Here is a 51,250-nt window from a genome sequence, read left to right on the forward strand (position 1 = left end):
TGCGCGGAATATGTTTTACGGGACATGGTAGAAGACTACCTTTCTCCGGCTGAACGCCGGGGCTAGCCTATGTCCACCAACAGGGGGTCAGGTCCGTACTCGCAGCTATGTGGTGGATCATCGACGCCGACAAGGTCGTTCAAGACGAAGAACGTCTACTGCTGCACTATCTCACCGTGTCTGCCGAGCGGAGCGCAGGCAACAGCGAGGAATACCAGCGCTACATAGAGCTATTCAAGAACCAGATCGAAATAGATGAAGACGATCTGTGGGCGCGAATCAGTGGAATCTCCGAAGATGGCGCCACAAACCTCTACCGAGCGGCAATCCACGCAGCTGCAGTCGAAGGCAAGATCAGCAAGCAGAGACTAGAACTCCTAGAACTTCTTGCTGGCCGTCTAGGGCTCGAACACGACGAAACGCTGATCAATAAAATCGAGCGCATGGTCTATTTAATCCAGCCCAGGCCACCCCCAGTTACCGCATACCCTCCTGCGTCACTATGCCAAAGAGAGGAAAAGTTTCTCCAACTTTTGTGCGTCTAGCTCGGCGGTTTCGTCGTCGGAGGTCATGCACTCGCGTAGGCCGGTGGCGATCACCGCAAAAGCCGCGCGGTCAATCGCCTTGCCGACCGCTGAGAGTTGGGTGACCACCTCGTCGCACTCACGCCCGTCCTCGATCATCTTGATGACTCCGCCAATTTGGCCCTGCGCCCGCTTGAGCCGCTTGAGCACGCCATCGAGTTCATCTGCGTTGACCTGCATGATTACTTCCCGAAAATCCGCGCGAAGAACCCGGAACTACCGCTTTTGTTTTCATGCCCGTCGCACCACTGGCTCGCGGGCACCGTAGCCTTGACCTCATTCACGTGCTGGCCGCACCCGGCCCACGTCGTCTTGCCACACGTCTTGCACTTTGTTGGTCTGCACATCGTTCCTTGAATCCTTGTTCCTTGAATCCTTTTGTTCGTTGCAGCGCACTCGCGCGCTACTAGATCGTCGCCGCCAACTTTACATACCCCTGGGGGTACTTGCAAGATACCCCTACGGGTATGTATCTTGGTGACATGAAGATGAACAACTCTGCACAAGCGGATCAGAAGAAATACGTCATCGTCGGCGGAGTGGCCGGCGGAATGTCTGCGGCAACTCGCCTGCGGCGGCTAGACGAAAACGCCTCAATCACCGTGGTTGAACGAAGCGGATACGTATCCTTCGCCAACTGCGGCCTGCCCTACTATGTTGGCAGCGTGATCAAAGAACGTGATGCCCTCCTCCTGCAAACCCCGGAGGCCCTCAAAGCGCGATTCAACATTGACGTGCTGGTACACACCGAAGTCACGCGCATCACCCCAGATGCGAAAACCGTTCAGATTCGTCGCGTGGGCGAGGAATCCCCCGCACCGTCCGGCACTACCGAGCTCGCCTATGACTCCCTCATCCTTTCCCCCGGCGCCAAACCCGTGATCCCGTCAATTCCGGGCATCGAGCGCGCCCTACCATTACGCAACATCGAGGACACGGACACGCTCATGGCCGGAGCACAAACCGCGACAACCGCCGTCGTGATCGGAGGTGGTTTCATCGGCGTTGAGGTCACCGAAAATCTCGCCCACCGCGGGCTGAAGGTTGCACTTGTCGAAGGAACCAACCAAGTCATGGCACCTCTCGATCCCGAAATGGTTGCTCCCGTGCACGACCACATCCGCGAACACAGCGTCGACCTCCACCTCGGCTCGCACGTGGTGGCTATCGGCGAGGACGATGTCGAACTCTCCGACGGCACTAAGATCCAGGCTGATCTTGTGGTGGCGGCGATTGGCGTGCGCCCCGATACGACTCTGGCCGAACAAGCCGGGCTGGCACTCGGCAAAACTGGCGGAATCGCCGTCGACGCTACAATGCGAACCTCCGATCCCAATATCTACGCCATTGGCGACGCGGCCGAAAAAACGGACGCGATCTCCGGCGATGCCAGCCTCGTCGCGCTCGCCAACACCGCAAACCGGCAAGGGCGCATGGTCGCCGACGTAATCGCCGGACGCGAGGCCGCTGACCGTCCTGTTCTAGGCACGTCCATCGTGCAAGTATTCGATCTTCATGTGGCAAGCACCGGATGGAATGAAAAGCGGCTGCGCGCTGCCGGACGCGCCTATCGTGCGATTCACTCCCATCCGTCGTCGCACGCCGGCTACTATCCCGGCGCGGCGTCAATGGATCTCAAGCTCCTCGTCGATCCCGAAACCGATCTCATCTTGGGTGCACAAGGCGTTGGTGAAGGTGGTATCGACAAACGCATTGACGTCATCGCCACTGCCATCGCCGGCGGAATCACAGCCTCCGAACTTACCGATCTTGAGCTTGCCTACGCGCCACCATTCGGATCGGCCAAGGACCCCATCAATATGCTCGGTTATATCAACCGCAACCTGCACGAAGGGCTCACCGAGTCTGTTCAATGGCATGAGGTTGCTGGCCTCATGGAGGCCGGTGTACGCCTGATCGACGTTCGCGGACCTGGGGAGTTCGCAACCGGCGCGATACCGGGCGCGATCAACCTCCCACTCGACGAGATTCGTGACCGGATCAACGAACTACCCGACGGCGACCTCATCGTCTCCTGCCAAGTCGGCCTACGCGGGTATCTCGCCTCCAGAATTCTCCGCCAACATGGACGCAAGGCCAAGAACCTCTCAGGTGGATACCGCACATGGAAGGCGGGGATGGATTCGGCAGCTTCCAAGCCTGCCTAAGTAGCCGATAACCTCTATTTTCACGCGGCTTTTGGGAAATTTGAACCGTTCGGTAGGGCGCGCCTAGGCACGCCCAAACATTGAATTCTCACTTTCGACGCTTCCCTACGTCGCCTTGCAACAGGGCTTCTTTGCGTCGCCTTGCAACAGGGCTTCCCTGCGTCGCCTTGCAACAGGGTCGCCTTGCAACAGGTTTGTCCGTAGCTATCGCTACTCTTCTTCATAAACGAAGGCAGAGCTCTCCCCGTTGTCGCGGACGAAGGTGACCTCCAGCTCGCCAGGCTTGGCAAAGCGCAAAAGGTGGCGTGCGACAATCTCCTCAAACTGGCCTATGTGTTCTGCTGGCCCGTTGAGTACCAACACGAGCTGACCTTCGTCAGCGGACATGTCACATCGTACGCTGTCACTGGTATCCGCAATGGGGAAAACTGCGGTTCCCGTAGCCGAATCTTTATTCCAGCTTGCCTCAATCTTATGACTGAAATGGCTGGCCAACTGTTTGCCATAACGCATCGGGCGGTCAGAGGTCACATGTGCAGTTGAAGTCATAATACCGTCCATAGGTTGCAACATAGCTAAGACTAACCAATTTTTCTAGTGTTATCTTCTCGGGCCAGCAGCACTTATCACGATGGTCACCAGGCTAGGTGCTTTTACAGCAATTATTGCGCTCATCGCACCAGGGGTAGCCCTCCAATCTCAAGCGCTCTACTGAAATCCCGGACGGCACCAGTCGTTCGGGATTTTAATTTTGCACAGCGGAATCGAACCTGTGAGGGCTTGCGGCGTATTGGCAAAACAAAAAGACGCCCATTTTGTATCAAAATGAGCGTCTAACTGTGGAGCTAAGGGGATTCGAACCCCTGACCTCTTCCATGCCATGGAAGCGCGCTACCAACTGCGCCATAGCCCCGAGCGACTTGATAAAGAATAGTAGAGATTCTGGCCAACTGCAAATTGAAAGCCGCTCTTTTCCCTGAGATTCCCATCACACCTGAGGAACTGCAGTTTTGTCATGTTTCCGGAATATCTTTAGTCACGTTGCCGGAACATCTTTAGCCATGTTTCCGGAATCGCGTTCACTGCCTAGCCGGAATCACTCTCGCCGCTCTATTCCCGATAGTTACGTACCGGGTCTGCAATATCGCTAAGGTAGCGATTGTGGGCCACTACGCGCCACTTTTGCTCGCGGTCTGCCTGGTAACGCAAAAGCGTCCAGTGGCAGTTATCGAGCCCGGCGATTCCACCCCACATGCCGCTCAGACCCAGGAGTTCAGCCACACCCGCGGTAATAGCAGCGCCGTGTGCGGTCACTAGTAGTGTGCCGCCGTTCATCTGCTCCGCATATTCGTACACGGCTTCAGCCACACGCTTGCCCAAGGCCGTCTTATCTTCGATCTGCATGCCTTCCGGCTGTCCGCCGCGGCGCCAGATTTCCGACTCGGCCGGATAATTGGCCTGGATTTCTTCCCGCGTGAGCCCTTCCCATAGGCCGTAGTGCCGCTCCTCGAAACGCTTATCCGTTTCTACCCGCATGTCCAGCAGTTTGGCAGCCTGTTGCGCCGTCACCAATGCGCGCTGCAAGGGCGAGGCAAGAATGCGTGCCGGCTTGTAGGAAGCTACGTGGGGCGCCACGAGCCGGGCTTGCCCCAGCCCGGTAGCATTTAGTGGGATATCCGAAGAGCCTTGGATACGCCCTTCGAAGTTGTAGTCGGTTTGCCCATGCCGCCAGAAAATGACGGAATCAACTGCCACTGTTCGTTCCTCCAGTTGTTGTAGTGTTTTTATCGTATTAATTTCGGTTGCGCCGGTTTTATCGTATTAATTTCGGTTGCGCTGATTTCTGTTGTAATCGTTTCTGCCGTAGTAATTTCGGTTGTAGTCGTTTCTGTTGCGCTGGTCTGCTAGCCATGGCTTTCAAAAAGCGGTTTTCAAAAATATGTGGTGGCCTCCGGTTGCCGGAAAGCACCGAATGCCACCACGAAGTCAAATGGGCGCGCTTTGTGTGCGCCGCGGCTGGGCCGATTTATACGGTATCGGGTTCGGAAAGGCTCGCCCGTGGCGTAGCTGTATCCGTTTCTTCACCGAGCCCAAGTTCTTCGTTAGTAAGCCCAAGATCAATTTTCGGGGCACCCGCCCATAGTTTCGGGAGCGCGTATTCTTCATACTCTTCCTCGCCTTGCACATGCACGACGAGCTCACCGTAATCGAGAAGCACCCACCCGGCATCATACCCCAAGCCTTCGCGGCGTAAACGCTTAGCGCCCATATCTACCAGCGCATTTTCCACCGTTCGCACAATAGCGTTAATCTGTGGCTCGGAACTCCCCGTCACAATAAGAAATACATCCGAAATAATGAGCCGGTCCGAAACATCAATAGCTTCGATCGTAGTTGCTTTTACTTCGGCCGCTGCTGCGGCACCAGCCCGAGCTAGTTCGATCGCACGTTCGGATGCTGTCACAAAATCTCCTTTATATAAGTTGCTAGGTGCTGTGCGGTCTCCATCTCTGCCGGAGCTACCGGTTCACCCATTGCCCAGCGTCTGACCCATATGGTACCGATGAGCACACCAATCACGACTCCAATAACCACCAAAATCGCCATGGTCACTGCCCAATAGCCGGAACGACGCTGTGGTTCTTCTGTTTCCGCAGCTTCCGGTTCCCCTTCCAGCTCCGGTTCGAGAGTAGCTACGTTTGCTTCCACTGCCGGTTCCGCGCGCGTTTCCGGTGCCGTTGGGAATTCCGGTTCGTCCGAAAGCCGCGTATCCGCCATGGTGATATTGCGTAGCTGTTCTTGCAAGCTGGGCCTATCCGCGGCCTCGCGCGCGGTATCCGTGCCGCTTCGCCAGGTTTCCCCACCGTCAAAACCGCGATACACTCCCCCATATTGGGCAGGTGAAGTTGCGGTTTCCGGCCCGCTTTCGCCTACGTCAGTATCGTCTTCAAAACGGTCGAAAACGGAAACCCGACCGTGCGGGTGCGAAGGATCCATGGCGGCCGGAGTGGCCGGATGCGCAGTTCGCCCATTTTCCGATGCCGACGCCGCCGCCCCTAAGTTTTCGGGTGCCGACGCCGCCGCCCCCAAGTTTTCCGCTGCTGCAGCAGCTCCACCCCAGCTTTCTGGTACTGCAGCCGTACCGCCCCGATTTTGCGGCTCTGCCGCGGCTTTTCCAATCCCGTACTCTGGCGCCGCCGGAGCAGCTGGGCTAGGCGAGCTCGCCGGCAACCAGTCCTGGGCTTTCCAGGTTTGGGTTTCCGCGGCTAGCGTGCGCGCGGGATAATCCGCACGGCCCAAATCGTAATCATCGTAATCGTTTGCCCGATAAGCGCCCGGTCCGCTTGGATACCCAGCCGTTTCTTGCACCTGCCTCGCGGCAGGGGAAGCCGCGCCTGCAGATGGCGTGACCGGCGAGGGCATCGCGGAGGAAACCGTGCCCGCGGAAGGCGCTGCCGGCGAGGGTGCCGCTGGGGAAGCACTACCTGCAGAAGGCTCTGCCGGCGAGGACGCCGCGGGGGAAGCACCACCCGCAGATGGCGCCGCCGGGGAAGGCGCGGCCGTGGGCGTTAGGCCCCCACTCGTTTCCGCCCGCTCAGCTTCCAAAATCTCCTTGCGGGAAGGGCGGCGGAGCGCAATTTCTTGCGTCTGCGAAAGCTTTTCGACCGGCGAGGTGGCTTCGTGCGGGATTGCATCCAATAAGCCCCGCTCACGCATTTGCTTGCGGGTTAGCCTGGCACCTTCGCTCATTGGTTCTCCTTTTTTGCCTGCTACCTAGACCGACACTTACTACTGCGATCCAGCTTACCTTTAGTTATCCACCGAGGCCGGGGCTTGCGTCGGCGATTCGCCACGCCGGTATAAATGATATTTCCGGATATGTTGCACCACGGCGTCGGGCACCAAGTACCAAATCGGGGCGCCGCGCGCCACCCGCTCCCGCACATCGGTAGAAGAAATTGCCATTGCCGGCACCTCCACTACTTCGAAATGCTTATCGCGTAATACTTCTTCCGAAATCTTGTGACCCGGGCGTGTAACCCCGATGAATTTCGCCAAATTCCACAGCTCTTCCGGTTCTTTCCACCGTAGAATCTCCGGCAAAATATCGGCACCGGTAATAAAGAACAGTTCCGCATCCGGATAGATCTGATGCAAATCGCGCAGCGTATCCACCGTGTAGGTAATACCCCCACGCTCAATATCCGCCCGCGAAACAGTAAAACGAGTATTGGAAGAAGTAGCAATCACGGCCATCAAATAGCGGTGTTCGGCCAAGGTTACGTGCCGGTCTTGTTTAAAGGCCGGGTTGCCCGTGGGAACAAACACTACTTCATCGAGGTTATAGCGGTACTGCACCTCCGAAGCGGCCACCAAATGCCCGTGATGAATCGGGTCAAAAGTGCCGCCCATAATACCGATCCGGCGCCGCCTGCCGGTGCGTACGGCGTCGAAAGGGATCTGAATATTTTCTTCTTTATCGCTCACTGTTATTTCTCCGGATGGGTGCTACCTCACCTGCCCATTTCCTTCCACGATCCAGGTGGTGGTGGTGAGTTCCTCCAGACCCATAGGCCCGCGGGCATGTAGCTTTTGCGTTGATATTCCGATCTCCGCGCCCAACCCCAATTCGCCACCATCGGTGAACCGGGTGGAAGCATTGATCATCAGAGCCGCCGAATCAACCCTTTCTTCGAAGTAGTTGATTGCGGCAATATCTTCAGAAACTATAGCCTCCGTATGCCCGGTTGAGAAAGTTGAAATATGTTCAACCGCAGTGTTGATATCCGGGACCACGCGAATCGCTACCTCCAGATCGAGGTATTCGGTAGCCCAATCCTCCTCAGTAGCGGGAACAATGCGCACGGGAGCGGCCGGCGCGCCGGTTTCTTGCGCTTCCGCTACCGCTTCCGGCACCCCCGCTACCGCTTCCGGCGCTCCCGCTACCGTTTCCGGCGCATCCGCATCCGTTTCTGCGGCCTTGTTGGCACCCGCATCTGCGCGCGCATTTGCCGCGTTCATGTACTCGGCAATCGCCACGGTTGCGGGATCTGCGTGTATACGCACTCCCCCAGCCACCAACCCGGAGAGCAGTCCGGGCAAAAACTCTTCCGCAATATCTTGGTGCACGAGAATCGTTTCTGCCGCATTGCAAACCGAAGGTCTGGAGAGCTTAGCGTTCAGGGCAATGCGCAGGCCTTTGGCGAGGTCTGCACGGCGGTCAATATAAACGTGGCAGTTGCCAGTTCCGGTTTCGATCACGGGTACCAAAGATTCGCGCACCACGGTTTGAATCAGCCCGGCTCCCCCGCGTGGAATAACCAGGTCTACCAAGCCGCGCAGTTTCATCAGTTCGACGCCGCCTTGCCTTCCGTAGGCGTCGATGGTCTGGATCGATTCTGGTGCGTAGCCGCTAGCTTGCGCGGCGGTTTGCATAAGCTCAACCAGTTTCCGGTTACTTTCGTAGGCATCACTGCCACCGCGCAAAATTACCGCACTACCAGCTTTTAGAGCGAGAACTGCGGCGTCTACGGTAACGTTTGGTCGCGCTTCGTAGATCATGCCAATCACGCCCATAGGCACTCTAGTTTGGCGTACCTTCAACCCGTTGGGCAGGGTTTTGCCGCGCACGATTTCACCTACCGGATCCGGTAAGGCCGCCACTGCGCGCACTCCGGCGGCAATGCTCGCAATCCGCTGTTCATCCAGACGTAGACGGTCAATAATCCAGGCAGGCCGGCCCGCTTCCTCGGCCCGCGAAATGTCTTTTTTATTAGCTGCGATAATCGCGGGGGTTTCCGTTTCCAAATTGGTGGCGATCGTTTCAAGCATGGCGTTCTTCTGCTCACCGCTCGCCCGCCGAAGCCCGCGTGCTGCTTCGCGCGCTTGCTTCGCAATTTGTACGACTCCGGCCGTGATGTCCTTCTCTTGCATGTGGGATATCATAAGCTAATTCGGGAGCGGGCTGCAGTTAGCGCGCACAAAGCACGCTACTTGCCTGTGTTACCCCAGTTTTTCGAAGGCGTTGGGGCTGGGAATATAACCTCACCGGATACCGTTCTCCCAACATAATCGAAAACTGCATGACGGCCAACAATATGGCCATATTGGCAACAAGAAAGGTGCACTATGGCAACCGTTGAAATCACCGCCGATAACTTCAATGAAACCGTAAAGGAAGGCATTACCTTCCTCGATTTTTGGGCTTCGTGGTGCGGCCCGTGCCGCCAGTTCGGGCCGATCTACGAACGCGTTTCGGAGGCGCACCCGGATATCACCTTCGGCAAGGTAGATACGGAAGCTAACCAGGATTTGGCAGAAGCCTTCGGGATTCAAGCTATCCCTACCATTATGGCTTTCCGGGACGGCATCCGGGTGTTTTCGCAAGCCGGAGCACTACCGCAAAACGCGCTGGAAAGCTTGGTCAAGGAAGTACGCGAACTCGATATGGAAGACATTCGCCAGCGGATTGCCAAGCAGGAAGAAAACAACGGCACTAGCGGCGAATAACTCCCGGCAATACTCACCGTAAATTAACAAAACAGTACAGCACAGTACAGTAGTGGGGCTCTAACGGCATTGCGTTAGAGCCCCACTACTATTTTGCTTTTATACCTATTTATATGTGGCGGCCTGTTTATATGTGGCAGCCGCCCCCGCTTCAAAAGCGGTCACTTTTGCCACCTGCTACAACGGGCCCGCCGCGCGCTGCTAGGAGCCACCGGGCGCTATTCTTCGCCCACTACCCGGCCGTTAAGGAGCGGGATCACGCCGCGAATAATTGAGGCGAAGTCGGTTACCGCGGAGGCTGGTATGTAGATAACGCCATCGCAGGCTCCCATACCAATCCACTGTTCGGTAGCGTCGGCGACGTCGTAAACGGTGCCCACCACGGAAGCGATCTCGCCGAACCGGCAGCCCTCGTTCATTTCGTGCAGGAGGTGCACCCGTTCCCGCGCGCAGGGCCGAGTCCCCGAAATCACGATTCCCATCTCCAGGAGCACGGGGATTTCGCGGCCTTCCGCCCGCGCCATAGAGCGCAAGGCATAACGGGCTTCGCGCGCATCGTGCGGAGACTGCGCCCGCAAACGGATCGCGGTAGCAATAGAGCACAATTTCTTGATATCTAGTTTTTGTACATCGCTGGCGAGCACGCGCGGCATAATTTCATATCCGCGGGCAACCATGCCTCGCAAGGCAACAACCAATGCCGGCAGATCTGTTTGCGGCGTCACCGCAATTTCCAGCATCGATTCGCCGCTATTGTGCGGATTCAGCTGGGCCAGTGTGGCAATCGCACGAGGGTTGGCGGGCACTTCAAAAGCCATGCCGCGTATCCCTGCTTGGCCAAGCATCGCCACGGTACGAGCTGCATCCATTCCGGATTCATCAGCGTCAGAGCGCATGAGGAAGGATGTGTTCAGGGTTGCAAAATCCAAACCTCCCCGATGAGAAGCCTGTACGTAGCTCCCTACCTGGCGCATATCAGCATGAATCGCAGGCAATTCCGCACGGCGCCGTGCCCCGAGCAGAGACAGGTCAAAACCCAAATAGGCGTCACGGTTCACCTGGGTGCCGCTATTGAGATCACTCGGACTTTGGAGCTGTATAGTCATGTGGCTTCACGTTCACTTCCGGCTAAAAGGAATACCTTGAGAGCTGTGCATTGTTTTCACACAGACGGCGAAGGCTAGGATGGTGCCCACGCTGTGAGACGCTCTTCCGTTCCGCACCGAAAGCGGGTTCACTACTTATGGCAGGATCCGCTCGATGTGATGACCATAAAACTAATGGTCGCCTGTCCACTTGGCAAGACGCACATGTCCAAAAGTGCGAGGCTTCACCTTTTCAATTTTGCATATTATTCGCATTTCAGCTAGTTTGGGTGAGTTTTCCCTTAAAGTTTCGGTAAAAACTCGCGCTTTCGCTTTATGCTTCATGCGCATATTTGCTATATATCTTGCGCATTTTACGCACTGTGCCCACGGCGTATTTTTGGTGCATTCATCTGGGGTTTTGGTTATATCCAGAAGCTAGAGTTTTCTCCCCTACCCGCGGTTCGGTTTTCCCTGCGCCTGCGGTTCGGTTTTCCCTGCGCCTGCGGCTCGGTTATCCCCACACCCGCGGTTCGATTCTCTCTATTATCTGCCGTTCGTTTCTTTCTGGTCTATCCGAGTGCGATATCGTTTGCGTGAATTACGGGGCGGGTGCCGCGGGCGGCGTCGGTATCGATTGCTTCGGCGAGGGCTTCAGCGCTCCATCCGCTCAGCCCGCGCGCAAAGGTTTTACCATCCGGCCCGGCAACTTCGATCAGGTCTCCGCGGGCAAATCTGCCGGCTATTCCCATCACGCCCACGGCTAGTAACGAGGCCCGGTTTTTCTGCAAGGCGGCTTTCGCCCCCGCGTCCACGACGACGCGCCCCCGCGCTTCCGCCACGTGGGCAAGCCACAAACTTCGCGCTGATTCCCGCTCCCCGGTGGGCGCGAACCAGGTACCGGCAGGTTCGCCAGCCAGCACTTCTTTCACTTTCGCGGCGGCCGTCAAGAGGACGCCTACGCCGCCCGAAACTGCTAGTTCGGCGGCGGCTACTTTCGAACGCATCCCGCCCGTTCCCACCGCGCTGCCGCGGTCTGTTACCAGTAAACCAGCCAAATCTTCCGGCCCGGAAACAGTTTCGATCAAATATGCGCCCGGTTCTTTGGGCGGCGCTGAATACAGGCCATCCACATCGGTGAGGAGTACCAGCACATCGGCGCTGATGAGATGTGAAGTGAGGGCCGCGATCCGATCATTATCGCCGAAGCGCAATTCCTCGGTAACAACGGCGTCGTTCTCGTTAACCACGGGAATCACACCGATTGCCAGCAGGGCGTTTAGGGCGTCTTGCACATTGGAGTAATGGTTGCGGTCAATAACGTCGGTTACCGTGAGTAACACTTGCCCGATGGTGATCCCGTACCGATCGAAAGCATTTTCGTACGCGGCCATGAGGCGTGATTGCCCGATCATGGCCGCTGCTTGTTTATCTCGAATGGTTTTGGGCCGGGAAACGGGGAGCGAGTGAGCTCCAGCGGCAACCGCGCCGGAAGAAACGAGCACAATTTGGCAGCCTTCCCGGTGCCGGGAAGCGAGCGCTTCTACCAGAGAGTGCAAAGCTTGCAGGTTGAGCGAGCCGTCCGGCAAGGTCAGCGAGGAAGAACCGATTTTTACTACGATCCGCCGCGCTTGAGTAATCGCTTCCTGCCGGGCTTGGGCATTCGCCTCTCGCTGCAGACGCGCCGAGGTCGCCTGCGGTGCCGTTTGCGACTCGTTCCCCGGTACCCGCTGCGAGAGCGCTTGCGGCTGCGTGTGCAGCGCCGGTTGCGCCTGTGTCTCTGATGCCCTCTGTGACTGCGATTCCGCTTGGGGTTTTGCTACCGCGCCGGACTTTCCCGTTTCCTGGTTTGCCATTTACTTTACTTCTCCCTCGGGTCCGTCCAGATTCCGAGATCGCGTTCCTCGCGCAGCTCTTGCCGGGCCGCTTCTTTTGCGTCCATCCGGTCATGGAAGGCACGTTTGCGTTCGCGGCGCGTGGCGCGCTGGCGTTCTTCTAGCCGCTGGTCGGTGCCGCGCGGGCCGAGTAGTTCGGCGCCGGTGGCCATGGTTGGCTCCCAATCGAAAATGAAGCCGGAATCGGCCGGGCCAATAACTACCGGTTCGCCGGGCAGAGCACCCACGCGTGCCAGTTCGTCTTCGATCCCCAAACTAGTGAGGCGATCAGAAAGGTAACCTACGGCCTCATCATTACCGAAATCGGTTTGCGAAATCCACCGTTCGGGTTTCTGGCCGCGCACCACCCAGTAGTCCGCGCCGCCGCGGTGGACCTTACTGATTGTAAAGTCTTGTGCGCTTTCTTCCAGATGCGGGCGCAAGACGGGCCGCGCTTCTTCCACTTCCGGCGCGGTGCGGCGAGCTTCTTCCACGAGTTCACCCAAACCGTAAGTAAGGGCGTTCAAACCGGTGTGGGCCACGGTCGAAATTTCGTACACGGGGTAGCCCAGTTTTTCGATATCGGGCCGCACAAATTCGGCCAGCTCATGCGCTTCTGGCACATCTATTTTATTGAGGATAACCACGCGCGGACGTTCCATTAACGGCACTTGCCCTTCCAGTACCGGCACGTCTTCCGCAAAAGCCGCAAGTTCGGCTTCGATTTGCTGCAGGTCACTTACCGGATCGCGGCCCGGTTCCAGGGTTGCGCAGTCGATAACGTGCGCGATCACGGAGCAACGTTCGATATGCCGCAAAAATTCAAGGCCGAGCCCGCGCCCTTCCGAAGCTCCCGGGATCAGCCCGGGCACATCCGCAATCGTGTACCGCATTTCGCCGGCGGTAACGACGCCGAGGTTCGGGATCAGGGTGGTGAAAGGATAATCGGCAATCTTGGGCCGGGCCGCGGAAACTACCGCGATAAGGGAAGATTTGCCGGCACTCGGATAGCCCACCAGGGCCACATCGGCAATGGATTTTAGTTCCAGCACCACATCTTTGGTTTCGCCTTCCTCCCCGAGCAGGGCGAAACCGGGCGCGCGGCGCCGCGGGGAGGCCAGTGCGGCATTGCCCAGCCCGCCGACCCCGCCTTTAGCAGCCGTGTACTGCTCTCCCGGCGTGGAAAGATCGGCGAGCACTTCGCCTTCCGGGGTGCGAATCACCGTGCCGGCCGGCACTTTGAGAATCAGATCTTCCCCATTTTTGCCGCGCTGCAAATCTCCCGCGCCCGGTTCACCATTTTGGGCGCGTTGATGCGGAGCGTGGTGATAGTCAATCAGGGTGGCCTCATTGGTATCGGCTTCGAAGATAATAGACCCGCCGTGGCCGCCATTAGCGCCGTCGGGGCCGCCTAGCGGCTTGTATTTTTCCCGCCGCACAGAAGCGCACCCGTTCCCGCCCTTCCCCGCAGTGAGGTGGAGCGTGACCTTATCAACGAATGAAGCCACAGTGTTTCCCTTCCAGCTTGGTTTTCTTTGCGCCGCGCATTCAGTTTTCTTTACGCGTTGCGCGCGAGGTTCTCCCCGGGTATTTTCTTTACGCGTTACGCGCGAGGTTCTCCCCGGGTGTTTTCTTAGCGCCGTGCACCCTGTTATTGTTTGCGCGCATGCACCCCGAGTACGCATCCGCAGTGATTAGCCGTTATATACGCTACGAGGGGTGGAAGGCTATGCCCTCCACCCCTCGATTAGCAAAAGTATTTATGCCTGTGCCGCAATCACATTGATGGTCTTGCGGATCCGGCCGCGGCGGAATTCTACCGTACCGGGCAACAGGGCGTACAGCGTGTCATCACGGCCGCGCCCCACGTTCGTACCCGGGTGGTACTTGGTACCACGCTGCCGTACGAGAATTTCGCCGGCCTTCACAGTCTGACCACCGAAGCGCTTGACCCCGAGCCGCTTAGCATTTGAATCGCGACCGTTGGTCGAAGAACTTGCACCCTTCTTATGAGCCATCTTCTACACCTCTTCTTTATTATCGAAGAGACCGCGAACTAAGCGATCTCCGTCACCTTGACGCGAGTGAGCTTCTGACGATGACCCATGCGCTTGCGGTAACCAGTCTTATTCTTATACTTCACGATCGAGATCTTCGGACCCTTCTCGTCACGGACGATCTCGGCCTTGACCTTGACGTTAATGCCATCGGCAGCCGTGGTGATCTTTTCACCGTCAACGAGCATAATGGGCTCGAGCTCAATCGTATCTCCGACTTCGCCATCAACTCTGTTCATAACGACGACGGAGCCGACAGACACCTTCTCCTGACGGCCGCCGGCCTTAACGATCGCGTACACCACGTTCTGCTCCTGAAATCCTATTTCACGCCGACCGGACGGCCAGCCTCATGATCATGTGCCTTAGCACCGACTATCCAGGGTAGCGTCTCTGGCCTGGAAGTCTCAAGTCGATATGACTGTGAAATGCCTTCCGTTTTTATGGCCTTCAACACTACCCTTTAGCCGCTTCCTTAGCCGCGGTGGATACCGTACCTCCCGAGGTCACGCCGCGTGAAGTGCCGCGCCGAGTAGTGGAGGCCGAAACGCCGCCTTGTACCCCCGCCGAAGGCGCCGCGGTAACCGTCACCTGCGTGGCCTTTTCGCCGCCCCCGCTGCTCTTTTGCGGGGTTACTACACCCGAAGAAACCGCGCCGTGGCGCCGCCGTGCTCGCGTTTGCGTAGCGCTAGCGACTTGCGCCTTACTTTCCTTCGCAGCGCTGCCCTGGGCATTTTCCTTCGCGGAGCTACCCTTAGCAGCGCTGCTACCTTTAGCAGCCCGGGCCTGCTTAGCACTCCCCTTGGCGGACTCGCTCTTCTCCGTATCCTTAGCGGAGCTAGCCTTCTCCTTAGTTTTAGCGGAGCCGCTCTTCTCTGCGTTTTTGGCAGAGCCGCCCTTGTCTTTAGCGGAGCTAGCCTTCTCGTTGTCTTTAGCGGAGCTCGCCCTTTCCTTCCCAGTTCCGTTCTTCGCTTTTGCGGAGCCGCGCTTTTCGTTGGCAGAGCCCGTTACTTCCTTCGCGGTGCCGCTCTTCGCCTTTGCGGTGCTGCTCTTATCCTTGCCGTCGTTTTCGGAAGTCGGTGTGGCCGGCGCAGCTTCCTTTTCTTGGCCGCGCTTGTCTTGCTTGCCACGCGCCCGGGTTTTCCCGGGCGCGGCGTCGTCGGCCTTTTCCTCGTTATGCCCGGCCGCCGCAATGGAATTCATGGCCGCACCGGCAGCGCTACGTTGTGCTTCGCTTTGGGAAGCACTCGGTACTGTTTTCGCCGCATTTGCTTCGCGCCGCCGCTTACGCCGTGCCGCGCGGCTACTCGTACCCGCGTCGCCCTTTTCTACCGGCCGATCATGAATCAGATACCCGCGCCCATCGCAGGCCTCACACGAGGTGGAGAACGCTTCCACCAGGCCTTGCCCCACGCGTTTACGCGTCATTTGCACCAAGCCCAGGCTTGTTACCTCGGCTACTTGGTGGCGGGTGCGGTCCCGGCCCAAGCATTCCACCAGACGCCGTTCCACCAGTTCCCGGTTGGATTCCAGCACCATATCGATAAAGTCGATAACGATAATGCCGCCAATATCGCGCAAGCGTAGTTGCCGCACGATCTCTTCGGCCGCTTCGAGATTATTGCGCGTCACGGTTTCTTCTAGCGAACCGCCCGAACCGGTGTATTTACCGGTGTTGACGTCGATCACCGTCATTGCTTCAGTGCGGTCAATGACCAGGGTGCCACCGCTGGGCAACCACACCTTTCGATCAAAGGCCTTCGCCAACTGTTCATCCACCCGGTTGGCAGCGAAAATATCTTCCCGATCCGTCCACTTGGTTACCCGCTCACGCAGTTCTGGCGACATCTCCGCCACATAAGCAGAGATCGTGGCATAAGCGTCGTTCCCCTGCACCTGGAGGCTTTCGAAATCCTCATTGAAGATATCGCGCACCACCCGCACGGCAAGCTCCGGCTCTTCCTTGAGGACCTTGGGCGCCCCCTTCGGGTTTTGCGATTTCTTTTGAATATCTTCCCAGGAGGCAGTGAGCCGGTCTACATCGGCTTGCAACTGTTCGGCGGTCGCGCCTTCAGCAGCCGTGCGCACAATTACCCCGTGTTCTGCCGGCACGATCTCCTTCAGGAGCTTCTTGAGGCGGCGGCGTTCCTTTTCGGGGAGCTTCCGGGAAATACCCGTCATTTGCCCGCCCGGTACCAGTACCAGGTGGCGGCCGGCCAGCGTTATTTGCGAGGTGAGCCGTGCCCCCTTATGCCCAATTGGATCCTTCGTTACCTGCACGAGTACCGGATCGCCGCTCTTCAGCGCCTGCTCGATACGCCGGTTTTTACCGGTCACCCCGGCTGCTTCCCAGTTCACTTCCCCGGCATACAAGACCGCATTGCGGCCCTTCCCGATATCCACAAAGGCGGCTTCCATGGAAGGTAGGACGTTTTGTACCCGCCCCAGATACACGTTGCCAACCATCGAGACTTGCGTGTGGCGCGCAACGTAGTGTTCCACGAGCACGCCGTCTTCCAGCACGGCAATCTGGTTCAGTCCGTCTTGTTCGCGCACGAGCATGCGCCGGTCCACGGCTTCGCGGCGCGCCAAGTATTCGACTTCCGTAACCACGTGCCGGCGCCGGCCCGCATCGCGCGAATCCCGGCGCCGCTGCCGCTTTGCGGCCAAACGGGTAGATCCTTGCGGTGCGGTTACTTCATCGCTTCCCGCACCCGCCCCGGATAGGGAGCGACGACGCCGCCGCACGCTCCGCCCGGCCGAGGCCGTAGTGCCACCCCGCTCTGTTTCACGTGCACTGCTCGCCGCGCGGCGCCGCCGAGTTTTACCCGCGGCTTCCCCGCTCTCCGCGGCGCGGCCATCCTCCCGCCCGCTGGAGCGGCGCGCCCGGCGCCGGGTACGACCATCCCGCCCGCCTTCGGCCGGCTCAGCTTCAGATTCTGCGCCTGCATCATCTTCTTCCGCGGCGAAATCTTCATCTTCGTCGTAGTATTCGGCGTCGTCGTAAAAAACGGCTTCCGTATCCACGTATACGGAACCGCCACCCACCGGACGTTGCACCCGAATAGCCTGCGATACGTCCGGTTCCTGGAATAGTAGACCGGGTTGGAACCCTGCTCCTAAACCGAAAGCGGCACCCGCACTTGCGGCCGCAGTTTCATTATTATTTTCCTCCGCGTTCGTGCCACCACTGGCTCCAAACGCACTGGTATTGAGGCCCATGCGCCTACACTTCCCGATTGCCGCGCACCCCGCATCGCGCGCTAGCAATCACACCTGCGAATACACTCCGCAGCAAAAAGCTCTCAGTCCGATTGCGCGCGGGCTTTGCTCAACACCTCGCCTTACGTAAAATCCGCGGTGGAGCCAGGCGCAGCGCCGCAATCGAGTTTCGGGGTTATGCGGAAACTCCCGAAATTCCCCTGTAAAGTTTACACAAGGGAAAGCGCCACCAGGTAGGACATGAGCGGAGTCTCTCCCTCGTATCCGCGTCACGTTCGGCCTGCGCCCAAAACGCGCTCAACTCACGCCGGCGGCATGCGCAGCTCACTCCAGGAGCACGCCCGCCCAGCAGAATCGGCTCGCCCACCCAGCAGAATCGGCCCGCCCACCATCTGCACCACCACGCACTCCACCCCAGCTGGCACGCCCGCGTGAGAAAAACCGTAAAACTCCAGCCCTACGCAGAGTCGCCAACCGTGATAACGGCTTTATGCCCGGACTGCTAAGATAAAGCCAATCGGGACCTAGGTCCCGTTTTCGACCAGGGTGTCTCTATCTTCTTCTGAAAGGGGCCGCTCTTTCGGGAAACTCGCGAACTTTTGGCGCGTAAGTAATCGTAAACGTTCAAGTTTGCGTCTAAGCTTAGGACGAAAGCCAGGGGCGATTCGCGTCGCCTCACGCGCCGGGTCCGCCGAGGCTACTCCGCAAGAGGATCGGCGAGAACGGCAACACAATTAGACAACATCAGAAAGGTGAAAAGGTGGACCCTATCACCCTTGCACGATGGCAGTTTGGTATTACGACGGTGTACCACTGGATTCAGGTACCCCTGACTATCGGGCTGTCCGTAATCGTTGCATATATGCAAACTAAGGCTCGCAAAACGGGCGATCCGAAGTGGCAGCGGATTACCGATTTCTTCGGCAAGATCCTGCTCATCAACTTTGCGCTCGGCGTAGCCACGGGGATTGTGCAGGAGTTCCAGTTCGGGTTGAACTGGTCCGAGTACTCGCGCTTCGTTGGTGACATCTTCGGGGCGCCGTTGGCCTTCGAAGCTCTCCTGGCCTTCTTCCTCGAATCGACTTTCCTGGGGCTGTGGATCTTCGGCAAGGGACGCCTGTCCCCCAAGGTACATAACCTCACCATCTGGCTGTTCTCCATCGGCACGATTCTTTCCGCTGCTTTCATCCTCGCGGCCAACTCCTTCATGCAGGATCCGCAAGGTGCAGTATTCAACCCGACCACCGGGCGCGCGGAACTCGATGGTATGAGCGGCTTCCTGAAGCTCTTTGGCACTACCTGGCAGTGGACCTTCGTGCACACGCTCTCCGCCTCCCTGATGCTTTCCGGCATTTTGGTAGCAGGCTTTGCTATCTGGTGGATGGCGCGTTCGATTCGCCTCACCGGCAACGAAAGCGAAGCACGTGAATACTGGAAGCCCACCGCCAAGATCGGTGCCTGGGTGGGCCTGGTGGCCGCGATCGTAGCGGCTCTTTCCGGGCACTTCATGGGCCAGCACCTCGGCAATATTCAGCCCACCAAGGCCGCGGCCATGATGGGCGTGTGCACGGGCGAAGAAAACGCGAAGCTCTCGCTGGTCATGTGGGGCAATAATTGTGAAGAAGCCGGCCAGATCTACATTCCGATCCCCGGCCTGGAATCCTTCATGATGACCAACCACTTCACCGGTCCGGAATCGCGCTTGCAGTCCATTGACGAAGCCAACCAGCAGGTGTTTGAAGGCATCAAGCAGATGGAAAACGTCAATGACGAACTGGTTACCAAGTTCACCGAAATGTACGGCGAAGATGCGGTAACGCCGAACGTACTCGTTTCCTACTACTCCTTCCGCGTCATGGTGGGTATCGGTTTGCTCGGCATTGTTATTACTGCCTTGGCACTCTGGGCACTCCGCGGCGATCGGCTTATCCGTTCGGAGAAGTGGGGTACCTTCTGGCTGTGGATGGTCCCCTTGCCGTTTATTGCGAACAGCGCCGGCTGGATGCTTACCGAAATGGGCCGCCAACCGTGGGTGGTGTACCCCTCGAATGTCGACGGCGTACTCCTCCTTACCAATATGGGTGTTTCCCATTCGGTTTCGGCAGCTTCCGTGGCCTTCTCGCTCACCGCCTTTACCTTGCTGTATGGCGCGCTGGGTGTGTGCTGGTTCTGGTTGCTTAGCCGCTACCTGAAGGAAGGCATCAACACTCACAAGAAGGTTATTGAGTACGACGCCGCGGATACCCCGCAGTTCGTCTACTAAGAAAGGGATCAATAGTGGAAGCATTTACATTGACACCGCTTACGGTCCTCTGGTTCATCATCATCGCGGTCTGCTGGATCGGTTACCTCTCTACCGAAGGATTTGGCTTCGGTACCGGCATGATGCTGAAGACGGTGGCCAAGGACGAACGCGAACGGCGGGCCCTCGTCAACACCGTTGGCCCGCACTGGGACGGTAACGAGGTGTGGATCCTCACCGCCGGTGGCGCTACCTTCGCCGCCTTCCCCGAGTGGTATGCCACCTGGTTCTCCGGGATGTACCTCGCTCTTATCTTGATTCTGCTGTGCCTGATCGTGCGGATCTGCGCCCTCGAATGGCGCAAGATGATCTCCACGGCTGGCTGGCGCAACTTCTGGGACACCGCGCACACGATCGTCTCCTGGTTGGTGCCGATTCTGCTCGGTGTAGCCTTCGCGAACTTCGTACAGGGCATGAAGATCGAAGTGGGCCGCTACGCGGAAGCGGGTGGCACCTTCCATGCGATCGCCCCGGCGGACGTGAACGTGCAAACCCTCGCTGATAACCACCACTACCTGACGGGCGGGTTCCTCTCGCTCCTCACGCCGTTCACGATTCTGGGCGGCCTGGCAGTGCTCGGCCTCTTCTTCACGCATGGCGCTCTGTGGCTTTCGATCAAGCTCGCCGGCCCCCTGCAGGAAAAGTACGAGAACCTTGCCAAGAAATCCTCGCTGGTCTCCACCGCGGTTGCGGCCGTGTGGGCACTGTGGGCACAGTTTGCCTATAGCGAGCAGGTACTGGCTTGGATCCCGCTGCTCATCTGTGCACTACTGCTGGTTGGTACCGTGGCGGCACTCTATGCCCGCCGCGAGATCCTCGCCTTCGGTCTGCACTTCGCGGGTATCGCCATGGTGGTAGTGATGATCTTCGTGCAGATCTTCCCGAATGCTATGAAGTCCTCGATCGATCCGGCCTACTCGCTTACCCTGGCGCAGGCCGCTGCAACCGGCCCCACGCACGGCGTGATGACCATTGCAGCGCTAATCTTCGTGCCGATCGTCTTGGCCTACACCATTTGGGCCTACTCCGTATTCCGCAAGCGCATCGACGCCGGCCAGATTCCGGAAGAACCCGTGGGCTTGGATCCCAAGCGCGTGCGCGAATTCGAAACCCTTGCCTAAGCAAGGCAAGAATCTTGCTAAATCCGCAGGCTCCTAGCGGAGTCTGAAGCAAGAAAATAACGGCTCTGTGCGCGCACCCTACGCGCACGGAACCAAAGCTCGAAAAACCATAAACGTCGGTGTAGCTGTACCTCGCAGGCATAGCTACACCGACGTTTTGTTTACGGTCACGCAAGCGCGGAAAAAGTTTTCGGCCAGGCTGCCTATTCCGGCTATTTCCTTCTGGAAATGGGAAGTGCATTCCCACATGAAGATGCCGTGGGCGGCGCAGATGATTAGGATGAGATGAGCCGAGCGAGCAGAAAGTTGGGAGAAACGTACCTTGAAACCTGTTGATCCTCGCCTAATGAAATACGTGGGCCACGCCCGCCGCTATATTTTGGGCCTCGGCGGGCTCGGAGCCCTAGAAACCTGCCTGATATTGGCGCAATGCTTCCTTATCGCGGGCGCGATTTCCCCGGTTATTGACGGCGATAAGACCCTGCCCCAAGTTTTGTGGCTAGTGGCCGGAACCGGAATTGTTTTTGCCGCCCGGGCTCTGCTCAAATACGGCCGGGAAGCCTATGGGCACCGCGCTGCCCTGCGTACGATCTCCACGCTGCGCCAGAAAGTGTTACGGAAAGCTGGGGATCTTGGCCCGCGCTGGCTTTCCGAAGGTAGATCTTCTACCACTACCACGCTGGTCACTTCCGGCCTAGACGATCTAGAACCCTATTTCGTCAAGTTCCTCCCCCAGCTGGTGCTATGCGTGCTAGCCACCCCGGTAGGCTTAGCCACCGTCCTCATCTTGGACTGGGTGAGCGCGCTGATTATCGTGTTCTGCATTCCGCTCATCCCACTTTTCATGATCCTGGTAGGCCGCATGACGGCTGCCTTCGCCAACGAACGCTTGGCATCCATGCAAAGGTTGGGCCAGCAGCTGCTTGATCTGCTGGGCGGCCTGGCTACTTTGAAAGGCTTAGGCCGGGAAAAGCAACCGGCACGCCGGGTCAAACAGCTTGGTGATGACTATGCCAAGAAGACCATGCAAACTCTTTACGTGGCTTTCCTTTCCGGCGGGGTACTAGAATTCCTCACCACGCTATCCACCGCACTGGTGGCTGTGGAAGTGGGCTTGCGAATGGTAGCCGGAAATCTCAATCTTTTTACCGGGCTCACGATCATCATGCTCACCCCGGAAGTTTTCAACCCGATCCGCGATGTGGGTACCCAGTTCCATGCGTCTTCGAATGGCGTGGCCGCTTCCGAACAAGCTTTAGACATTTTGGAAGCCCAAGATTCCCTGCAAGACGGTACACAACCCGCCCCGGACCTGCGTACCAGTGAGATCCGAATCGAAAACCTTTCGGTGCTCGCCCCGGGCCGGGAAACCGTTGCGCCGGCTGCTCTCAATGGAGTAATCCGGCCGGGCCAAATTGTTGCTCTACGCGGCACTTCCGGCTCCGGTAAAAGTACGACGGCGGCCGTACTCACCCGCTTTGTGGATCCCACCGAAGGCGAAGTGACTATTGGTGGGCTTTCGGTGCAAGAGATTTCCCGAGATGATCTGTGGAAACAAATCACCTGGGTGCCGCAACGCCCGGTGTTGATTCCGGGCACAGTGCTCGAAAATATGGGTGCCCCGCGCGGCGAAAAACTTGAACATGCCGCCCAGCTCGCTGGTTTTAGCGAAGTTGTAGCTAGCTTGCCTGCCGGCTGGGACACGATGATAGGCCAGGGCGGCACCGGGCTTTCGGTTGGGCAAAGGCAAAGGCTGGCCCTAACCCGGGCCCTGCTGGATGATTCCCAGCTGGTGATCCTCGATGAGCCTTCCGCACATTTGGATGCTCGCTCTGAAAACCACGTGGTGCAAACTGTCCAAGAGATCCGGCGGCAGGGCCGTACCGTCGTCGTTATCGCGCACCGCTTCGCCCTCGTGGAAGTGGCAGACGTAGTAATTGACGTGCACTCAGATACCGCTACCCCGGAGTTTTTAGCACAGCACGCCGCGGTGGCAGAAGCGATAGCACACCGGCAAGAAACCGAATCCGAAATCCGCGTGGCTGGCTCGCGCAGCGATAATGCGCTTGCCGCAATGGAACGCGGCGGCAAGAAAAAGCGGGCCAAAACGCAACCCGCGCCAGCCAACACGCCCGCAACGGAGGTTCAAGCATGAAAGCGTTACCGCAAGAAGAACGGGTAGCACTACGGCGAATCATCAAGCTGCTCGAGGTCAATAAGCGCGATTTTTGGCTCTCGGTTTTGGCCGGAGCCGTGGGTATTGGGTCGGCCGTGGGGCTTTCCGCGGTTTCCGCCTGGATGATTACGCGAGCCTCGCAAATGCCGCCGGTAATGGCACTTTCGATTTCCGCTACCGCGGTGCGTGCCCTGGGCGTTTCCAAAGCAGTACTCCGCTATTTCAACCGCATTTTCTCCCACCGCGTGGCTCTGTACGGGATGTCCTCCCTGCGGACCACGGTCTATTCCACGCTCGCAGATTCTTCGACCGATGTGGTGACTTCGGTGCGACGCGGAGATCTACTGGCCCGCATGAATACCGATGTGGATGCGGTGGGCGAATTGATTGTGAAGGGTATCCAGCCTACTTGGGTGGCTTTCTTCGTCTCCCTGATTTCGGTGGCGATCGTGGGGAGCCTTTCTTTGCCAATCGGTATCGTATTGCTATTGGGGCTGATCGTTTCCGGGATTGTGGGGCCGTATTTTGCGCTCAAGGGTGGCCGGTTGGCCGAAGAAACTCAGGTGAAGGACCGCACCGAGATTTCTTCCCGGGCGCTAACCATGCTTGATTCGGCCGATGAACTGCGTATTTCCGGCAAGCTGAGCAAACTTGAAGCGGCCCAGGCGCACACCGAAGCCAAGATTTACCGGAACCGGGATGCGGCGGCCCGCCCGCAAGCTCTTTCTATTGCGATCGACACTTTGGCCATGGGGGCCACCGTGGTTTTGGCGATCATTATTGGTTCTTTGCAGCTCGCGCAGGGAACGCTTTCGGAAACTGCGCTGGCGGTTTGTGTACTCACTCCCCTAGCCGCTTTTGAAGGCACGCAGCCCTTGGGTGAAGCCGCGATCCAGCTGGTCCGTTCCGGCAAGGCCGCGCAAAGAATCCTCGACCTACTCGACCGCGCCCGCGCCGCCAGCTCCAGGAGCGAAACGGCCGCCGCGCAAACCACTCCAGCAGCTCGCGCAAATGCGGGCGCCGGTGTTGCTGCGGACGCCGCGGCCTCGGGCTTGGTGGCTCATGATCTCATCATTGGGTGGCCGGATGGTCCGGATGTGGCCGGGCCGTTTAACTTCGCCTTCCCGCGCGGCAAGGCCGTTGCGATCGTGGGGCCTTCTGGTATTGGGAAATCGACGTTGTTGTTCTCAATGTCTGGGATGCTCAGCCCGCACGCGGGCAGTATGCGTTTGGAAGGTCGGGAAGTTTCCCGTATGGACCGCACCGAAGTTTCGCAGTTGCTGTCTTTGACCGCGGAAGACGCCCATATTTTCGAAACTAGTGTGTTAGAGAATCTGCGGGTTGCCCGCCCGTCCGTAACCGAACGCGAAGCAATTGTTTTGCTGGCAGAAGTGGGCTTGGGTGAATGGCTCACGCAATTGCCGGATGGGGTACATACCATCATGGGTGAAGATGCGGCCACGATTTCCGGGGGCGAACGGCGTCGTCTGCTTTTGGCACGCGCCCTGGCCTCCCCCGCACAGTATCTGCTCTTGGACGAACCCGGTGAACATTTGGATCCGGAAACTGCCGATCCGCTCATTCGGGATCTGCTGCGAGCCGGAAAACGCACCCAGCATCCGCGCACGATCATTTTGGCAACCCACCGGCTCACGCCTTTGGACGCCGCCGATCACGTTATTTTGTTGGCGCGCCAAGAGAACGGTGAAGTTGGTGTGGCACATAGTGGAACGCATGCGGAACTGGTGGCCAGCGTGCCAGAATACGCGTGGGCGGTAGCCCAAGAGGCGGCCGCACCGGAAGCGATCATGGCTGAAACCCCCGCGGCGGATCCGCTTTTAGGACCAACATTTACGGCAGAAAACATGCCGGCGGAGGCACAACGATGAAAGATCTCGCGGCCACGATTTCCCGGGCCTTGCAACTGACTGCTCGGCTGGACCAAACTGCGGTTCTGCAGAACTTGGCGGAAGGTGCTATGGATGCCACGGATTGCCAGGCCGCATTAATCGTGCTCATGAGTTCGCTAGGGGAACCGAATAATATTTTGCTCGCTGGTGAATGCCGGAACGTAGCCACCGAACTAGAAGTAAAGCGGCGTATTTCCTTCTTCCTCGATCAACTACCAGACGAGGGGGTGGTGATTGCTAATTCGGGGCTCGAAAAGTGGAACGATATGCTCGACTTGGACGTGATGCCGAGCAATGCGCTTGCCGCCCCAATTCGTTCCGTGGATCGCGTGGTCGGCTACCTGTTCTTGCTAGAAAAAGAAGGCGGGTTTGGACCGGCCGATGAGCAAAACATTGAGCTCTTGGTTTCGGCCGCGGCAATCGCCGTGGAAAACTCGCGCCTCTACGAGGAATCCAATTCGCGGGCGCGGTGGATTGCCGCTTCTCGGGCTATTACTTCGGAACTGCTCAAGGGTAGCGATGAAGAAGACGCCCTGCAGCTCATTGCCGCCGAAATGCGAAAAGTTTCCCAGGCGGATGCGGCCCTTATTGTTTTGCCTTCCGTGGGTGACGTGTGGATTTGTGAAATTGTGGACGGTGCCGGATTTGAGGATCTTGTGGGTCTAATTCCCCCGCAGTCCAGCCTTACTTTGCGGGTAGCCCGGGAAGTGCGGGGGCGGGTGGTCAGCGATGTATCGAATTTGGTAGGCATACCGGAAAAGCTCAAGCGTTTTGGGCCGGTGCTGTATGCCCCGATGGCGGCACGCGGAGAATCGAAAGGTGTGATCCTCCTGGGTCGTTCCGCCGGTTCTCCGGAATTCAACCTCGCCGATCTGGCAATGGCAGAAAACGTGGCCAGCCAGGCCGCGCTTGCTTTGGAACTGGCGGCAGCCCGGCACGTGCGGGCCCAAGCTGCCCAGCTGGAAGACCGTTCCCGGATTTCGCGAGACCTTCACGATTTCGCGATCCAACAGCTCTTTGCTTCCGGGATGGCACTTTCAGCAGCGCGGGCCGATCTGGCATGTGAAGAAACCGTGCCCGAATCAGTGCTCGGCACACTCGACCGAGCTATTACTTCTATTGACGAATCGGTGGGCCAAATCCGGCAAATCATCTATTCCTTGCGCGACCCGGCCGCTACCGTACCGATTTTGACGCGCCTGCGCCGCGAAATTTCTTCCGTTACTTCCCAGCTTGGTTTCGATCCCGAACTAACCGTCACCTACCTGGGTGAAGATATTACGGCCTCCGATAACACCGCGGTGGACGACGTACTCGGCTCGGATCTTTCTGATGACATTGTGGCCGTGGTGCGGGAAGGTATTTCAAATGCGGTCCGCCACGCGCAAGCCGACCATATTTGGGTAAAGGTTAGTATTGCGAACCACCGGGTGCGGGTTACCGTGGAGGACGACGGCGTAGGCGTGCGGGAAACTGGCCGCCGCTCCGGCCTTTCCAATCTGGCGGCCCGCGCCCAGCGCCATCATGGCTCTTTCTCGATCAGCCCCCGCGAAGAATCAGGCACAACCGTCCGCTGGACCGCCTCCATCGGCTGATACCGCCCGCTGTGCTCCGCTACGAAACCGCTCGGTCCTGCGTCCAAGCCCAGCCGTGCTCGGCTAAGAACCGCTCGGCTAAGAACCATCCACGCTTGGCTAAAGCTAGCCTCCATCGGCTAGGTACCGAAAACCCCGCGGCTTGAGTTAGCACTCAAATCGCGGGGATTCAGAGGATGATTATTTGCCTGCTGCGAGTTTACTGGTTACGCCAGCCGGTGGCCCGTTGGCCGGCAACCCAAGCTGCTACCTGAGTGCGGCGTTGCAAGCCCATCTTGGAAAGCAAACTCGTGATGTGGTTCTTCACCGTCTTTTCGGCAACGCCAAGCCGGTCCCCTATCTCCCGGTTAGAAAGACCATCTCCGATCAGCTCCAAAACATTACGTTCAGACGGAGTAAGATCTGCCGTCGGATCGTCATGGTCAGCCCGGCGGCGAGAAATCGTCCGTTCATCAAGGAGCACTCGCCCGGCTGCAACTGCGCGGATATTGTCAGAAATCTCGGCACCGCGTACAGACTTCAAAAGATAAGCACGCGCGCCAGCCTCCAAGGATTCGGAAAGAGCATCGTCGTCGTCAAAAGAAGTAAGAACGATGCACTTGGTTTCCGGAGTTACTTCCTTGAACTGCTCCATAATGTCAATACCCGTGCCGTCACCCAGCCGCAAATCTACTAACGCTACATCCGGGCGCACCAACTCTCCGCGCCGGACGGCCTCCTGTACGCTACCGGCTTCGGCTACCACTTCCAGGCCATCCGAACGGTCCACGACCTCAGCTATCCCGCGCCGAACAACCTCATGATCGTCAATGATCATGACACGAATATTCTCAGACACGGTTCCTCATTTCCTGCTCTTGCTATATCACTACCACTGCGGGAGTCCTGCTCAAATTCTATCCATTTTTTGGTTACTCCTCCGGCCCTCGTCCGCCTTTGTGACCCGCATCGCCCAAACTACTTGTATCGCGCCCTCCTGCCAAAAACTAGCTGTGCGGTTTCTACCGGAGGTACCAATTCCGCGGTTTGTGCCCGAGGTACCAATTCCGCGGTTTATGCAGTGTGCTAGCGCGCCGCGCCCAGCCCGGCCCGAATGCAGCGGCAGGCAGGATTGCGTTTCGGCACCAGGCGGGTTTGCGCGTGCAGGTCAGCGGATTTTGCGACGCCGGAGAGGCTGGCAGCGGGGGCAAAATACGGAGGACCTGCCGGAGATAGCAATGCTCTCCATGGTGGTTCCGCATTCCAGGCAGGGCTGGCCGGCGCGCCCGTAGGCGCGAAGTTTGCGTTGGAAATAGCCGGCCTCGCCATCCACATGCACGTAAAGCTCATCGAAAGATGTACCGCCGGCAGCCAATGCCTCTCGCAAAACCGTAGTCACTGCCGCAAAGAGCGTATGGGCTTCGGATTTTTTCAGGGAAGCGGCTTGTTGGCGCGGATGCAGACCGGCAATATGCAGGGCTTCGTCAGCGTAGATATTGCCGATCCCGGAAGTCAGCTGCTGATCAAGCAGCGCGGTTTTCACGGCCGTGCGTTTCCGGCGCAAGCGTTGCGCAAATTCCTCGGCAGTAAATGCCGGATCCAGAGGATCGCGGGCGATGTGAGCCATAGGCTCCGGTAGCAGGGCCCGCGTGGTTCCTTGCCCGCCTGGTAGCGCATCCGCCGTGGGAAGCAAAGCGCAGGGCTGCAGATAACCGAAAGTGCGTTGGTCAACAAAATCCAGGCGCGTACCATTATCAAGCACCAAGCGGGCGCGCAAATGCCGTTCCGGAGCCGCATCGATCCGGAATTGGCCAGACATGCCCAGATGGGCAATTAGAGCTTGCGGGCCGTTCGCGTTTGCCACAGTTGCGGTGGCGGCGTGTGCAGTTGGTGCAACTTCGTTTGCCGCCGCTGCTGTATCAGCCATCGCCGCTACCGAGCCAGCCGCCGGCTCCGCCGGTGCCGCTTCCGCTGCCCCCGCCGGCATCGCTGCTGCGTTGTCGCCCAGTTCGAACCAGAGGAACTTGCCGCGCCGTGCCACCGCTTCAATACGTTTGCCAATAATCGGAGCAAGGCCGTGCGGGGCGCGGCGAATTACACGCTCCCCAAAGCTCTCCGCCCGCGCGATCCGATGCCCGCGGGCATGCGCCTCTAGGCCGAGCCTTACCGATTCCACTTCGGGAAGCTCCGGCATCTCTATGCTTTCTTCTGCGCGGTGGCTTTGCCGGAACCCGTTTTACCGGTAGCTGTGGTACCAGCGGCAGACCTACTTGCCCGCCCGGTACCGTTCCCGGCGCGCGCGCCACCACCGGTCGCATCACCCGCCGTGGTACCACCCGCCGCAGTACCGCCAGCTTCCGCGTTGGCCTTCTGCGCTTTTGCTTTGACTTCGCGGGTGATCATGCCGTAACTGGCTTCGGCTGCGGCGTGCCGCGCATTCTTTTGCGAGGTACCGCTACCCGTCCCCCACGTACGCCCATCCATCGAGGCCACGGCCGTGAAAACGCGGGCATGATCGGGCCCGGTGGAAGTAATCTCAAACTCCATGGTGCCTTCGTAGCCGATCGTATGCGCGACTTCTTCAAAACTGGTTTGCCAATCCAGATTCGGCGGCAGGTGGGAAGCTTCTTCCACCTTTTCGCTGAGCAAGCCCTCCACGATCTGGCGGGTTACTTCCATGCCGTGTTCCAAATAGGTAGCAGCAATAAGTGCTTCCACGGTGTCTGAAAGGATCGAATCTTTATTGCGACCCCCAGACTTTGCCTCGCCGCGGCCCAAACGCAAATGCGAACCCAAATCTATTTGCCGCGCTACATCCGCGAGCGCTTTTTCGGATACTGCGTTGGTTTTGATGCGTGACATATCGCCTTCTGAGGCGTCGGGGAATTCCCGGAAAACGCGTTCGGCGATGATCAGGCCAAGGATGGAATCGCCTAGGAATTCCAGGCGTTCGTTGTGTGGTTCGTCGTGTTCGAAAGCGAAGCTGCGGTGTGTCAAGGCCCGGCGTAAAAGCGGGCGGGAAAGATCTGCACCCCATTTTTCGATAAGCCGTTTGTAGCCCGTTGGACTCCCCTACTTTCCTGTTTCTTGTGCCCGCAGTTGCGCTTCTAATGCGTCGAGCGCGGCGGACTGAATTGGTGGTAGTTCGTGATGGTGGTCTGCTGGTAGTTCTTCGAGCCGGATTCCGCATACTGAGCACAAACCGGCACAGTCTGGTTCGCATAGCGGTTTGAATGGGAGGTTGAGGACGATGGCGTCCCGCAAGATGGATTCGATGTTTACGGCGTCGTTGAGTACGAGGGCGTGGTCTTCGGCGTCGTCGTCTCCTTCTGCGATGAGTTTTTCGCGCCGTTCGGGATAGTAGGCGAGGTCTGCGATTTTTTGGGTGCGGTGCCCGCTGATATCGCGTAGGCAGCGTGCGCATTGGCCCTCAATATCGACTTCTACGCTGCCGCCGATGTATACACCATCGGCAACGGAGGTGAGATCTACGGCCACGTACATTTCGGATCCGGCGGGTACGCGGATGAGTTCTAAGCCCATGTCTGCGGGTGCTGGATAGGTTTCTTCGTGGTGGATCACGCTGCCTTCCGCACGTGGCAAATCAACTAGGGAAATAACGTAAGTGTCACGGGTTGACATGCGTACTCCTCGCTGCGCTGTGGTTTTAGCGCATTGCTATGTTTACCTGTTTACCTGTTGCTGTTTGTTTTTAGGCTCCGGCTGCGTGGCCTTCGTGGTGGCGCGAGCCGGTGCTCTGGGTGCTTTCTGCGGCGCTTCCGGTGCCGTAGGCGGCGCGGTTGGTGGTGTTCGAGTTGTGGGCGTTGCCGTTTGCGTTGGCGTTGCGCGAGCTGAACACGCTTTCTTGTTCGTAGGCGGAGCCGCCGTCTTCGAAAGCTACCCGGGAATCTTGGGTGCGGCTGGCGATCACTTGCCGGCCCGCATAGATTTGGGATAGGGCGTGATCGATTTCGCTGTTTGCTGCCGCGGTGATTTCTTCGATTGAGCGGGAGACTTCTGCGATCCGGCCTTCCAGGGTGGCTAGGGTTTCGTCCGAGTATTGGTTGGCGCCTTCGCGTAGGCGTTCGGCCCGGATTTTTGCTTCGTCTTCGATCCGTTGGGCTTCGCTGCGGGCGGCTACGGTAATGGCGTCTTCGGATACTAGTCTTTGGGCGCGGGCCCGGGCTTCGGAGACGATCCGTTTGCCTTCTGTTTCGGCGGTGGCCACGATTTCTTGGGCTTCTTGCTGTGCTTTGGCTTTTGTGCGCTGAATATTGGAGAGCACACCGTCTGCGCGTACTACCTGTTCGGGCACGGTATCCCGGGCGGCTACGAGCAGATCTAACATCTCCGACTTGTTGACCATCACCGAGGCAGACATCGGGATGGCCCGTGCTTCCTCGAGGATGTCGATGAGCGTGTCGAGAATCTCCATCACGGATTGCGCTTCAGTTTCTTCGCTCATGCGTATTTCTCCTTCAGTGCCCGAGCCACATTCTCGGGTACAAACCCATCTACATTGCCGCCGTGCCGGGCAACGTCCTTGACCAATGACGAGGCGATATGTGCCTTGCGCGGATCGCCTAGCACGAACACGGTTTCGATTCCCGAAAGTTCGCGATTCATAAGCGCCATCGAATATTCAGCGTCTAAATCTACCGCGCTGCGCAAGCCTTTTACGATGACCGACGCGCCTTCTTGCCGGCAAAATTCGACCAAGAGTCCCGTGGTTGCTTCTACTCGGATCTTCCCGTAGCTTCCCGGCTTGCCGTGGGAAGCGAGAGTTTCCGGCAGAGCTTGGCGAATAAACTCCACCCGTTGGGCCGCGGTAAAGAGCGGCGTTTTCGCTGAATTGTGAGCAACTGCCACAATCACCTCGTCAAACATTTTTGCGGCGCGGGCAAAAACATCGAGGTGGCCTAGGGTTACCGGGTCGAAAGATCCCGGGCAAACGGCACGTACCATATCCTCCAGTGTAGTCGCTTACTGGCTCTGACCTGCGGCCCACACTCGGGTATCGCCATAACTGCGTTCCCACACGAGTTCCCAACCGGCCGGCCAGTTAGGTTCGGGGCTTCTAGCATCACGTTCGACGACGGCCAGCCCGTCTTCCTGTAAGTGTTCTTCTAAATTAGCTAATAGCTGCGTGAGTTTTTGGTCCGTGTACTTGTAAGGCGGATCAATAAAGGCCACGTCGAATTTTTCGGGGCGTTCTTCGGCCACCCAGGCTTCCGCGGTCATTGCAGCCACGGTTATTTCTAAGCCCGCATGGCGCGCATTTTCGCGGATTACGGCCGCCGCGGGGCGGGAAGATTCCACGCAGACTACCTGTTTGGCGCCGCGGCTTTTAGCTTCCAGCCCGCAAGCTCCCGAACCGGAGAACAGATCGACGATTGTGCAGTCGCGAATAAAACCGCGATGTTCTAGCGCAGAAAATATTGCCTCCCGCACTTTCTCCGAAGTGGGCCGGGTGCCACTTTTCGGTACTTTCAGATTCCTGCCTTTGGCCGCTCCGGCAACGATACGGGTCATTTTTAGCCCCTCTCCATGTAGTCCGCGCGTTCGGTATCAAGTTCTGCAATCGCTTCCGCAAGCGCGGTATGTGCGGAAAGTTCAGGATCGGAGGCGACCTCTGCTTTTGCGGCGGCCCGCGCTTGCTCCACTATAGCTTTATCGTTGACGACGGAGAGGAACCGCAGGTGTGAGCTGCGGCCGGCCTGGCTAGAACCAAGTACGTCGCCTTCGGCGCGTAGTTCTACATCTTTTTCGGCCAGGGCAAAACCGTCTGTGGTGCTGGCGAAAGCTTCCAGGCGGGAGTGGGCCACGCTTCCCGGTTCGGCGTTGCTAATGGCCAGGCAAATGCCGGGTTTGCTGCCGCGGCCAATGCGGCCGCGCAACTGGTGAAGTTGGGAGATGCCGAATCTATCGGCGTCGAGAATCACCATCATGGTGGCTTCCGGTACGTCCACACCTACTTCGATAACGGTGGTAGAAACCAGCAGGGGGCTTTCTCCGCTGGCAAAGCGGGCCATCACCCGGTTCTTTTCTTCCGTTTCTAGCCTGCCGTGCATGACGGCGATGTCGATGCCGGCCAGTTGCGGTAGGGCGCGCAGGCGGGCCGCGGTTTCCACCACGGAAGCCAGTTCTGGCCCGGCCGTATCTGCCGCCCCCGCCGAGGCACCTGTATTTTCTTCGGCGGTGGCGTCGATGCGCGGGCAGACCACGTAGACGCGGCCCCCGGCCGCTATTTCTTCCCGGGCTCGCTGCCAGGCCCGGGCTATCCACGGCGTATTAGCAGCCGGCACCAGACTCGTAGTTATACCAGCCCGGCCGGCCGGCATGTCTTTCAAAGTGGAAATGGCAAGGTCGCCAAAAACCGTCATGGCTATCGTGCGCGGGATGGGGGTTGCCGTCATAACTAGCGTGTGCACGCCGCGGGCGAGCCGATCGCGTTGATCTACCCCAAAACGATGCTGTTCATCTACTACCGCCAAGCCTAAGAATGGGAGCGAGACGGTATCCGAAAGGAGGGCGTGAGTACCAATCACGATCCCCGCCTCCCCTGAAGCCAGGCGGGCCAGAACGGTTCTTTTGGTGCTAGCCCGCATCGACCCGGTCAAAAGCTCGCAGCGCACATCCCAAGCCAGGCGGCCCAAAAGCTCGTTTATGGAACGGTAGTGTTGCTGGGCGAGCACTTCGGTGGGGGCAAGTAAAGCGGCCTGGCCACCGCCGTCGACCACCTGCAGCATGGCCCGCAAGGCCACCACGGTTTTCCCCGACCCCACATCGCCTTGCAAGAGCCGTTGCATGGGAGCCGTGCGGGCCAAATCTGCCGATATTTCTGCGCCCACGCTTTGCTGGCCGGCCGTGAGCGTATAGGGCAAGGCGGCGTCGAAAGCGTCCAGTATGCCGCCGGTGCGGAGCGGGTAGGCGGCAGTTTCACGTTGGGCAGTACGCGCCGAACGCTGCGCTAAAGCCGCCTGTAATACGAAAGCTTCTTCGTGTTTCATGCGGGCTCGGGCCACCCGCCACGCGTTTTCGTCCCGCGGTTCATGCAGGGCAAGCACGGCTTCGTATTTGCCGGGAAGACCGTGCTTTTCCCGATACTGTGCGGGAAGCGGGTCCGGAAAATCGCTGGCCTGCAAACCCGGCAAAATGGTTGCCACCGCCCGCTGGATTTTCCAGGAAGGCAGCGCCGCCGTGGCGTGATAGATCGGAATGGGCCGAGCGAGCCGGGCAATATCGGTAGCCAGCGTGGCCTCGTCTTCAATTAGCTCATAATCCGGGTGGGTTAGTTGGAGCTGCCCGCGATAGGAAGAAACCGTTCCCGAAAAAATCGCGGTTTGCCCCGGTTGTAGCCGCGTTTCGTGGTATTTGAGCGGGCCCGCGGATTTACCAAAAAAGGTCAGGCCGAGCATACGTGCGCCGTCGGAAATATCTACCTTGAGAATAAAACCGCGCCGCGCATTCATGGGCCGCAAATTAGTGCTCTCCACGCGCGCGATTACGGTCACCGATTCGCCTTCCGCGATTTCGCGGAGGGGCATGAGCTGCCCGCGCGTGGCGTAGCGGAAGGGGAAATGGTAGGCGAGGTCACCCACGGTGTGCAGGCCGAGTTTGCCCAGTTGGGTGGCGGTGCGTTTACCTAGCGTGCGTGCCAGCGGCCGGTGCAGCCCCGTCCAAGCGTCGGAAGTTACGGCGACGACGCCGGACTTCCCGCCGGTTTGTGCCTGTGAATCCTTGCCGGCCATGCTTCCCTTTCCCCGCCTCGCGCGGCCCGATTATTTCCGCGGTGCTTCCAACCGCGGCCTTATCTACAGAACCACCGCAGCCTTATTAACAGAACCACCGCGGTCTTATTATCTGCGCGGTTATCTGCGCGTAGCTATTGTCCCCCGTATTAGGCTACCTCGTGCACGGCAATGGGCCGGGTCTGCGTGCAACACCAATTTGCGTGGTGCACGCCCCCGTAGCCCAATCGCCATATCCAAGGCTTTTAGCACGATTTGCGTGGAACGCTGGGCCTGCCCCATCCCGCCGGTATTCAGGGGTAAACCGCCTTCCCTTACGACTCATAGCGAGCCAGAAGACACATCCTCCCAAGAAATCAACACCACAGGCAATCCCTCTAACCCAGTATCAACAAAACAAGGGCAATCCCAGCATGAGGCCTCGCGGGGTGAAGCAAGAGCCTCCTACGGCGAAGCACGGCGCACCTACCGTTAGCCAAACTTATCCTGCAGGTAGGCAACGTGCGCGATCGCACGAAACCCAGACTTGGCAAGTGAATTGCTCAACAGCTAGACTAGCGTGGTTGTAATTCTTACCTCGGGGCATTCTGGCTCCGGAAATCCGAAGGAGAGAACCGTGGCTTCTGTTTGCGAACTTTGTGGCAAGCGCCCGGGCTTCGGCAAGAGCGTTTCGCACTCGCACGTGCGGACTAGCCGCCGCTGGAACCCGAATATCCAGCGCGTGCGCGCACTCGTTAAAGGTGCCCCGAAGCGTCTCAACGTGTGCACCTCCTGCCTCAAGGCCGGCAAGGTGCAGCGCGCCGCCTAGGCAAAGCAAATAATTCAGGTGGGGCCCGCAGTCGGAAACGACTACGGGCCCCACCCTTTTATCAATAACCAGCATTGCCGCGCTTTGCCAGAAATGTGTTTGCGGGGCCAGCAATGCTCGCCCCGCAAACTACCACGTCAAAACGAACTGCCTAAAACAAGGTAGCCCGCTGGCACGAAGAACTTCTTAGAGCGAGAAGTCCACTACCATGCGGCCTTCAATCTTGCCGGCCAGCATCTCGTCGATCATGTCATTCAGATCGCCAAGCGGGCGCGTACGTACGATCGGTTTGACCAAACCATCTGCGCCGAACTGGAAAGCTTCAGCCAAGTCTTGCCGGGTACCCACCAAGGTACCCTTCACCTTGATGCCGTCGAGCACCGTCTTTACGATCGGCAGATCAATAGCACCGTTGGGTAGGCCCACGCAGACCACAGTTCCGTTGGCCCGCACGCAATTCACTGCCTGGTTGAAGGCCGCCGGGTTGACGGCGGTTACTACCGCAACATGGGCGCCACCGATCTTTTCTTGGATCCACTTGCCCGAATCAATCTCCCCGGAGTTTACGGTCAGATCTGCACCGATTTTCCGGGCCGTTTCCAGCTTGGCATCGTTAATATCCACGGCAATTACGTGCGCCTTGAATACATTCTTGGCATACTGTACGGCCAGGTTACCCAGCCCGCCGGCACCATAAATTGCGACCCACTGGCCAGGCTTAATCTCCCCAACCTTGAGCGCCTTATAGGTGGTTACCCCGGCGCAGGTAATGGAGGAAGCTTCCACCGGGTCCAGGCCCTCCGGAACCTTCACCGCATAGTCCGCCTTCACAATGCAGTATTCAGCCATTGCGCCATCTACCGTGTAACCGGCGTTCTCAACGCTCCGGCACAAAGTCTCATTACCACTTACACAATATTCACAATGCCCACAGCCAGCGAAGAACCAAGCAATAGAAACCCGATCCCCCACCTTTAGGGAGGTTACGTCTTCGCCGATTTCTTCGACGATGCCAACCCCTTCGTGGCCGAGTACGCGGCCCGGAACTTCCCCGAAGTCACCGGCAGCAACATGCAAATCAGTGTGGCAGAGGCCGGAATATTCCACCCGCACTTTCGCTTCATTGGCACGAATCGGCCGAAGCTCAAAATCATCGATGATATCTACGTGTCCATCACTATTTTGACGAACTACTGCTGCGCGCATATTTCCTCCTTGAGGTCCGGGCATCTTTACCCGAGAGTTCTGCATGATACGCGCGGAAAACAGCTAGCTTTCCGCAAGCCAGTGGCCAGGGCAGCCGGCCATACGGGTAATGGACGGCACGCACCCCAACCAGGGCGTAGCTCCGTAGCAACTGCCAATGCGTTTAGCACAAAACTGCATTTAAAGCGACTGCTTTAGTGAGAAACGCAGTAACACGCTGGGTGAGTAGCAGTAAGCTACGGCACATTTACCCCTGACTCACGTAGATTATGCCTCAGGCATTGGCGATTTTCATCCGCCAAAATTCCCTGCCGAATCGCCAATTTTTCCGCCCCTACCCGGGGACTTACATCCTCCGCACCGCCCCTACCAGCCGCTTTGTCGATTGAAATCTCAATCTTTCCGAACAGTTTGCCGCACTGGTCCTTTGGTCACACCGTGGCGCCACTGCCCATCTTTATTGGGAACCGTTATTACATTTGATTTTGGTCACGACGCCGTCTTTCCCGCTGTCTTCGCTGCCTGCGGTTCCCGGGCGGCGTCACTATTGCTGGGTGCCGGCGGCCAGGGGTGCCGTTTTGGCAAAGTGGTCCCATCCGCCCAGCCCGGAGATTGCATTGCCGTCTAGGGTGATGCGGCCGTGGGGGTCGGCGTCGCGCACGGTACCAATCCGGCGGAAACCATCCGGCAAGGTTGGGGTACGTGCGCCCCAGGCCCGGGAGTGGGGACGGTCGAGCGTACCTACAAAACCGTGGTCTTCCCCGCCGGTAAGTACGCACCGGTACACCCAGTCCACCGGATCGTTGCGGCCCAGGTGGCGGGCCACCGGCAGTAAGGCGTGCATGTCTGCTTCCAAGGAACCGGTATCTATATCGATCCACACTTGGGAGGCAGCAGCGATCCGCGAAAGATCGCGGATCAGGCCGTCGGAAACGTCCATGAAAGCGCCCAGGGCGCCGGCCCGGGCGGCATCTAAAGCTTGCTCTACGGGCGGCTTGGGCCGGCGAAAATCGTCAATGAGCATGGTTTCCGTATTGGGGAAGGCGGAATCTTGCGGGGAAAATCCGCGCCGCAAGAGTTCGTAGCCGGCCGCTGCATGGCCAATGTTTCCCACGTGAATCACGGCTTCCCCCGGCAGCGCGCTTTGCCGCAAGAGCGGGGCACGCCCTTCCAGATCGCCAATTACCGTCACGGAAATAGTGAGCGTTTCGCCGCTCACCAGATCTCCCCCATCCACACCGCACCCCAGCGGCGCGCACGCATCTGCCATACCGCGCGCTAAATCTTCCACCCACGCCACCGGGAGCGTTCCCGGTAGCTGCATGGAAACCAAGAGGGAAACCGGGCGGGCGCCCATGGCTACCGCGTCAGCAATATTTTGCATCGCTGCCCGCCAACCCACATCGCGGCCGGTAGACCAATCGCGCCGGAAATGTACGCCGTCTACCAGCATGTCCGTAGAAATTGCGGGTTTGCCATCCGAGATCCGCAGCACCGTGCAGTCGTCCCCCGTGGGCACTTCCACGCCGTGCGCACGATCGCGCCGGCGCGGCAGTAACGGGAGGATACGCGCTAACAGGGCATCTTCAGTCAGATCACGAATAAACACGCCTTACATCATCTCACGTCCGACCCTGCGGAAATATGAGCAAGCCGGCTTATTCTCCACTAGCCCAGCAGCTAGGGCGCCAAAACCAGCAGCTCGGCGCCAAAACCAGCAGTTTGGGCACAAAACTTTCCCGGTGCAGCCCGGCTCCCCGGCACGATCAGTATTACCGGGCACGGCCTGCTTTCCACTTGGCCCAGCACGGCCCGGCTTGCCCGGCACGATCAGCATTGCCGGGCACGGCCCGCTTCACTGCGCTACTTGTTTTGCTCGGCGCTCACGAAATCCACGAAGGCTTGCAGGAGGCTGCGCAGGAACGCTTCCGAACCCGGATCTACTGTGCCGTCGGGCTGGATTTGCGCTACCGCATTGTTGATATAAGCCTCCGGCTGGCCCAGTAGCTTGACGTTAAAGAAACCTAGGGCAGCGCGCAGGTGATTTTGTGCCACGGCCGTACCAATCCCAGAAGAGGAAACTCCGGCCACGTAAACCGGCTTGCCGGTGAGCACGGATTCTCCCCAGGGCCGGGAGGCCCATTCGATGGCATTCATAATCGAAGCGGCTGGCATCCGGTTATGTTCCGGCGTAATAATCAGCAGGCCATCAGCATCGGCCAGCTTTTGCTTGTATTTCTTCGCCCACTGCGGGTAGTTCGCATCCACATCGCGGCCGTATAGGTCGAAATCATTTACGTGCAGATCAATTAGCTCCACACCTTCCGGTGCGTTCTTCTCCCAGAACCGTGCCAGGCCAGCATTGATGGAATCCTTGGCCTTCGAGCCCACCATGTACGCAATTTTCATGTGAATCTACATCCTTTCCCTGGCACCGCCGTGTGGCGCCACCCCTCGAACATTAGTTGAAGATGTAACTACATGGGGCGTGCACTTATTCCGAGCGGGCACAGTTCATATATTTTTCTGACGCTACTACATATGCGTTAGCCTGGCAGACTACCTGACCACCCGAGCCGGTGGAAGTTTTGCGCAGTTAAATATGCCTGGCAAGCTAATATGCCTGGCAAGCCAGGGGTCGCTCCAAGCCAAGGGTAATAAGTTCGTCAATGAGCGCCGAATAGGGCAAGCCGCTTGCTTCCCACAGCGCCGGATACATGGAAACATTCGTGAAACCGGGCATGGTGTTGATTTCATTGACTACGAAGGGCCGGGCGGGATCTTCGGTGAGGAAGAAATCAACCCGAGCTAAACCTTCACATCCCAGGGCCGTGAAAACCTTTACTGCACATTCGCGCATTTCGGTGGCGGTTTGCGGCGGAATATGCGCCGGAATTTGCATGCTAAAACCGCCATTATCTTCGTATTTGGTTTCGAAGTCATACCACTGGGAGGTGAGCACGATTTCGCCGAGTACGGTAGCGCGCGGAGGTTGCGTGCCGTGGCCACCCAAAACGGCGCATTCAATTTCCCGGCCCGGAATGCCCTGTTCAATTAGCACTTTGCCATCCACTTGGCGTGCCGCTTCCACCGCGGCGTCCAGTTCGGATAGCTCGGCCACGCGGGTGATCCCCAAACTAGAACCCGCCCGCGCCGGCTTCACATAAAGCGGGAAGCCTAGCTGCGTAGCTTCTTCGCGCACCTTTTCGCGCTCATTTTCCCACCGGGCCGGATCGGCAAGTACGTGGGGCGTGCACGGAATGCCGTGTTCTTGCAAAAGCATCTTCGTATAGTGCTTGTCCATCCCCGCCGCAGAAGCAAATACCCCGCATCCCACATACGGCAAACCCATAAGCTCAAACAGGCCTTGGATCGTACCGTCTTCCCCACACGGGCCGTGCAAAAGCGGGAAAGCAATATCTATGGGCCCGAGCGAACGTAGCTTGCCAGCGGCGTCGTCGGCCACTAAAAGATCTCGACCCGGCCCGTAAACGGTGAGCACGCGTTCACTTCCCACCGTTACTTCTCCGTGCGGCCCACCTGCTTCCAACCGGTCAGGGTTATCGACGCCGGGTACCCACGTCCCGTCCTTTGCGATCGCCACGGGAACAACTTCGTACTTTTCCCGGTCGATGGCCCGCATTACCGAAGCGGCCGTCAAGCACGAAACCGAATGCTCGCCGGATACTCCGCCATAAATGATGGCAACCCGGATCTTTCCCACGTTTCTGCCTCTCTTTCCCGGGCGCGCTCCCCGCGCATAACCCCAAGCACGTTATTATTCTCTTGCAACCGGGACGCTCGTGAAACACGTATTCGGCCAGCCGGTACCGCAGATTCGAGCGAACCTGCAACTCTCCAACCGTATCGCACCGCGGGCCGCGAGCGCCGCCGCGCAACCCGATTTGGTGAAGAATAGTTTTCGGTCATACCGCTAACTTGGCGAAAAATAGCCTGCACACTATGATCACGTTATGGGTCGAATCACAAAACAAAAACTATATGCCCTGCTAGCGTGCGCTACTCTCGGGCTTGGGGCTTGCTCTTCCGGAGGCTCTTCTGCCGGGCCAAGTGCGGAAGGTGCGGCGAATGCCAGCAGTTCAGCATCTGCCACCGATGCGGCAAATACCTCTGATAGCGCGGCGAGTGCGAGCGCGGCGGCGACTGCCGGGGAGGATGCGGTAGATACGGCTCCCTTTATTACCGGTGATTCCAAATCGGCGGATGCGGAGAATACGGGTGAGGCTACCGCGCAGATCAAGGCGACGCGGGTGGCGGGCCATCCCGGTTATGATCGCGTGGTTGTGGAATATGAGAACGCCGGCAAGCTTGGTTGGTTTAGTTCCTGGGTAGACGAACCTTTTACTGATGGGAAGGGTGATCGTATCGATATGCCGGGAAGTAAGTTCCTGGAAGTTAGTGTGGCCGGGGCGCAAATTCCTGAGGTCTACTTCCAAGAGCAAACCCCAGATCCGGATCAGCCGCTACCAGATATTCAGGCCCCGGACATGGGCGGTGCGAAGGTTGTGCAGGGGGTGTATACCGAGTGGCCCTTTGAGGGTATGCATACGATCCACATTGGGGTGGATAAGGAGCGCCCTTATCGGGTACAAATTCTTGATAATCCGGCCCGCGTGGTTATTGATGTTGCCACTGACTAAAGCTCTGCGCTAGCTAGTAACTATTTGGCCCGCCCAGTACACAGCCCGCCCAGGTGTGTACCGGGCGGGTCAAATCTATACCGGGCGGGTTAATTTTTTTGTTTAGGTGCGCTGGTTTCGCTTGCTATGGCTGGCCCCGTGTTACCGGCCACGCGGGTAGAAACGCAAGTCGAGGACGTATTGGCGGTGGGACTCATCGGGCATTTTGCCAACCCGTTCGCGGTAGCTTCCCACTAGGTCTATGAGTTGTGCTGCTAGTGCGGAGGCTTCTTCTTCGCTCAAGGCAATCCCGCTGAAAATCTCTAATGATTCGCCGGCACGTGGCGTTTCGGTCTTGCTAGTAGCTGCGCCGGTAACCGGGGTTTGTTCTGTGCCGGAAGTTTCACTTGTATCAGGCACGGTTTCTTCATCCGCGCTAGCCGTGGTTTTAGGTGCCGAAGTGTTTTCCATATAGCGGGCATGTTCGCTAGACCGCACGGCTTCTAATTGTGTAACTACGCGCTGGCCCAGTTCCCGATCGTCAATCTTCCACCCGACCACCGGCGCTATTTCCCACCAGATTTCTCGCCCATCCGCGCCCGGAACATTTGCTTCGTGAATAAGGCCGGCCTGTTGCAGTTTTTTGATGTGGTACGCCAAAGAGTTAGGTGTGCGGTCCAGATCGGCGGCAAGGTCTTTTTGCCGTTGCGGGCTGGCAAACATGAGGGACGTCAGAATCGCCATGCGCTGCGGATTTGCCATCACATCCACCTGTTCGGCGCTGAGTTCGTAAATCTCTTCTGGCGTTCCAGTGCCGCGCACGCCGGCCCCGGCGCCCATGTTCGCTTTCGCACCCGACTCTGCCGTACTGCTCATGTACTTCCGTTCCTTACCGCAAGTTCGCGTGCGTGCTTTTCTTCCGGTGCTACTCCTCCGGTACTCGCCAGCATTTTCAATAACGATTTGCCCGCGACTTCGAAACTGCACGCACCAAATTCTTCTCCCGCCCAGGTTAGCACCAGCTCACGTGGCGGGTATGCGCACAGTTGGTACCCGCGTGCTCTGTACTTTAGAGCCGCTCGATGTAGCCTTGCCACTCGTCCGGAAGCGGAATCTCCCTTACCTGGCGTGAGGAAATCGCGATCAGCACGCTGAGCGCGAGTAGCGGCCAGAAAATTGCCATGCACACCCACGGCGCGGCATTTTCTAGTAGCCAACCGCAAATGATCCCGGTAAGCGTATTGGTGAGGTTCATCAGACCGAAAATCGCGTTCACGCGCCCCTGCATTTCCGCGGGCACGATCCCCATAATAAAGCCCACCAGGCCCGAATTAACCGCGGGGATCAGAGCCATCGCCAGGCACATGCAAATCAGATATGTGAGCGCAGTTTGGCTAAAGACCAGCGGCAACATAAATAGTGCCATACAGCCCATGGTCACTATCAAAAGCTGGCCGGTTTTAATCTTGTTTACGAGTTTTCCCGCCACTACGGCTCCCAAAATAGAGACGACGCCGGTAGCAGCTTGGATCATGCCCAAATGGACAGAGCTAATACCGCCGGCCACCAGGTACAAGTTCATGCCCGTAGAAATCCCGGCAAAACCTAGATTGATAACCAAGGCGGCAATAAAGATTTGGCGCACAACCCCGTGTTGGCCCAAGAATGCGAAGCCAGCTTTTATATCAGCACCCAAAGATGCTGCTTTCGGGGCCGCGTCTGCGTGGTTTGTAAGGTTGGCGTGGTTTGTTTGGTTTGGGTGTGGCCGCAGATCGGTGCGGATCATGAGAGCCGCGCCAACCAGAATGAAATAGCACAGAGCGGGCACAAAGAATGGCAACCAGTCGCGGAGCACATACAGGAAACCGCCGAGCGGTGAACCCAAGATGCTAATGGCCCCATCGCGTCCCTGGTTATTCGCCTGGGCTTGCGCAAATTGCGAGACCGGCACGATCGAACGCAAGGCGGCGTTCGTAGCCTGCCCAAATAGACCGCCCGTTACCGAAGAGCCCGCACATATCAGCAACAATACGGGGTACGTCATATGTCCGGTGAGCAAGAGGAAACCGGCTACCATCCACAGCGCCCCCGAAATAGCTCCGTACAGGATCATTGCCCGGCGGCGATCCATTCGGTCCACTATGGCCCCGCCAACCACACCCACCAGGATCATGGTAAGCCCCATCACGGTGCCTATTAGTCCGGCCGTGGTCGTGGACCCGGTAAGTGCGTAGGCCACGAAGGTCATCGCTAAGCTCCGTACGGAAATTCCCAGCTGAGAGCTGGTATCCCCCAAGAACCACCACCGGTAATCGCGGTTCTGCCACAGTTTTGCCGGTGGTGGCGGCGCTGCCTGCGGTGGCGTAGCGTCCCGCGATGCCGGAGCGTCCTGCGGTGGCGGAGCTGCCTGCGGTGATGGACCGGCCTGCGGTGATGAATGTTTCTTCTCTGTTTCCATACCCACAGACTATTACCCCAAAAGATTTAGAACAACTCTTTTGGGGTAATAGTCTGTGGTGCAACGCGCCTCGATTTTCATGTATATTTACGCGCCTGAGAACTACATCTTCTTCGCAGCCACGCTGTGTTCACAACTACATCGCGCGCAGCCGCAGCGTGCGGTTTTAGAACCTGCGCATTTTTGGCGAGCGCCGATTCGCGTTCATCCCGCGAGCGCGTATTCGGGGTTATTCGGCGAGCACAGTGATGTCAGCGCCCAGGTCGAGTAGTTTGCCTACGAAGTTTTCGTAGCCGCGGTCGATCACGTCTACCCCGGATACTCGTGATTCCCCTTCGGCGGCTAGTGCCGCGATCAGGTGGGAGAAGCCGCCGCGTAGATCCGGTACGTGAATATCGGCACCGCGGAGCGGGGTGGGGCCTTGGATAACTGCGGAATGGTAGAAGTTGCGTTGCCCGAAGCGGCATTCGTGCCCGCCTAAGCATTCGCGATATGTCTGAATATTGGCGCCCATTTCCCGCAGTGCCTGGGTGAAACCGAATCGGTTCTCGTACACGGTTTCATGCACAATGGAAAGCCCGTTGGACTGGGTTAGGGCCACGACCAAAGGTTGTTGCCAGTCCGTCATAAATCCGGGGTGTACGTCGGTTTCCACGAGGATGGCGTTCAGGTCTCCGCCCGGATGCCAGAAGCGGATTCCGTCGTCGCGCACGTCAAACTTGCCGCCGGCTTTCCGGAAAGTGTTGAGGAAGGAAACCATGGGTTGCTGCTGGGCGCCGCGCACAAAAATATCTCCGTGCGTAGCCAAAGCGGCCGAGGCCCACGAACCTGCCTCAATCCGGTCTGGAAGGGCCGTGTGGTGGAAACCGTGCAGTTCTTTCACGCCCTCGATGCGAATCGTGCGATCCGTATCGAGGGAGATCACGGCCCCCATTTTTTGGAGCACGTTAATTAGGTCTTCGATTTCCGGTTCTACGGCCGCGTTGGAAAGTACCGTAATGCCGTCTGCCATAACTGCGGTGAGCAGAGTTTGTTCCGTTGCGCCCACGGAAGGATAGGGCAAGCGGACGGGTTTGGCCGTTAGCCCCTTGGGTGCTACCAAGTGCATACCGGCAGCTTCCTGCACGCGCTTTGCTCCGAATTCTTCGAGTACGCGCAAATGGAAATCAACCGGGCGGGCTCCAATATGGCAGCCGCCCAGATCCGGGATAAATGCTTCGCCCAATGCATGTAGCAAAGGCCCGGCAAATAGGATCGGAATGCGCGAAGAACCAGCTAGGGCATTTACTTCTAGCGGGTTTTCCGGCAGGTGGATCTCTCCCGGGGTGATGGTGACGGTCCCTTCTTCGGGCTGGTAATCAACTTCCACTCCGTGCAGGCGGAGCAGGTCAGAGACCACTTCCACGTCGCGGATTTGCGGCACGTTCCGCAGCACTGAGGTTTCCCTCGTGAGGAGCGCAGCCACCATGGCTTTCGAGACGAAATTCTTCGCGCCTCTTACATGAACCTCACCCGAAAGTGGGTGCCCACCATCAACAAGGAGTTTAGAAACCATAACTTTCCCTTCAGGTTCGGCGCCTACCGCGCTCACCAGTCTACCGGTCCGGCCTGCCTCCGGTTACTATCCAAAAACCGGCCCGGCATAAAGCTCCCAATAACATTGGCAACTCTAGCCGAGCCGGCACCAAATCGCGCCTATAGCCGCGCGTAGCCACTTATAGCCGCGCGTGGCCACCTACCCGAGCGGTACTTCCGCGCCGAGCGGGCCTTCCCGGGTGGGCATATCTGCTTCCCGAGCCGAACTAACCGGTGCTGCCGGCAAATGCCTTTGCGGTAGCGTACGGGGTTTGTAACTCGGCCGGCGCTCCTCGTATTCCCGAATCAGATCGGCATCACGCAAAGTTAGCGCAATATCATCCAGGCCTTCTTGCAAACGCCACCGGGTATAGTCGTCGATTTCAAAGGAATCCGTGAAATCACCGCAGGTCACCGTTTTTTCTTCCAGGTTCACGGTGATTTCAATTCCGGGCTGGGATTCGAGCAGCTGCCACAAAGTTTCCGCGCACGCATCGGAAATAACCCCGGCAACCAGGCCTTGCTTGCCCATATTGCCGCGGAAAATATCGCCAAAGCGCGGGGCGAGCACAGCTTTGAAGCCCCAATCGCGCAAACCCCACACCGCGTGTTCACGTGAAGAACCGGTACCAAAATCCCGGCCGGCTACCAGCACCGAACCGTGCTTATAGGCCTCTTGGTTCAAAACGAATTCCGGATCGCGCCGCCGCACCGCAAACAGCGCATCCTCATAACCAGTTTTCGTGATTCGCTTTAGATAGGCCGCGGGCAAAATCTGGTCGGTATCCACCGCAGTTTCTCGCAGGGGCACCCCGATCCCGGTATGTACACTAAATTTTTCCATAACGTCTTCCGTTTCCCTTCCTGCTCTCGCTACCGCGCCTTCTTACAGATCGTTCGGGTGGGAGAAGTGCCCGGTTACCGCCGTCGCCGCTGCTACCAGCGGAGAGACCAGGTGGGTGCGCCCGCCCGGGCCTTGCCGGCCCCGGAAATTACGGTTTGAAGTAGAAGCGCAACGCTCCCCAGCAGTGAGCTTATCCGGGTTCATACCCAAACACATGGAGCATCCGGCATTGCGGAACTCGGCCCCAAACTCGGCGAAAATATCGGCCAAGCCTTCCGCTTCTGCCTGCATCCGCACCCGCGCCGAAGCCGGCACCACCATCACCCGCATACCCGGTTTCTTGTGGCGGCCTTTCCACACTTTGGCAACCGTGCGCAGATCTTCAATCCGCCCGTTCGTGCACGAACCAATAAACACGGTATCGACCGGAATATCGCGAATCTTGGTACCCGGTTGCAGGCCCATATAGTCCAGTGCTTCTTCGGCGGCTTCGCGAGCTTGCGGATCCGCCATTGCTTCCGGATCTGGTACAGACGCCGAAATCGGCACGCCCTGGCCCGGATTAGTACCCCAGGTGACCACCGGTTCCAGTTCGCTAGCGTCAAGATCCACCACGGTATCGAAAACGGCATCCGCATCGGTGTGCAAGGTCTTCCAGTAGGCTACGGCCGCATCCCAATCTTCGCCTTGCGGAGCGTGCGGGCGGCCGCGCAGATAATCGAAAGTGATCTGGTCGGGGGCGATCATGCCGGCACGGGCACCTGCTTCGATCGACATATTGCAGATCGTCATCCGCGCTTCCATAGACAGTTTGCGAATCGCTTCCCCGCGATACTCAATAATGTGGCCTTGTGCCCCATTGGTACCGATCTTGGCAATGATCGCCAAAATAATATCTTTCGAAGTGGTGCCGGGCCGCAACTCACCATGAATATTGATCGCCATAGTTTTGAAAGGCGCGAGTGGAAGCGTTTGCGTAGCCATCACGTGCTCAACTTCCGAAGTGCCAATCCCAATCCCAATGGAACCGAAGGCGCCGTGGGTGGAAGTATGCGAATCACCGCAAACTACCGTCATCCCCGGTTGGGTGAGCCCAAGTTGCGGGCCCACCGCGTGCACGATCCCCTGTTCGGCACTGCCGAGCGAATACAGCGGCACCCCAAATTCTTCGCAGTTGCGGCGCAAGGCCTCAACCTGTTTACGGGAGGTTACCTCCTGGATCGGCCGGTCAATATCTACCGTGGGCACATTGTGATCCTCGGTAGCAACCGTCAAATCCGGCCGGCGGAGCTGGCGGCCAGCCAACCGCAATCCCTCAAACGATTGCGGGCTCGTAACCTCGTGGATCATGTGCAAGTCAATGTAAAGGAGATCCGGAGCACCGTTCTCTCCTTTTTTGACAACGTGCGCATCCCATACCTTCTCGGCGAGCGTTTTCGACATTAGGATCCCTCCTTTACTTTGCTTCCACCAACGGTTTTTCACCGACCAAGTTTTATAACAACCAAGGCTTTATAAAACCCAAGGCTTTATAAGAACCAGGCCGCGTTCCGATGTCGCTTTGCCTCGCATAGCGGTCCACATCACTTCACACCTTCCTTGCATCTCACTTCGTGAGATGGGAGTATCAAGTTATGGACACCAAGAAGGATAGCGCAAAGAAGCCGGCAGAGGGTAGCGGGGTTGGCGTACTCGACAAAGCTTCCGCCGTGCTCGACGCTTTGGAAGCCGGCCCGCAAACTCTGGCCAGCCTAGTTTCTACTACCGGCCTGGCGCGTCCCACCGCTCACCGCCTCGCGGTAGCTTTGGAGTTCCACCGATTTGTGGCCCGCGATATGCAAGGCCGGTTCGTACTCGGCCCGCGCCTTTCCGAACTATCTTCCGCGGCCGGCGAGGATCGCCTGCTTAGCGCCGCCCACCCGATGCTCGTAGCTTTGCGCGACCATACGGGTGAATCTGCCCAGCTTTTCCGCCGCCAAGGCGAACAGCGAGTATGTGTTGCGGCAGCGGAACGAGAAATGGGTTTGCGTGATTCCATCCCGGTAGGTGCGGTACTGTCCATGAAAGCCGGTTCTGCCGCGCAGGTGTTGCTCGCCTGGGAAGAACCGGATCGTTTGCACCGAGGTTTGCATGGTGCTTCCTTTACCGCCACGAACCTTTCTGCGGTACGACGCCGGGGCTGGGCCCAATCCATAGGTGAACGCGAGGCCGGAGTGGCCTCTATTTCCGCACCCGTACGCGGCCCTTCCGGCCGCGTGATTGCCGCGGTGTCTATTTCCGGGCCGCTCGAACGCATGGGCCGCCAACCGGGCCGCTTGCATGCCACGGCGGTATGTGCGGCAGCAAAACGGCTCACCGATGTACTCCAGCACACCGAAGGGCTCGACGAATAACTCCCCCGCGGCGCTGCTTATTGCGCACTCAGTTTTACTCAGTGCCGCGCAAAGCTGCCCGATATTCGGCTTCGGTAAGGCGGGTTACTAGCTCCCAGTTTTCGCGCGGCTCAGTAGTGGCGTTGTGGTGTGCGATGCGGCCCCGTAGCTCATCGTCCAGCAGGAGGCGGGCGAGCTGGGCGGCAACGTCCTGATCACTCTCCCCCAACAAACCCGAAACTTCGTTTTCCAAAAAATCATCGGCACCCGTATTGGTGGGGCACACTACCGGTAACCCTGCCGCGCGCGCTTCCAAAGTGGCAATTCCAAAAGATTCCAACCGTGACGAGGAAAGATAAATATCGGCCTGCGCGTAGGCCTGCATAAGCTCGGCGCGCGAAGCCCGGCCCGGCAACCGCACCCATTTGGCGGCCCGATGCGAGCGAATCCACCGCTCTAATTCCCAACGTTGCGGACCTTCCCCATAAATAGTGAGCGTGGCATCCAAACCCGAAATTTCCCGCGCCGCTTTCACTATTTCTAACATTTCCAAGGTGCGTTTGCGCGGGGCCAAGCGGCGCGCCGAAATAATCCGCAACCGGCGCTGTTCGCGGAGCAGTTTCGCTTGCTCTGGTGCCGTTTCCGTTTCCGGTGCCAGTTCTGGTGTTGATGCCGGTTCTGGTGCCTGCGGCGTTTCCTGTGCTGATGCTGATTCCGGTTCTGGTGCCTGCGTTGATCTCGATTCCGGTGCCGGTTCTGGTGTTGACGTCGATGCCGATTCTGATGCCGGTTCGCTAGCGCGGGTTGCAAGGCGCCAACTGGCTACTTGCCGCCAATCACGTAGCGAGACCCCATTCGGAATAACCGCTACTTCCCCTTTTTGCCCCACCACCTGTTTAACTTCCCGGGCCACTAATTGCGAAGGCGCCGCATGGCGAATCGTTGGGCCGGTAATCGGCCGAACGAAGGGAATATACGGCCACACCGTGGGTTTGAGTACGGAATGCCAAGTTACCAGCGCGGGTAGGGTGTGCAGTTTGGCCAGCAAGAGGGCGTGCCAGGCGAAGGGTGATACGAGGCCGGTGTTGATGTGTACGACGTCGGCCCCCTGCAAAGCAGCAAGTAACTGCCTCCCACAAAACGGGTTGATGGGAATACCCCCAAAAATTGGGGTGGCGAGCCGCAACACGCGAATACCTTCCACTACGTCATGAGAATAGCCGCCCCCACGCTGTGCCGGGGTGGCAGTAATGACGAGCACTTGGTGCCCGTTGTTCTGCAGTGCAAGAGCAAGGTCGCGCACCTGCGACTCAATGCCGCCCAACCGCGGCATGAAACAATCAGAAACAAGGGCAATACGCACCTAGCTAGTATGGCAGAGCTAACCGCTTCCTTCCAAAGTGCTAGCCCGTGGCGTGTAAAAAACGCTTTCCGCAAATCGCAGCGAATACTACTAGCACCGCATCTGTGTACCTCGGTGGGCGGCTGGTTCTTTAACAGAAAAGCCCTCTTAGCTTCAGGTGCGTGCTGAGAGGGCTCTGGGTGTAAATGCAAGATGCTCCCCATGCACTATGCAGTGGTTAGAGAATCAAAAAATAGCTGGTTAACTGTATAGAAATCTGACCACCAGGTACCGCTAGCTTCATCACGAGCATGATCAAGCAGGTTAGTCACAGCATCGTAATGTTCAGACTGCGGATAGTATATGCACAGCGCATCTACGGTTTGCCCGCTGTCGTCTATAGTGAATGTTTCTTGCCTCCATTCCCCGTTAAAACGACGCCGCAAACCTTCACCTAAAAACAACATGTACTCATATTTGAGCTGATCGTCAAAAGTATAGCCATGGTTGAGGAAAAAAGATTCACACCTATCCAGCGACTCTTTTGACCACGGATCATTTTCGACAACGCCTTGAATTCGATCAGCAAAATGACCGGATGAAATAAATTCCCTGGCCTGACTGGCTATAACGGTAACGTCATTCATCTGGTCAGATGCCATACCTTTCCGACTTTTTTGCACTTGAGTTTCGGATAATTCGGGAACGCAGTATTGTAAACCGTCCTCAGTGCTTCACAGGCAGGTTTGGACGATAGACCCCTTTACTTCCTTTCGTCATGCCAGAAAAATCTGGTGGGTTCGCGACATGGGAATCGGGGTCGCGGTGCCTCTTAGAGACATCGAAACAGTATCAAATCATCTATGTTACAAACAACTCCGTTGTCCAAATCTTTGGCCGCGGCTTTCGCTTGTTATAGCGCAGGGCGAACTGTTCGACGTCGTACGAAATCCGGCCATAATGAACCACGCTGCCTCTCAGGTGAAGCTCATCGATGGCTCTGGCCACATGATGTGGCCAGCTTTTCTAAACGTCCAACCTGCTGAACCTTTACCCTGGGTACTTCCCGATGGCTTCTCGGTTCTATTTTATTTTCAGATCCAAGATGATCTTTTCGCAATATGCCCACAAACCGCTGAGAAGGTAGAGACCGCCCGCTTTGCTTTCAGTAACGGAACAGTGATCAACGTTCCGGTTCGCAAAGATGGTTGCACGGGGCGCACAGATGACTGCGTATGGGCTTGCGCGGACGATCCCGCTCTACCCAAGGTGGACATGACAATGCGTCTCGTTCAGTAAATCTACTATTCGCATACCTACAGGTCTTACTTCCAGCGCTCGTCCCTGCAGGCAGGATGGGGCAGGCCCAGCGTTCCACGCAAACCGTGCTAAAAGCCTTGGATATGGCGATTGGGCTACGGGGGCGAGCACCACGCAAATTGGTGTTGCACGCGGCCCCGGATCCACACGGCTATCGGCAGTCACACTGGGATTACCCTTGTTTTGTTGACACTGGATTAGAGGGATTGCCTGTGGTGTTGATTCCTTGGGAGGATGTGTCTTATGAGTGGGAAGAGAAGGCGGTTTACCCCTGAATACCGGCGGGATGCTGCGAGTCAGGTGATTGATACTGGCGAGTCGATTGCGTGTGTGGCTAAGGCTTTGGGCTTG

The 51,250-nt window shown here is 58.0% G+C and carries 44 protein-coding genes and 1 tRNA gene; 12 read left to right on the forward strand and 33 right to left on the reverse strand.

Features of this window, described 5'->3' with window-relative positions; genetic code table 11:
• Positions 1–107: 107 nt before the first annotated feature.
• On the forward strand, positions 108–545 hold the full coding sequence (locus BLT47_RS07390; protein WP_074663362.1) for a hypothetical protein: 438 nt from the start codon (positions 108–110) through the stop codon (positions 543–545).
• On the opposite strand, the gene BLT47_RS07395 is transcribed toward BLT47_RS07390, so the two are convergent.
• On the reverse strand, positions 501–764 hold the full coding sequence (locus tag BLT47_RS07395) for a metal-sensitive transcriptional regulator (RefSeq protein ID WP_049619376.1): 264 nt from the start codon (positions 762–764) through the stop codon (positions 501–503). The two genes, BLT47_RS07390 and BLT47_RS07395, sit on opposite strands and share 45 nt — an antisense overlap.
• A 302-nt stretch (positions 765–1,066) precedes the next feature.
• On the opposite strand from BLT47_RS07395, the gene BLT47_RS07400 reads away from it, so the two are divergent.
• Positions 1,067–2,752, forward strand: coding sequence for an FAD-dependent oxidoreductase (locus tag BLT47_RS07400; RefSeq protein ID WP_256332581.1), 1,686 nt, complete (start codon positions 1,067–1,069; stop codon positions 2,750–2,752).
• A 210-nt stretch (positions 2,753–2,962) separates the two neighbouring features.
• Here BLT47_RS07400 and BLT47_RS07405 read toward each other — a convergent pair whose 3' ends face one another.
• The 7 genes from BLT47_RS07405 to BLT47_RS07435 form a co-directional block, all read right to left on the reverse strand.
• A complete protein-coding gene (locus BLT47_RS07405) occupies positions 2,963–3,313 on the reverse strand; it encodes a DUF2218 domain-containing protein (RefSeq protein WP_218055952.1) in 351 nt (116 codons plus the stop codon).
• A 279-nt stretch (positions 3,314–3,592) separates the two neighbouring features.
• A tRNA-Ala gene (locus tag BLT47_RS07410) sits at positions 3,593–3,665 on the reverse strand.
• Between the two features lie 197 nt (positions 3,666–3,862).
• A complete protein-coding gene (locus tag BLT47_RS07415; protein ID WP_049619375.1) occupies positions 3,863–4,507 on the reverse strand; it encodes a histidine phosphatase family protein in 645 nt (214 codons plus the stop codon).
• Between the two features lie 271 nt (positions 4,508–4,778).
• The gene (rsfS, locus tag BLT47_RS07420; RefSeq protein WP_074663366.1) at positions 4,779–5,216 is read right to left on the reverse strand and encodes a ribosome silencing factor; all 438 of its coding nucleotides are present in this window, start codon (positions 5,214–5,216) and stop codon (positions 4,779–4,781) included.
• The gene (locus BLT47_RS07425; RefSeq protein WP_074663370.1) at positions 5,213–6,502 is read right to left on the reverse strand and encodes a hypothetical protein; all 1,290 of its coding nucleotides are present in this window, start codon (positions 6,500–6,502) and stop codon (positions 5,213–5,215) included. Before BLT47_RS07425 ends, rsfS begins: the two co-directional genes overlap by 4 nt.
• A 60-nt stretch (positions 6,503–6,562) precedes the next feature.
• Positions 6,563–7,240, reverse strand: coding sequence for a nicotinate-nucleotide adenylyltransferase (gene nadD, locus BLT47_RS07430; RefSeq protein ID WP_255306653.1), 678 nt, complete (start codon positions 7,238–7,240; stop codon positions 6,563–6,565).
• Positions 7,241–7,261: 21 nt separating this feature from the next.
• Positions 7,262–8,686, reverse strand: coding sequence for a glutamate-5-semialdehyde dehydrogenase (locus tag BLT47_RS07435; protein ID WP_049619372.1), 1,425 nt, complete (start codon positions 8,684–8,686; stop codon positions 7,262–7,264).
• Between the two features lie 195 nt (positions 8,687–8,881).
• Between BLT47_RS07435 and trxA the strand changes: the two genes are divergently transcribed.
• Positions 8,882–9,262, forward strand: a complete 381-nt coding sequence (gene trxA, locus BLT47_RS07440; protein WP_074663374.1) for a thioredoxin — start codon at positions 8,882–8,884, stop codon at positions 9,260–9,262.
• A 218-nt stretch (positions 9,263–9,480) separates the two neighbouring features.
• Here trxA and BLT47_RS07445 read toward each other — a convergent pair whose 3' ends face one another.
• From BLT47_RS07445 to BLT47_RS07470, 6 genes are all read right to left on the reverse strand, one after another.
• Entirely contained in the window at positions 9,481–10,368 is an 888-nt protein-coding gene (locus BLT47_RS07445; RefSeq protein ID WP_074663379.1) for a hypothetical protein, read from the reverse strand.
• 551 nt (positions 10,369–10,919) lie between these two features.
• Positions 10,920–12,203: a glutamate 5-kinase gene (proB, locus tag BLT47_RS07450; protein WP_083330163.1), complete on the reverse strand. Its 1,284-nt coding sequence runs from the start codon at positions 12,201–12,203 to the stop codon at positions 10,920–10,922.
• Between the two features lie 5 nt (positions 12,204–12,208).
• Complete coding sequence (gene obgE / locus BLT47_RS07455) at positions 12,209–13,729, reverse strand: GTPase ObgE (protein WP_074663384.1); 1,521 nt, start codon at positions 13,727–13,729, stop codon at positions 12,209–12,211.
• A gap of 252 nt (positions 13,730–13,981) precedes the next feature.
• Positions 13,982–14,239, reverse strand: a complete 258-nt coding sequence (gene rpmA / locus BLT47_RS07460; RefSeq protein WP_049619368.1) for a 50S ribosomal protein L27 — start codon at positions 14,237–14,239, stop codon at positions 13,982–13,984.
• Positions 14,240–14,277: 38 nt separating this feature from the next.
• Positions 14,278–14,583 carry a 50S ribosomal protein L21 gene (gene rplU, locus BLT47_RS07465; protein ID WP_049619367.1) on the reverse strand — a complete coding sequence of 102 codons (306 nt, stop codon included), beginning with the start codon at positions 14,581–14,583 and terminating at the stop codon, positions 14,278–14,280.
• Between the two features lie 151 nt (positions 14,584–14,734).
• A complete protein-coding gene (locus tag BLT47_RS07470; RefSeq protein WP_074663387.1) occupies positions 14,735–17,500 on the reverse strand; it encodes an Rne/Rng family ribonuclease in 2,766 nt (921 codons plus the stop codon).
• Positions 17,501–18,260: 760 nt separating this feature from the next.
• Here BLT47_RS07470 and BLT47_RS07475 point away from each other — a divergent pair.
• The 5 genes from BLT47_RS07475 to BLT47_RS07500 all read left to right on the forward strand — a co-directional run bounded on the left by BLT47_RS07475 (position 18,261) and on the right by BLT47_RS07500 (position 26,604).
• Positions 18,261–19,763, forward strand: coding sequence for a cytochrome ubiquinol oxidase subunit I (locus BLT47_RS07475; protein ID WP_049619365.1), 1,503 nt, complete (start codon positions 18,261–18,263; stop codon positions 19,761–19,763).
• 14 nt (positions 19,764–19,777) lie between these two features.
• Positions 19,778–20,923, forward strand: a complete 1,146-nt coding sequence (cydB, locus tag BLT47_RS07480; protein WP_231583075.1) for a cytochrome d ubiquinol oxidase subunit II — start codon at positions 19,778–19,780, stop codon at positions 20,921–20,923.
• A gap of 346 nt (positions 20,924–21,269) precedes the next feature.
• Positions 21,270–23,078 carry a thiol reductant ABC exporter subunit CydD gene (cydD, locus tag BLT47_RS07490; protein ID WP_256332582.1) on the forward strand — a complete coding sequence of 603 codons (1,809 nt, stop codon included), beginning with the start codon at positions 21,270–21,272 and terminating at the stop codon, positions 23,076–23,078.
• Entirely contained in the window at positions 23,075–24,988 is a 1,914-nt protein-coding gene (cydC, locus tag BLT47_RS07495; RefSeq protein WP_083330164.1) for a thiol reductant ABC exporter subunit CydC, read from the forward strand. The genes cydD and cydC overlap by 4 nt, the downstream gene beginning before the upstream one ends.
• Positions 24,985–26,604, forward strand: coding sequence for a sensor histidine kinase (locus tag BLT47_RS07500; protein WP_065414563.1), 1,620 nt, complete (start codon positions 24,985–24,987; stop codon positions 26,602–26,604). The genes cydC and BLT47_RS07500 overlap by 4 nt, the downstream gene beginning before the upstream one ends.
• Before the next feature lie 199 nt (positions 26,605–26,803).
• On the opposite strand, the gene BLT47_RS07505 is transcribed toward BLT47_RS07500, so the two are convergent.
• From BLT47_RS07505 to BLT47_RS07540, 8 genes are all read right to left on the reverse strand, one after another.
• Complete coding sequence (locus BLT47_RS07505) at positions 26,804–27,421, reverse strand: response regulator (RefSeq protein ID WP_049619362.1); 618 nt, start codon at positions 27,419–27,421, stop codon at positions 26,804–26,806.
• 330 nt (positions 27,422–27,751) lie between these two features.
• Positions 27,752–28,777: a bifunctional DNA-formamidopyrimidine glycosylase/DNA-(apurinic or apyrimidinic site) lyase gene (gene mutM / locus BLT47_RS07510; RefSeq protein WP_074663397.1), complete on the reverse strand. Its 1,026-nt coding sequence runs from the start codon at positions 28,775–28,777 to the stop codon at positions 27,752–27,754.
• Positions 28,778–28,779: 2 nt separating this feature from the next.
• On the reverse strand, positions 28,780–29,628 hold the full coding sequence (rnc, locus tag BLT47_RS07515) for a ribonuclease III (RefSeq protein WP_083330165.1): 849 nt from the start codon (positions 29,626–29,628) through the stop codon (positions 28,780–28,782).
• 27 nt (positions 29,629–29,655) lie between these two features.
• A complete protein-coding gene (locus BLT47_RS07520; protein WP_065414561.1) occupies positions 29,656–30,225 on the reverse strand; it encodes a YceD family protein in 570 nt (189 codons plus the stop codon).
• Positions 30,226–30,295: 70 nt separating this feature from the next.
• The gene (locus BLT47_RS07525) at positions 30,296–31,048 is read right to left on the reverse strand and encodes an ATP synthase subunit B family protein (RefSeq protein WP_176700750.1); all 753 of its coding nucleotides are present in this window, start codon (positions 31,046–31,048) and stop codon (positions 30,296–30,298) included.
• The gene (gene coaD, locus BLT47_RS07530) at positions 31,045–31,548 is read right to left on the reverse strand and encodes a pantetheine-phosphate adenylyltransferase (RefSeq protein ID WP_049619359.1); all 504 of its coding nucleotides are present in this window, start codon (positions 31,546–31,548) and stop codon (positions 31,045–31,047) included. The genes BLT47_RS07525 and coaD overlap by 4 nt, the downstream gene beginning before the upstream one ends.
• Positions 31,549–31,566: 18 nt before the next feature.
• Positions 31,567–32,115, reverse strand: a complete 549-nt coding sequence (gene rsmD / locus BLT47_RS07535) for a 16S rRNA (guanine(966)-N(2))-methyltransferase RsmD (protein WP_074663401.1) — start codon at positions 32,113–32,115, stop codon at positions 31,567–31,569.
• 2 nt (positions 32,116–32,117) lie between these two features.
• Positions 32,118–34,334 carry an ATP-dependent DNA helicase RecG gene (locus tag BLT47_RS07540; protein ID WP_074663406.1) on the reverse strand — a complete coding sequence of 739 codons (2,217 nt, stop codon included), beginning with the start codon at positions 34,332–34,334 and terminating at the stop codon, positions 32,118–32,120.
• A 616-nt stretch (positions 34,335–34,950) separates the two neighbouring features.
• Here BLT47_RS07540 and rpmB point away from each other — a divergent pair.
• Complete coding sequence (gene rpmB / locus BLT47_RS07545; protein WP_049619355.1) at positions 34,951–35,142, forward strand: 50S ribosomal protein L28; 192 nt, start codon at positions 34,951–34,953, stop codon at positions 35,140–35,142.
• Positions 35,143–35,328: 186 nt separating this feature from the next.
• Here rpmB and adhP read toward each other — a convergent pair whose 3' ends face one another.
• From adhP to BLT47_RS07565, 4 genes are all read right to left on the reverse strand, one after another.
• A complete protein-coding gene (gene adhP / locus BLT47_RS07550; protein ID WP_074663410.1) occupies positions 35,329–36,348 on the reverse strand; it encodes an alcohol dehydrogenase AdhP in 1,020 nt (339 codons plus the stop codon).
• Positions 36,349–36,892: 544 nt separating this feature from the next.
• Positions 36,893–37,957 (reverse strand): thiamine-phosphate kinase, encoded by a 1,065-nt coding sequence (gene thiL, locus BLT47_RS07555; RefSeq protein ID WP_074663415.1) that lies wholly within the window; start codon positions 37,955–37,957, stop codon positions 36,893–36,895.
• Positions 37,958–38,211: 254 nt separating this feature from the next.
• A complete protein-coding gene (locus BLT47_RS07560; protein WP_074663420.1) occupies positions 38,212–38,757 on the reverse strand; it encodes an NADPH-dependent FMN reductase in 546 nt (181 codons plus the stop codon).
• 205 nt (positions 38,758–38,962) lie between these two features.
• On the reverse strand, positions 38,963–40,072 hold the full coding sequence (locus BLT47_RS07565) for a D-alanine--D-alanine ligase family protein (RefSeq protein ID WP_074663423.1): 1,110 nt from the start codon (positions 40,070–40,072) through the stop codon (positions 38,963–38,965).
• 250 nt (positions 40,073–40,322) lie between these two features.
• Between BLT47_RS07565 and BLT47_RS07570 the strand changes: the two genes are divergently transcribed.
• Positions 40,323–41,009 carry an AMIN-like domain-containing (lipo)protein gene (locus tag BLT47_RS07570; protein WP_074663427.1) on the forward strand — a complete coding sequence of 229 codons (687 nt, stop codon included), beginning with the start codon at positions 40,323–40,325 and terminating at the stop codon, positions 41,007–41,009.
• Positions 41,010–41,150: 141 nt separating this feature from the next.
• Here the strand turns inward: BLT47_RS07570 and BLT47_RS07575 are convergent, their stop codons facing one another.
• The 5 genes from BLT47_RS07575 to leuC form a co-directional block, all read right to left on the reverse strand.
• On the reverse strand, positions 41,151–41,864 hold the full coding sequence (locus tag BLT47_RS07575; RefSeq protein WP_074663430.1) for a helix-turn-helix domain-containing protein: 714 nt from the start codon (positions 41,862–41,864) through the stop codon (positions 41,151–41,153).
• A gap of 193 nt (positions 41,865–42,057) precedes the next feature.
• Positions 42,058–43,446, reverse strand: a complete 1,389-nt coding sequence (locus BLT47_RS07580) for an MFS transporter (protein ID WP_143021813.1) — start codon at positions 43,444–43,446, stop codon at positions 42,058–42,060.
• A 229-nt stretch (positions 43,447–43,675) separates the two neighbouring features.
• Positions 43,676–45,001, reverse strand: a complete 1,326-nt coding sequence (murA, locus tag BLT47_RS07585; protein ID WP_074663459.1) for a UDP-N-acetylglucosamine 1-carboxyvinyltransferase — start codon at positions 44,999–45,001, stop codon at positions 43,676–43,678.
• Positions 45,002–45,181: 180 nt separating this feature from the next.
• Complete coding sequence (gene leuD / locus BLT47_RS07590; protein WP_074663438.1) at positions 45,182–45,865, reverse strand: 3-isopropylmalate dehydratase small subunit; 684 nt, start codon at positions 45,863–45,865, stop codon at positions 45,182–45,184.
• A 42-nt stretch (positions 45,866–45,907) separates the two neighbouring features.
• The gene (gene leuC / locus BLT47_RS07595) at positions 45,908–47,308 is read right to left on the reverse strand and encodes a 3-isopropylmalate dehydratase large subunit (protein ID WP_049619345.1); all 1,401 of its coding nucleotides are present in this window, start codon (positions 47,306–47,308) and stop codon (positions 45,908–45,910) included.
• Between the two features lie 191 nt (positions 47,309–47,499).
• Here leuC and BLT47_RS07600 point away from each other — a divergent pair, with 191 nt between their 5' ends.
• Positions 47,500–48,258, forward strand: a complete 759-nt coding sequence (locus tag BLT47_RS07600; protein WP_049619344.1) for an IclR family transcriptional regulator — start codon at positions 47,500–47,502, stop codon at positions 48,256–48,258.
• Positions 48,259–48,292: 34 nt separating this feature from the next.
• Here BLT47_RS07600 and BLT47_RS07605 read toward each other — a convergent pair whose 3' ends face one another.
• Together BLT47_RS07605 and BLT47_RS07610 are read right to left on the reverse strand one after the other, a co-directional pair.
• Entirely contained in the window at positions 48,293–49,600 is a 1,308-nt protein-coding gene (locus tag BLT47_RS07605) for a glycosyltransferase (RefSeq protein WP_074663442.1), read from the reverse strand.
• Positions 49,601–49,806: 206 nt separating this feature from the next.
• On the reverse strand, positions 49,807–50,241 hold the full coding sequence (locus BLT47_RS07610; RefSeq protein WP_074663445.1) for a hypothetical protein: 435 nt from the start codon (positions 50,239–50,241) through the stop codon (positions 49,807–49,809).
• A gap of 901 nt (positions 50,242–51,142) precedes the next feature.
• Here BLT47_RS07610 and BLT47_RS09615 point away from each other — a divergent pair.
• Positions 51,143–51,250 (forward strand): transposase (locus tag BLT47_RS09615; RefSeq protein WP_420865599.1); only part of this gene is annotated, 108 nt, incomplete at its 3' end.

It is taken from the genome of Actinobaculum suis, from assembly GCF_900102025.1.
Taxonomy (GTDB): domain Bacteria; phylum Actinomycetota; class Actinomycetes; order Actinomycetales; family Actinomycetaceae; genus Actinobaculum; species Actinobaculum suis.

Excerpts from the sequence above, each read along its gene's own strand:
- BLT47_RS07525 (WP_176700750.1), bottom strand. The coding sequence starts at position 31,048 with ATGAGCGAAGAAACTGAAGCGCAATCCGTGATGGAGATTCTCGACACG.
- BLT47_RS07435 (WP_049619372.1), bottom strand. The coding sequence starts at position 8,686 with ATGCAAGAGAAGGACATCACGGCCGGAGTCGTACAAATTGCGAAGCAA.
- BLT47_RS07575 (WP_074663430.1), bottom strand. The coding sequence starts at position 41,864 with ATGAGCAGTACGGCAGAGTCGGGTGCGAAAGCGAACATGGGCGCCGGG.
- BLT47_RS07445 (WP_074663379.1), bottom strand. The coding sequence starts at position 10,368 with ATGACTATACAGCTCCAAAGTCCGAGTGATCTCAATAGCGGCACCCAG.
- cydD (WP_256332582.1), top strand. The coding sequence starts at position 21,270 with ATGAAATACGTGGGCCACGCCCGCCGCTATATTTTGGGCCTCGGCGGG.
- murA (WP_074663459.1), bottom strand. The coding sequence starts at position 45,001 with ATGGTTTCTAAACTCCTTGTTGATGGTGGGCACCCACTTTCGGGTGAG.
- BLT47_RS07390 (WP_074663362.1), top strand. The coding sequence starts at position 108 with ATGTGGTGGATCATCGACGCCGACAAGGTCGTTCAAGACGAAGAACGT.
- BLT47_RS07560 (WP_074663420.1), bottom strand. The coding sequence starts at position 38,757 with ATGAAAATTGCGTACATGGTGGGCTCGAAGGCCAAGGATTCCATCAAT.
- BLT47_RS07400 (WP_256332581.1), top strand. The coding sequence starts at position 1,067 with ATGAAGATGAACAACTCTGCACAAGCGGATCAGAAGAAATACGTCATC.
- BLT47_RS07470 (WP_074663387.1), bottom strand. The coding sequence starts at position 17,500 with ATGGGCCTCAATACCAGTGCGTTTGGAGCCAGTGGTGGCACGAACGCG.
- rsmD (WP_074663401.1), bottom strand. The coding sequence starts at position 32,115 with ATGACCCGTATCGTTGCCGGAGCGGCCAAAGGCAGGAATCTGAAAGTA.
- BLT47_RS07520 (WP_065414561.1), bottom strand. The coding sequence starts at position 30,225 with ATGTCAACCCGTGACACTTACGTTATTTCCCTAGTTGATTTGCCACGT.
- BLT47_RS07500 (WP_065414563.1), top strand. The coding sequence starts at position 24,985 with ATGAAAGATCTCGCGGCCACGATTTCCCGGGCCTTGCAACTGACTGCT.
- BLT47_RS07505 (WP_049619362.1), bottom strand. The coding sequence starts at position 27,421 with ATGATCATTGACGATCATGAGGTTGTTCGGCGCGGGATAGCTGAGGTC.
- mutM (WP_074663397.1), bottom strand. The coding sequence starts at position 28,777 with ATGCCGGAGCTTCCCGAAGTGGAATCGGTAAGGCTCGGCCTAGAGGCG.
- BLT47_RS07580 (WP_143021813.1), bottom strand. The coding sequence starts at position 43,446 with ATGGAAACAGAGAAGAAACATTCATCACCGCAGGCCGGTCCATCACCG.
- leuD (WP_074663438.1), bottom strand. The coding sequence starts at position 45,865 with ATGGAAAAATTTAGTGTACATACCGGGATCGGGGTGCCCCTGCGAGAA.
- trxA (WP_074663374.1), top strand. The coding sequence starts at position 8,882 with ATGGCAACCGTTGAAATCACCGCCGATAACTTCAATGAAACCGTAAAG.
- cydC (WP_083330164.1), top strand. The coding sequence starts at position 23,075 with ATGAAAGCGTTACCGCAAGAAGAACGGGTAGCACTACGGCGAATCATC.
- BLT47_RS07610 (WP_074663445.1), bottom strand. The coding sequence starts at position 50,241 with ATGGCATCTGACCAGATGAATGACGTTACCGTTATAGCCAGTCAGGCC.
- leuC (WP_049619345.1), bottom strand. The coding sequence starts at position 47,308 with ATGTCGAAAACGCTCGCCGAGAAGGTATGGGATGCGCACGTTGTCAAA.
- BLT47_RS07395 (WP_049619376.1), bottom strand. The coding sequence starts at position 764 with ATGCAGGTCAACGCAGATGAACTCGATGGCGTGCTCAAGCGGCTCAAG.
- proB (WP_083330163.1), bottom strand. The coding sequence starts at position 12,203 with ATGGCAAACCAGGAAACGGGAAAGTCCGGCGCGGTAGCAAAACCCCAA.
- rpmA (WP_049619368.1), bottom strand. The coding sequence starts at position 14,239 with ATGGCTCATAAGAAGGGTGCAAGTTCTTCGACCAACGGTCGCGATTCA.
- adhP (WP_074663410.1), bottom strand. The coding sequence starts at position 36,348 with ATGCGCGCAGCAGTAGTTCGTCAAAATAGTGATGGACACGTAGATATC.
- BLT47_RS07540 (WP_074663406.1), bottom strand. The coding sequence starts at position 34,334 with ATGGCCGGCAAGGATTCACAGGCACAAACCGGCGGGAAGTCCGGCGTC.
- coaD (WP_049619359.1), bottom strand. The coding sequence starts at position 31,548 with ATGGTACGTGCCGTTTGCCCGGGATCTTTCGACCCGGTAACCCTAGGC.
- BLT47_RS07600 (WP_049619344.1), top strand. The coding sequence starts at position 47,500 with ATGGACACCAAGAAGGATAGCGCAAAGAAGCCGGCAGAGGGTAGCGGG.
- BLT47_RS07405 (WP_218055952.1), bottom strand. The coding sequence starts at position 3,313 with ATGGACGGTATTATGACTTCAACTGCACATGTGACCTCTGACCGCCCG.
- BLT47_RS07425 (WP_074663370.1), bottom strand. The coding sequence starts at position 6,502 with ATGAGCGAAGGTGCCAGGCTAACCCGCAAGCAAATGCGTGAGCGGGGC.
- BLT47_RS07570 (WP_074663427.1), top strand. The coding sequence starts at position 40,323 with ATGGGTCGAATCACAAAACAAAAACTATATGCCCTGCTAGCGTGCGCT.